Annotated in this window: 53 protein-coding genes (2 of these 53 only partly in view); 27 read left to right on the top strand and 26 right to left on the bottom strand. The window is 67.3% G+C overall.

All coding sequences use genetic code 11. The features are described 5' to 3' along the window. On the bottom strand, positions 1 to 555 hold the 5' portion of the coding sequence (locus ACQCSZ_RS04495) for a cation diffusion facilitator family transporter (RefSeq protein WP_427006883.1). The gene continues 390 nt to the left of window position 1, outside the view; 555 of the gene's 945 nt are visible here — the first part of the coding sequence; the start codon lies at positions 553 to 555; the stop codon falls past the left edge of the window. A gap of 258 nt (positions 556 to 813) precedes the next feature. Between ACQCSZ_RS04495 and ACQCSZ_RS04490 the strand changes: the two genes are divergently transcribed. The 3 genes from ACQCSZ_RS04490 to ACQCSZ_RS04480 all read left to right on the top strand — a co-directional run bounded on the left by ACQCSZ_RS04490 (position 814) and on the right by ACQCSZ_RS04480 (position 3,110). Further along, positions 814 to 1,455 carry an NADPH-dependent F420 reductase gene (locus tag ACQCSZ_RS04490; RefSeq protein ID WP_427006882.1) on the top strand — a complete coding sequence of 214 codons (642 nt, stop codon included), beginning with the start codon at positions 814 to 816 and terminating at the stop codon, positions 1,453 to 1,455. A gap of 168 nt (positions 1,456 to 1,623) precedes the next feature. Next, complete coding sequence (locus tag ACQCSZ_RS04485; RefSeq protein WP_427006881.1) at positions 1,624 to 2,667, top strand: M4 family metallopeptidase; 1,044 nt, start codon at positions 1,624 to 1,626, stop codon at positions 2,665 to 2,667. 95 nt (positions 2,668 to 2,762) lie between these two features. Next, positions 2,763 to 3,110, top strand: a complete 348-nt coding sequence (locus tag ACQCSZ_RS04480; RefSeq protein ID WP_427006880.1) for a protealysin inhibitor emfourin — start codon at positions 2,763 to 2,765, stop codon at positions 3,108 to 3,110. A gap of 12 nt (positions 3,111 to 3,122) precedes the next feature. Here the strand turns inward: ACQCSZ_RS04480 and ACQCSZ_RS04475 are convergent, their stop codons facing one another. Further along, on the bottom strand, positions 3,123 to 4,088 hold the full coding sequence (locus tag ACQCSZ_RS04475) for a GlxA family transcriptional regulator (protein WP_427006879.1): 966 nt from the start codon (positions 4,086 to 4,088) through the stop codon (positions 3,123 to 3,125). An 81-nt stretch (positions 4,089 to 4,169) separates the two neighbouring features. On the opposite strand from ACQCSZ_RS04475, the gene ACQCSZ_RS04470 reads away from it, so the two are divergent. Further along, on the top strand, positions 4,170 to 4,337 hold the full coding sequence (locus ACQCSZ_RS04470; protein WP_427006878.1) for a hypothetical protein: 168 nt from the start codon (positions 4,170 to 4,172) through the stop codon (positions 4,335 to 4,337). 83 nt (positions 4,338 to 4,420) lie between these two features. Here the strand turns inward: ACQCSZ_RS04470 and catA are convergent, their stop codons facing one another. Further along, on the bottom strand, positions 4,421 to 5,284 hold the full coding sequence (gene catA / locus ACQCSZ_RS04465; protein ID WP_427006877.1) for a catechol 1,2-dioxygenase: 864 nt from the start codon (positions 5,282 to 5,284) through the stop codon (positions 4,421 to 4,423). Between the two features lie 455 nt (positions 5,285 to 5,739). Between catA and benA the strand changes: the two genes are divergently transcribed. The 7 genes from benA (at position 5,740) to hrpA (ending at position 17,987) form a co-directional block, all read left to right on the top strand. Further along, a complete protein-coding gene (gene benA, locus ACQCSZ_RS04460) occupies positions 5,740 to 7,110 on the top strand; it encodes a benzoate 1,2-dioxygenase large subunit (protein WP_427006876.1) in 1,371 nt (456 codons plus the stop codon). A 27-nt stretch (positions 7,111 to 7,137) separates the two neighbouring features. After that, positions 7,138 to 7,674 (top strand): benzoate 1,2-dioxygenase small subunit, encoded by a 537-nt coding sequence (gene benB / locus ACQCSZ_RS04455; RefSeq protein ID WP_427006875.1) that lies wholly within the window; start codon positions 7,138 to 7,140, stop codon positions 7,672 to 7,674. 14 nt (positions 7,675 to 7,688) lie between these two features. Further along, positions 7,689 to 8,780 carry a benzoate 1,2-dioxygenase electron transfer component BenC gene (benC, locus tag ACQCSZ_RS04450; RefSeq protein WP_427006874.1) on the top strand — a complete coding sequence of 364 codons (1,092 nt, stop codon included), beginning with the start codon at positions 7,689 to 7,691 and terminating at the stop codon, positions 8,778 to 8,780. Beyond that, a complete protein-coding gene (locus ACQCSZ_RS04445) occupies positions 8,777 to 9,571 on the top strand; it encodes a 1,6-dihydroxycyclohexa-2,4-diene-1-carboxylate dehydrogenase (RefSeq protein WP_427006873.1) in 795 nt (264 codons plus the stop codon). Before benC ends, ACQCSZ_RS04445 begins: the two co-directional genes overlap by 4 nt. Before the next feature lie 124 nt (positions 9,572 to 9,695). Continuing rightward, positions 9,696 to 11,105 carry an MFS transporter gene (locus tag ACQCSZ_RS04440; protein WP_427006872.1) on the top strand — a complete coding sequence of 470 codons (1,410 nt, stop codon included), beginning with the start codon at positions 9,696 to 9,698 and terminating at the stop codon, positions 11,103 to 11,105. 44 nt (positions 11,106 to 11,149) lie between these two features. Then, the gene (locus ACQCSZ_RS04435; protein ID WP_427006871.1) at positions 11,150 to 14,002 is read left to right on the top strand and encodes an AAA family ATPase; all 2,853 of its coding nucleotides are present in this window, start codon (positions 11,150 to 11,152) and stop codon (positions 14,000 to 14,002) included. Between the two features lie 13 nt (positions 14,003 to 14,015). Continuing rightward, positions 14,016 to 17,987, top strand: coding sequence for an ATP-dependent RNA helicase HrpA (gene hrpA / locus ACQCSZ_RS04430; protein WP_427006870.1), 3,972 nt, complete (start codon positions 14,016 to 14,018; stop codon positions 17,985 to 17,987). A 58-nt stretch (positions 17,988 to 18,045) separates the two neighbouring features. Here the strand turns inward: hrpA and ACQCSZ_RS04425 are convergent, their stop codons facing one another. Both ACQCSZ_RS04425 and ACQCSZ_RS04420 read right to left on the bottom strand, forming a co-directional pair. After that, positions 18,046 to 18,474 carry an HIT family protein gene (locus tag ACQCSZ_RS04425; protein WP_427006869.1) on the bottom strand — a complete coding sequence of 143 codons (429 nt, stop codon included), beginning with the start codon at positions 18,472 to 18,474 and terminating at the stop codon, positions 18,046 to 18,048. After that, positions 18,471 to 19,643, bottom strand: coding sequence for an NAD(P)-dependent alcohol dehydrogenase (locus ACQCSZ_RS04420; RefSeq protein ID WP_427006868.1), 1,173 nt, complete (start codon positions 19,641 to 19,643; stop codon positions 18,471 to 18,473). The genes ACQCSZ_RS04425 and ACQCSZ_RS04420 overlap by 4 nt, the downstream gene beginning before the upstream one ends. Positions 19,644 to 19,869: 226 nt before the next feature. On the opposite strand from ACQCSZ_RS04420, the gene ACQCSZ_RS04415 reads away from it, so the two are divergent. From ACQCSZ_RS04415 to ACQCSZ_RS04405, 3 genes are read left to right on the top strand one after another with little or no spacing between them, the layout of a single operon-like run. Beyond that, positions 19,870 to 21,018, top strand: coding sequence for a hypothetical protein (locus ACQCSZ_RS04415; RefSeq protein WP_427006867.1), 1,149 nt, complete (start codon positions 19,870 to 19,872; stop codon positions 21,016 to 21,018). Further along, positions 21,015 to 21,728, top strand: a complete 714-nt coding sequence (locus ACQCSZ_RS04410) for an ABC transporter ATP-binding protein (protein WP_427008252.1) — start codon at positions 21,015 to 21,017, stop codon at positions 21,726 to 21,728. The genes ACQCSZ_RS04415 and ACQCSZ_RS04410 overlap by 4 nt, the downstream gene beginning before the upstream one ends. Then, positions 21,725 to 22,918 (top strand): ABC transporter permease, encoded by a 1,194-nt coding sequence (locus ACQCSZ_RS04405; RefSeq protein WP_427006866.1) that lies wholly within the window; start codon positions 21,725 to 21,727, stop codon positions 22,916 to 22,918. The genes ACQCSZ_RS04410 and ACQCSZ_RS04405 overlap by 4 nt, the downstream gene beginning before the upstream one ends. 343 nt (positions 22,919 to 23,261) lie before the next feature. Here the strand turns inward: ACQCSZ_RS04405 and ACQCSZ_RS04400 are convergent, their stop codons facing one another. From ACQCSZ_RS04400 to ACQCSZ_RS04380, 5 genes are all read right to left on the bottom strand, one after another. Continuing rightward, a complete protein-coding gene (locus ACQCSZ_RS04400; protein WP_427006865.1) occupies positions 23,262 to 23,912 on the bottom strand; it encodes a ScbR family autoregulator-binding transcription factor in 651 nt (216 codons plus the stop codon). 775 nt (positions 23,913 to 24,687) lie between these two features. Continuing rightward, entirely contained in the window at positions 24,688 to 25,530 is an 843-nt protein-coding gene (locus tag ACQCSZ_RS04395; protein WP_427006864.1) for an amino acid ABC transporter permease, read from the bottom strand. Continuing rightward, the gene (locus tag ACQCSZ_RS04390; RefSeq protein ID WP_427006863.1) at positions 25,527 to 26,174 is read right to left on the bottom strand and encodes an amino acid ABC transporter permease; all 648 of its coding nucleotides are present in this window, start codon (positions 26,172 to 26,174) and stop codon (positions 25,527 to 25,529) included. The genes ACQCSZ_RS04395 and ACQCSZ_RS04390 overlap by 4 nt, the downstream gene beginning before the upstream one ends. Positions 26,175 to 26,184: 10 nt before the next feature. Next, a complete protein-coding gene (locus ACQCSZ_RS04385) occupies positions 26,185 to 27,165 on the bottom strand; it encodes a glutamate ABC transporter substrate-binding protein (protein WP_427006862.1) in 981 nt (326 codons plus the stop codon). Positions 27,166 to 27,336: 171 nt separating this feature from the next. Beyond that, entirely contained in the window at positions 27,337 to 28,074 is a 738-nt protein-coding gene (locus tag ACQCSZ_RS04380) for a polysaccharide deacetylase family protein (RefSeq protein WP_427006861.1), read from the bottom strand. A 279-nt stretch (positions 28,075 to 28,353) separates the two neighbouring features. Here ACQCSZ_RS04380 and ACQCSZ_RS04375 point away from each other — a divergent pair, with 279 nt between their 5' ends. From ACQCSZ_RS04375 to ACQCSZ_RS04365, 3 genes are all read left to right on the top strand, one after another. Then, positions 28,354 to 28,680: a GYD domain-containing protein gene (locus tag ACQCSZ_RS04375; RefSeq protein ID WP_427006860.1), complete on the top strand. Its 327-nt coding sequence runs from the start codon at positions 28,354 to 28,356 to the stop codon at positions 28,678 to 28,680. A 207-nt stretch (positions 28,681 to 28,887) separates the two neighbouring features. After that, positions 28,888 to 29,193, top strand: a complete 306-nt coding sequence (locus tag ACQCSZ_RS04370) for a putative quinol monooxygenase (RefSeq protein ID WP_427006859.1) — start codon at positions 28,888 to 28,890, stop codon at positions 29,191 to 29,193. A gap of 304 nt (positions 29,194 to 29,497) precedes the next feature. Next, positions 29,498 to 29,911 (top strand): nuclear transport factor 2 family protein, encoded by a 414-nt coding sequence (locus tag ACQCSZ_RS04365; RefSeq protein ID WP_427006858.1) that lies wholly within the window; start codon positions 29,498 to 29,500, stop codon positions 29,909 to 29,911. 6 nt (positions 29,912 to 29,917) lie between these two features. Here ACQCSZ_RS04365 and ACQCSZ_RS04360 read toward each other — a convergent pair whose 3' ends face one another. Both ACQCSZ_RS04360 and ACQCSZ_RS04355 read right to left on the bottom strand, forming a co-directional pair. Then, entirely contained in the window at positions 29,918 to 30,139 is a 222-nt protein-coding gene (locus tag ACQCSZ_RS04360) for a hypothetical protein (RefSeq protein ID WP_427006857.1), read from the bottom strand. Positions 30,140 to 30,646: 507 nt separating this feature from the next. After that, positions 30,647 to 31,921 (bottom strand): MFS transporter, encoded by a 1,275-nt coding sequence (locus tag ACQCSZ_RS04355; protein ID WP_427006856.1) that lies wholly within the window; start codon positions 31,919 to 31,921, stop codon positions 30,647 to 30,649. A 167-nt stretch (positions 31,922 to 32,088) separates the two neighbouring features. On the opposite strand from ACQCSZ_RS04355, the gene ACQCSZ_RS04350 reads away from it, so the two are divergent. Further along, positions 32,089 to 32,373, top strand: coding sequence for a hypothetical protein (locus ACQCSZ_RS04350; protein ID WP_427006855.1), 285 nt, complete (start codon positions 32,089 to 32,091; stop codon positions 32,371 to 32,373). Here ACQCSZ_RS04350 and ACQCSZ_RS04345 read toward each other — a convergent pair. From ACQCSZ_RS04345 to ACQCSZ_RS04325, 5 genes are all read right to left on the bottom strand, one after another. Beyond that, entirely contained in the window at positions 32,362 to 33,402 is a 1,041-nt protein-coding gene (locus ACQCSZ_RS04345) for an NAD(P)-dependent alcohol dehydrogenase (protein ID WP_427006854.1), read from the bottom strand. The genes ACQCSZ_RS04350 and ACQCSZ_RS04345 overlap by 12 nt on opposite strands. An 81-nt stretch (positions 33,403 to 33,483) precedes the next feature. Next, positions 33,484 to 34,758, bottom strand: a complete 1,275-nt coding sequence (locus ACQCSZ_RS04340) for an MFS transporter (protein ID WP_427006853.1) — start codon at positions 34,756 to 34,758, stop codon at positions 33,484 to 33,486. 228 nt (positions 34,759 to 34,986) lie between these two features. After that, complete coding sequence (locus ACQCSZ_RS04335; RefSeq protein ID WP_427006852.1) at positions 34,987 to 35,928, bottom strand: helix-turn-helix transcriptional regulator; 942 nt, start codon at positions 35,926 to 35,928, stop codon at positions 34,987 to 34,989. A gap of 199 nt (positions 35,929 to 36,127) precedes the next feature. Continuing rightward, positions 36,128 to 36,508: a VOC family protein gene (locus tag ACQCSZ_RS04330; RefSeq protein ID WP_427006851.1), complete on the bottom strand. Its 381-nt coding sequence runs from the start codon at positions 36,506 to 36,508 to the stop codon at positions 36,128 to 36,130. 254 nt (positions 36,509 to 36,762) lie between these two features. Further along, the gene (locus tag ACQCSZ_RS04325; RefSeq protein WP_427006850.1) at positions 36,763 to 37,650 is read right to left on the bottom strand and encodes a sulfurtransferase; all 888 of its coding nucleotides are present in this window, start codon (positions 37,648 to 37,650) and stop codon (positions 36,763 to 36,765) included. A gap of 49 nt (positions 37,651 to 37,699) precedes the next feature. Here ACQCSZ_RS04325 and ACQCSZ_RS04320 point away from each other — a divergent pair, with 49 nt between their 5' ends. Continuing rightward, positions 37,700 to 38,806 carry a PLP-dependent cysteine synthase family protein gene (locus ACQCSZ_RS04320; RefSeq protein ID WP_427006849.1) on the top strand — a complete coding sequence of 369 codons (1,107 nt, stop codon included), beginning with the start codon at positions 37,700 to 37,702 and terminating at the stop codon, positions 38,804 to 38,806. Positions 38,807 to 38,820: 14 nt separating this feature from the next. Here ACQCSZ_RS04320 and ACQCSZ_RS04315 read toward each other — a convergent pair whose 3' ends face one another. Next, entirely contained in the window at positions 38,821 to 39,477 is a 657-nt protein-coding gene (locus ACQCSZ_RS04315) for an MBL fold metallo-hydrolase (RefSeq protein WP_427006848.1), read from the bottom strand. A gap of 91 nt (positions 39,478 to 39,568) precedes the next feature. On the opposite strand from ACQCSZ_RS04315, the gene ACQCSZ_RS04310 reads away from it, so the two are divergent. Continuing rightward, positions 39,569 to 40,033: a Fur family transcriptional regulator gene (locus ACQCSZ_RS04310; RefSeq protein ID WP_427006847.1), complete on the top strand. Its 465-nt coding sequence runs from the start codon at positions 39,569 to 39,571 to the stop codon at positions 40,031 to 40,033. A gap of 330 nt (positions 40,034 to 40,363) precedes the next feature. Here the strand turns inward: ACQCSZ_RS04310 and ACQCSZ_RS04305 are convergent, their stop codons facing one another. From ACQCSZ_RS04305 to ACQCSZ_RS04280, 6 genes are all read right to left on the bottom strand, one after another. Then, positions 40,364 to 41,254, bottom strand: a complete 891-nt coding sequence (locus tag ACQCSZ_RS04305) for a metal ABC transporter permease (RefSeq protein ID WP_427006846.1) — start codon at positions 41,252 to 41,254, stop codon at positions 40,364 to 40,366. Continuing rightward, positions 41,255 to 42,070, bottom strand: a complete 816-nt coding sequence (locus ACQCSZ_RS04300) for a metal ABC transporter ATP-binding protein (RefSeq protein ID WP_427006845.1) — start codon at positions 42,068 to 42,070, stop codon at positions 41,255 to 41,257. It lies immediately after the preceding gene. 135 nt (positions 42,071 to 42,205) lie between these two features. Continuing rightward, positions 42,206 to 43,168, bottom strand: a complete 963-nt coding sequence (locus ACQCSZ_RS04295; protein WP_427006844.1) for a metal ABC transporter solute-binding protein, Zn/Mn family — start codon at positions 43,166 to 43,168, stop codon at positions 42,206 to 42,208. 96 nt (positions 43,169 to 43,264) lie between these two features. Beyond that, entirely contained in the window at positions 43,265 to 44,326 is a 1,062-nt protein-coding gene (locus ACQCSZ_RS04290; protein WP_427006843.1) for a hemolysin family protein, read from the bottom strand. Further along, positions 44,323 to 45,672 carry a hemolysin family protein gene (locus ACQCSZ_RS04285; protein ID WP_427006842.1) on the bottom strand — a complete coding sequence of 450 codons (1,350 nt, stop codon included), beginning with the start codon at positions 45,670 to 45,672 and terminating at the stop codon, positions 44,323 to 44,325. Before ACQCSZ_RS04285 ends, ACQCSZ_RS04290 begins: the two co-directional genes overlap by 4 nt. 305 nt (positions 45,673 to 45,977) lie before the next feature. Beyond that, the gene (locus ACQCSZ_RS04280) at positions 45,978 to 47,489 is read right to left on the bottom strand and encodes a GuaB1 family IMP dehydrogenase-related protein (protein ID WP_427006841.1); all 1,512 of its coding nucleotides are present in this window, start codon (positions 47,487 to 47,489) and stop codon (positions 45,978 to 45,980) included. Positions 47,490 to 47,803: 314 nt separating this feature from the next. Here ACQCSZ_RS04280 and ACQCSZ_RS04275 point away from each other — a divergent pair, with 314 nt between their 5' ends. The 5 genes from ACQCSZ_RS04275 (at position 47,804) to ACQCSZ_RS04255 (ending at position 54,183) form a co-directional block, all read left to right on the top strand. Continuing rightward, positions 47,804 to 51,610: a multifunctional oxoglutarate decarboxylase/oxoglutarate dehydrogenase thiamine pyrophosphate-binding subunit/dihydrolipoyllysine-residue succinyltransferase subunit gene (locus ACQCSZ_RS04275; protein ID WP_427006840.1), complete on the top strand. Its 3,807-nt coding sequence runs from the start codon at positions 47,804 to 47,806 to the stop codon at positions 51,608 to 51,610. Between the two features lie 153 nt (positions 51,611 to 51,763). Next, positions 51,764 to 52,363, top strand: coding sequence for a GDSL-type esterase/lipase family protein (locus ACQCSZ_RS04270; protein ID WP_211878488.1), 600 nt, complete (start codon positions 51,764 to 51,766; stop codon positions 52,361 to 52,363). A gap of 169 nt (positions 52,364 to 52,532) precedes the next feature. After that, a complete protein-coding gene (locus ACQCSZ_RS04265; RefSeq protein WP_427006839.1) occupies positions 52,533 to 53,360 on the top strand; it encodes a DUF4097 family beta strand repeat-containing protein in 828 nt (275 codons plus the stop codon). After that, positions 53,360 to 54,019, top strand: a complete 660-nt coding sequence (locus ACQCSZ_RS04260; RefSeq protein ID WP_427006838.1) for a PadR family transcriptional regulator — start codon at positions 53,360 to 53,362, stop codon at positions 54,017 to 54,019. Before ACQCSZ_RS04265 ends, ACQCSZ_RS04260 begins: the two co-directional genes overlap by 1 nt. Positions 54,020 to 54,108: 89 nt before the next feature. Beyond that, a complete protein-coding gene (locus tag ACQCSZ_RS04255) occupies positions 54,109 to 54,183 on the top strand; it encodes a 50S ribosomal protein bL37 (protein ID WP_104061284.1) in 75 nt (24 codons plus the stop codon). A gap of 112 nt (positions 54,184 to 54,295) precedes the next feature. Here the strand turns inward: ACQCSZ_RS04255 and rsrA are convergent, their stop codons facing one another. Together rsrA and ACQCSZ_RS04245 are read right to left on the bottom strand one after the other, a co-directional pair. Beyond that, positions 54,296 to 54,556 carry a mycothiol system anti-sigma-R factor gene (gene rsrA / locus ACQCSZ_RS04250; protein WP_211878491.1) on the bottom strand — a complete coding sequence of 87 codons (261 nt, stop codon included), beginning with the start codon at positions 54,554 to 54,556 and terminating at the stop codon, positions 54,296 to 54,298. Further along, positions 54,553 to 55,401: a sigma-70 family RNA polymerase sigma factor gene (locus ACQCSZ_RS04245; protein WP_427008251.1), complete on the bottom strand. Its 849-nt coding sequence runs from the start codon at positions 55,399 to 55,401 to the stop codon at positions 54,553 to 54,555. Before ACQCSZ_RS04245 ends, rsrA begins: the two co-directional genes overlap by 4 nt. 383 nt (positions 55,402 to 55,784) lie before the next feature. Between ACQCSZ_RS04245 and ACQCSZ_RS04240 the strand changes: the two genes are divergently transcribed. Both ACQCSZ_RS04240 and aroA read left to right on the top strand, forming a co-directional pair. Beyond that, positions 55,785 to 56,321 carry a DoxX family protein gene (locus ACQCSZ_RS04240; RefSeq protein WP_427006837.1) on the top strand — a complete coding sequence of 179 codons (537 nt, stop codon included), beginning with the start codon at positions 55,785 to 55,787 and terminating at the stop codon, positions 56,319 to 56,321. A 7-nt stretch (positions 56,322 to 56,328) separates the two neighbouring features. After that, positions 56,329 to 56,511 carry the 5' end (the start) of a 3-phosphoshikimate 1-carboxyvinyltransferase gene (gene aroA, locus ACQCSZ_RS04235; protein ID WP_427006836.1) on the top strand. 1,242 nt of this gene lie beyond the right edge of the window, so 183 of the gene's 1,425 nt are visible here — the first part of the coding sequence; its start codon is at positions 56,329 to 56,331; its stop codon lies beyond the right edge, outside the window.

The raw sequence follows: 56,511 nt of genomic DNA, 5'->3' as shown, positions 1-56,511 counted from the left end.
CACCGGCGATCCCGTGAGCTGATGCAGCCCGACGCCGGCAAAGGCAATCACCAGGCCGATCAGGGCTGCCGCATCCTCGGCAAAAACGGCGCGCAGCGTCGGATCGGAGCCGATGAGGACCTGCTCCAGAGTATGGCGCTCGAGGCTGCGCGCGGCCTTCCTGGTCTGCCGGAACGCCTGTGCGAACGAGATCCCCTCCAGGACGAAGGCACCAGCCAGGACGATATACGCGACCGCGAAGTCGCCGGCCGGCTCCGGAGACACCAGCTCCTGGATCCCGTGCATGACCGACACGACGGCGCCGGCGGTGAACAGCCCGAAGGCGGCGAACATGGACCAGACGTAGGCTTCGCGGCCGTAGCCCATGGGATGGGCCGCGTCCCGTTTCCTGCGGGACTTCCGTTCGGCGATGAACAGGAAGACCTGGTTGCCCGTGTCCGCCCAGGAATGCGCGGCCTCCGCCGTCATGGAAGCGGAGCCTGTGATGAGGGCGGCAACGGTTTTTGCACCGGCGACCGCGGCGTTCGCAACAAAAGCGATGATCACTGTGAGCAACGTGGGTCCTTCCCTGAGCTCCGCTGTGGCTCCCCCGCCCCGTTCCCCCGTGAGTCCCACGGTACCCAAGATTCGCCGCGCCGGAGCAGGACCGGAGATTCAATCCGGCAGGTTCCGCCGGGAAACCAGGATTACTTGACACTTCAACTACTGGGGCCTTATATTAGTTGTAGTTTCAAGTAAAGGTTTTTACCCCTTCCCGGAAGAACAGATCTGATGAATAGCTTCCTCGCCCGCCTCTTTGGAAAGAAGTCCCCCATGACTAACATCACCATCATCGGCAACGGCAACATGGCCCGTGGCATTGCGACCCGCGCCCTCGCCGGCGGCCGGACGGTCCAGATCCTGGGCCAGGACGCAGCCAAGGCGAAGGCCCTGGCCAGCGAACTGGGCAGCGGCGTCCTTGCAGGCACCACCGCCGAAGCCCCCCAGGGATCGATCGTCGCCCTGGCCGTCCCGTTCGAGGCCGCCAAGTCCATCGTGACCGCGTACGGGGACGCACTGTCGGGCAAGACCATCGTGGACATCACCAACCCGGTAAATTTCGAGACCTTTGATTCCCTCGTAGTTGAACCGGGCAACTCGGCAGCCGAGGACATCGCCCGGCTCGCGCCCGCCGATGCGCCCGTGGTCAAGGCCTTCAACACCACCTTCGCCGGGACCCTCGTGGCGGGCGAATCCAACGGACTGCCGCTGGATGTCTTCATCGCCGGTGACGATGCTGCAGCCAACGCTTCCGTGAGCAGCTTCGTGGCCGCCGGCGGCATGCGTCCCCTGGTAGTGGGACCACTCAAGCGCGCCCGTGAACTCGAGGGCTTCCAGTTCGTCCTCATGACCATGCAGGCAAACCCGGAATTCGCCGACTTCAACTGGGACACCGGGCTCAAGGTCACCAGCTAGCCGGAGGGAAGAAGCCGCGCCCCGCCGGAACCATCTCCTGCAAATCGTCGCCCGCCCCTCGTAGGCTGTCCCCATCGGCAGCGGAGTTACGGGCGGCCGGCGGCCGGCTGGACTCCGGATCGGCCGCCGCACCGCCCCGTGCCCCGCCGGAGTACCAAGGGGTCTCATATGTACTGTTCCATCGTCCCTCCATACATGTTGCGCCGGCTGGCAGCGCAGGACAGGCCGCATCTCCTCGAGGCTGCCGAGGCTGCCAGGAAGGCCCTGCGGCACGTCGAGAGCTTCCAGGCGTCCCGCGCCGTGCCATCACCGGCTGTTTCCCCGGGCATGCGCGAACTGAAGCCGGGGCCACCCGAGCGAACCATCTACGATGCCAAGTCCCTGGAGAACCTACCGGGCAGTTTGGTCCGCAGGGAAGGGAAACCGCCCACCGGCGACGTCGCCGCCGATGAGGCCTACGACGGGCTGGGAGACACCCACAGGCTTTACGCGGAGGCCTTCGGCCGCAACTCCATCGACGGCAACGGACTCCCGCTCGATGCCACAGTCCACTACGGCGAACGCTATGACAACGCCTTCTGGGACGGCCAGCAGATGGTCTTCGGCGACGGCGACGGCCAGATATTTCAACGGTTCACGAAGTCCCTGAGTGTGATCGGCCACGAGCTCGCCCACGGCGTCACCCAGTATTCGGGAGGCCTGGTCTACCGGAACCAGGCCGGCGCCCTCAATGAGTCGCTGTCCGACGTCTTCGGGGCACTCGTGGAGCAGTACGCGAAGCAGCAGTCCACCACCGAGGCGAGCTGGATGATCGGTGAGGGACTGTTCACGGACCAGGTCCAGGGCGCCGCGCTGCGTTCCATGAAGGCGCCGGGGACCGCCTACGACGACGACGTCCTCGGCAAGGACCCGCAGCCGGACACGATGGATTCCTATGTGCGCACGAGCTCCGACAACGGGGGCGTGCACATCAATTCGGGCATCCCGAACCGTGCGTTCTGCCTGGTTGCCCTGGCTCTTGGCGGCAACGCCTGGGACGCGCCGGCCAGGATCTGGTACGAGACGCTGACCGGCGGAACGTTGAAGCCGAACGCCACGTTCGGCGCCTTTGCCCGGGCCACGGCGGCCTCGGCCAGGGAACTCTTCGGGGCAGGATCCGCGGAGCATGACGCCGTGCGGTCGGCGTGGGAAACTGTGAAGGTAAGGCTCTGACCGGGTTGCCGCCGGCCCGCCGCGCCGGCGGCCGAGGGCGGCCAGGCACGGCATCCATTCCATGGGAATCACCGCCGGATGGAGATCACAGGCTCATGAAAATAACTGTCGAGCGCAGCGGCGGGTTTGCCGGGATGACGCGAACCTGGGCGGTCCAGACGGCGCCGCCGGACGACAACGACTGCTGGCAGCCCCTCATTGAGGCGTGCCCCTGGGACACCCTTCCGCCGCCGGGCCGGGCCGTGTCCCCCGGCCAGGCCGACCGCTTCACCTACAGCATCCGCGCCGGGCAGCGCCGGGCGACCCTCCCGGAACAGGCCCTGACGGGGCCGTGGCGGGACCTGGTCGAGCATGCCAAGGCGGCCGCCGAATCGGCGCGGGCCCCCGGCGGGTGGCCCGACAACCCGCCGTCGGACACTACTGAAGCGGGGCCGGCGCAATAGCCGGGGCAAGGCTCAGACGGGGGCCAGATGCCCCCGGAAGGTGCGCCGGTAGGACTGCGGGCTGGTGTCCAGCGCCTTGGTGAAGTGGTGCCGCAGGAGAACCGTGTGGCCGAATCCGGATTCCCGGGCGACTTCGTCGATATTGAGCTCCGTGGTCTCCAGGAGTTCCTGCGCCCGCAGCACGCGCTGGGAATTGAGCCAGGCCGCCGGTGTTGCGCCCGTTTCCGACCGGAAGCGCCGCGCGAAGGTCCGCGGCGACATATGGACGCGGGCCGCGAGCCCATTGACCGGGTGGTCCTGCTCCAGATGGCCGAGCATCCATTGCAGCAGTTTCTCCATGGGCTCCGAGCCGCACGGCGGGACGGGACGGTCGATGTACTGTGCCTGGCCGCCGTCCCGGTGCGGGGGGACCACCATGTCCCGGGCGATGCCTGCCGCTACGTTGGCCCCGAATTCCACCCGGATCAGATGCAGGCAGGCGTCGATGCCGGCGGCCGTGCCCGCGCTCGTGATGATGCGGCCGTCCTGGACGTAGAGGACATTTTCATCCACCAGCGCCGCGGGGTACTTGGCCGCCAGCTCCTGTGAGTAGTGCCAGTGAGTCGTGCAACGCCGGCCGTCGAGCAGGCCTGCCCGCGCCAGGGCGAAAGCCCCGGAACAGATGGACATGACCCAGGCCCCGCGCTCATGCGCCGCCCGGAGCACCTCCAGGACCGCCTCCGAGACGTCCTCATCCCGCCCGAACGGAGCCATGATGACAAGGTCCGCGTCCGCGGCGGCTTCCAGCCCAAGTCCCACCTGCATGGACAGGCCCGACTTCATCGGCACATCGCCCGGCTCCGGGGTGCAGACCCGGAAATCGAAGGCGGGGACGCCGTTTCCCCGAGCCGAGCGGTCGATGCCGAACACCTCAAATGCGGTCCCGAACTCGAAGACCGAGAAGTTGGGGACCACGATCATGGCTACTGATTTGATCATGAATCCATTGTGGCAGAAATTAGATCTTTTTGGGCATTTCTGCCACTTTTTTTGGGGTCCGGGGCGGAGAACCATGGAGGCATGGAATTCATCGGATTTGCCCTCATCATCCTCATCAGCGCCGCCGTAGCAGCCACCATCTCAGGCCTGCGCAACGACGGACGGGGCCACACCCCGCCCGTCCGCTCGGAGAACGAATGGTCAGCCCTTGACCTGCCCAGCGTCAACTACACGATGCGGATCTTCTGAGCCCAACCGGAACGTACACGGGGCCGGCCCGCCTGGGAAACCAGGCGGGCCGGCCCCGTGAGGTGCGGGTGCGTGGCGGGATCTCAGCCGCGGGCGGCGTCCAGCACGAAATCGTACGTGACTTCATTTCCGGCTGCATCCCCACGGGCCTGCGGGTGCAGGACAAGCTCAGGCTTGACCGCCGAGGCGATGTCATCGGACAGGTGCTGGTCGCCTTCGAAGTAAAGCTGCGCGGTGAGCAGCTGGTGGCCGGAAGCGGAGACCTTCAGGTGCAGGTGGGCCGGGCGCCAGGCGTGCCAGCCGGCGGCCGCGATCAGCTTGCCGCAGGCACCGTCGGTGGGGATCTGGTACGGGGCCGGCTGCACGGTGTTCAGCGCGAAATTACCCTGTGCATCGGCCACGACGGTGCCGCGGAGGTTCCACTCCGGCAGGCCCGGGGCGTACTGGGAATAGAAACCGTTGTCGTCGGCGTGCCAGATTTCCACGTGCGCACCGGCGAGCGGCGTCCCGTCAACCGCGCGGACCTGGCCCTGGAACAGCAGGGGTGTGCCGCCTTCGTCCGCACGCATCGGCAGGATGGCCGGGGTCTCGAGGCTCGGCGAACCGGGCACGTAGTAGGGTCCCTCGATGGTGCCCTTGTTGCCTTCGCGGTCTTCCGTGGAGACCTCTTCGATTACGTGCTCGACCCAGACGTCAAGGAACAGCGGCCATTCGCCGTCCTCGCCCACGCCGATCAGCCACGCCTTCAAGGCGTTGAACTCGTCATAGCTCACCTTGTGCTTGCGGACCGTCTCGAAGACCGCGGCCAGGACTTCGTTGGCCAGCAGCGACACGCGCTCCTTGGGGACCTCGAGCGCCTCGGTCTTGCCGCTCTCGCGGAAGCGTTCGGTGGCGAGGTTGCCGGACTCTGCGGCTTTCGCGTCGAATTCGCTTAGCTCGGTTGTCATCTTTGACTCACTTTCTTTGGTGCGGTGCCGGCTGCGGCGCCGGCACCTGGTCGGGGTTTGGTTCAATTGGGCCGTCAGTTGCCCGGAGCCCTTCGGAATAGCCCGCGTCGATGAAGATCCTGTTGTCTTCGAGCATCACGAGGAATGAATCGACGAGCGGATGAAATCCTCGCTCCGCAGTTCACCGACGGCCAGCGTGGCGTCTCGGTTCGTTGTTGGTTCAACAGCGTAGAGCCCGTATTTAGTATTCAACAAATAGGGAATTTGTCATCTTTCATACTTCTAAAGTCTGAATCGATGCCTAGGCGAGGCTAGGCAAATGCCTAGTGTGACGCGCGCCACCCTCTGGCAGAGTTAAGGGCACTCACCATTGACCGACCGATCGTTCGGCGGTCCGCACGGGCAACGCAGCCCGTCACCCCGGGCAGCGAGGCCCGAAACCGATAGGAGCCAACATGACCGAGACCCTGGCGGGCATCCGCGCCCAGCTTGACCAAGCCCTTGTGGAGGATCACGAAAACGGCATCTTCCGCGCGAACAGGAGCATCTTCACCGACGAAGACCTGTTTGACCTCGAAATGAAGCACATTTTCGAGGGCAACTGGGTGTACCTGGCGCACGACAGCCAGATCCCCAACGTCGGTGACTACTTCACCACCTACATCGGCCGCCAGCCGGTCATCATCTCCCGCGACAAACAGGGCGGACTCAACGCCCTGATCAACGCCTGCAGCCACCGCGGCGCGATGCTGTGCCGCCGCAAGACGGACAACCGCACCACCTTCACATGCCCGTTCCACGGCTGGACCTTCAACAACACCGGCAAGCTGCTCAAGGTCAAGGACCCCCGCGACGCCGGCTACCCGGAGCAGTTCAACAAGGACGGCTCGCACGACCTCACCAAGGTGGCCCGGTTTGAGAACTACCGCGGTTTCCTCTTCGGCAGCATCAACCCTGATGTGCTGCCGCTGGAGGAACACCTGGGCGAATCCACCAAGATCATCGACATGATCGTGGACCAGTCACCCGACGGCCTGGAGGTGCTGCGCGGCGCGTCCACCTACACCTATGACGGCAACTGGAAGCTGCAGGCTGAGAACGGCGCCGACGGCTACCACGTCTCCGCGACGCACTGGAACTACGCGGCCACCACCTCACGCCGGACGACGGGCGAGTCCGCCAATGAAACCAAGAACATGGACGCGGGCGGCTGGGCCAAGCAGAAGGGCGGCTACTACTCCTTCGAGCACGGCCACCTGCTGCTCTGGACCGAGTGGCTGGACCCCAGCAACCGTCCGTTGTTCGACCGCCGCGACGAACTCGTGGAGAAGTACGGGGAGGCCAAGGCGGACTGGATGATCAACATCTCCCGCAACCTCCTCCTGTACCCCAATGTGTACCTGATGGACCAGTTCGGCTCGCAGATCCGCCACTTCCGCCCCATCTCCGTGGACAAGACCGAGGTCACCATCTACTGCATAGCCCCCAAGGGCGAGTCCGACGAGAACCGCGCCAACCGCATCCGCCAGTACGAGGACTTCTTCAACGCCTCCGGCATGGCCACCCCGGATGACCTCGAGGAGTTCCGGTCCTGCCAGAAAACCTACCTCGCCACCGCCGCCAAGTGGAACGACCTCAGCCGCGGAGTGATGCACCAGATCCAGGGCCCCAACGAGAACGCCGACAAGATCGGGCTGAGGCCGATCTCCAGCGGCGCCCGGACCGAGGACGAAGGCCTGTACGGCGTCCACCACGGCTACTGGGTGGAAGCCATGCGCAAGGCGGCAGACGCCGAAGAAGAAGCCCAAGCCGCCGCACAGAACTAGGCCCCGACCGAGCCTGAGGAGAACACCATGACAGAGACCATCAACATCGGAGCCCAGGGCGCTGCCGCTGCAGCGCCGGCCACCCTGGAAGATATCCGCCAGTTCCTGTACCGCGAATCGCGGTACCTGGATGACCGGGACTTTGACCGCTGGCTGGACTGCTACCACCCGGACGCCGAGTTCTGGATGCCGGCCTGGGCCGACGACGACCAGCTCACCAGCGACCCCCAGCGCGAAATCTCGCTGATCTACTACGCCAACCGCGGCGGCCTCGAGGACCGGGTGTTCCGCATCAAGACCGACCGCTCCAGCGCCACCAGCCTGCCCGAACCGCGCACCGGGCACAACATCACCAACGTCGAGATCGTCGAGGCCCGCGGCGCCGTCGTGGATGTCCGGTTCAACTGGTTCACCCTGTACTACCGCTACCAGAACATCGACCCCTACTTCGGGACCTCGTTCTACACCATCGACTTCTCCGGCACGCAGCCGGTCATCACGAAGAAGAAAGTCGTCCTCAAGAACGACTACATCCACCACATCGTGGACATCTACCACATCTGAAAAGAGCAATTCACATGACGTATCAGGTTGCCCTGAGCTTCGAAGACGGCGTGACGAGTTTCGTCACGGTCAATGGCTATGAAACCGTGGCCGACGCCGCCTACAAGTCCCGCATCAACATCCCCTTCGACTGCCGCGACGGCGCCTGCGGGACGTGCAAGGCGTTCTGCGAGTCCGGCACGTACGACGGCGGCGATTACATCGATGAGGCCCTCACCGAGGACGAGGCCGAGAAGGGCTTCTGCCTGCCCTGCCAGATGACGCCCCAGAGCGATCTGGTGCTGCAGATCTCGGGCACGTCCGAGATGGCCAAGGTGACTGCCAAGACCTACAAGGCGGCGGTCCAGGATCTCCGCTGGCTCTCCGACAACACCGCGGCGCTGTCACTGCGGATCGAGGACCGCGGAACGCTGCAGTACCTCCCCGGCCAGTACATGAACCTCGCGGTCCCCGGGACGGACGCCGTCCGTTCCTACTCCTTCAGCAGCGGCCCGGCGCTGGAGGAGCTGGCATTCCTGATCCGCACGGCCCCCGACGGCGCCATGACCGGCTACCTGAAGGACGGCGCCGCCGTCGGGGACGAGCTGGAACTGACCGGCCCGATGGGGAGCTTCTTCCTGCGGGACGTCAAGCGTCCCGTGCTGATGCTGGCAGGCGGCACGGGCATCGCACCCCTGCTGTCCATGCTGGAAACAATCGCCACCACCCCACAAGGCCATCCCCTGCATCCGATCCACCTGGTCTACGGCGTGACCTTCGACAAGGACCTTGTCGAACTGGACAAGCTGGAGCACTATGCCGGCGTGATCGACCAGTTCACGTTCGACTACTGCGTGGCCGACAAGGACAGCACCGCGGAGAAAAAGGGCTACGTCACCCAGCACATCACCGGGACGATGCTCAACGACGGGGACGTGGACGTCTACCTCTGCGGCCCTCCGGCCATGGTGGACGCCGTCCGCGGCTATTGGGCAGAGCAGGGCATCACCCCCGAGAATTTCTACTACGAACGCTTCGCTGTCGGCTCCACCAGCTCGGTCAAGGAAACGGTGGAGGAACACGAGGGCCAGCGCACCTACGCCGAGGTCTCCGGGGACAACCATTGAGCCGGTTCATCTCACCGAAGAGATTTGAGGGCAAGGTCGTCGTCGTCACGGGAGCGGCACAGGGCATCGGCCGCGCCGTTGCCGAGCGGGTCGCGGCAGAAGGAGCAGACACGGTCCTGGTGGACCGCGCCGAACTGGTCCATGAAACCGCCGCCGAACTTGCGGGTGACGGCGCATCCGCGTTCGCCGTCACCGCGGACCTTGAGCACTATGACGGGGCCAGCGCCGCCATCGACGCGGCACTGGCCCGGCACGGCCGGATCGACGTCCTGATCAACAACGTGGGCGGCACCATCTGGGCCAAGCCCTTTGAACACTACGAACCCGAAGAAATCAGCAAGGAAATCCAGCGCTCCCTGTTTCCGACGCTCTGGACCTGTCGCGCGGTCCTGCCGCACATGATCAGCCGGCGGGGCGGCGTGATCGTCAATGTCGCCTCGGTCGCCACGCGCGGCGTCAACCGGGTTCCCTATGCGGCGGCCAAAGGCGGCGTGAAAGCCATCACCGCCGCCCTCGCCCTCGAGGCCGCGCCGTACGGGATCCGAGTGGTGGCCACGGCACCTGGCGGGACGGAAGCTCCGCCCCGCCAGGTGGTCCGCGGCCCCCAGCCCGAAGGGGCCGCGGAAAAGGCCTGGTACCAGCAGATCGTGGACCAGACCCTCGATTCCTCGCTCATGAAGCGGTACGGCACCCTCGAAGAACAGGCCGGTCCCATCGCGTTCCTCGCCTCCGACGAGGCCTCCTACATCACCGGCAGCGTCCTCGCCGTCGCCGGCGGCGACCTGGGCTGAGCAACCGCCGCCGCGGACGTCCAACTACCGGCGATACCCGTCCCCCGCTCGACCCCAACCCCACCCCGCTCAACCCCCAACCCCACCCTGCCGCAATGACGCGGCCAATGCACCGGAGCCACCTATGAACGCTCTACCCGCATCCATGGATGCAACACGCAAAAAAACTGTCCGCTGGGTGATGGCCATCGCGGCCGCCGCGCTGCTCTTTGACGGCTTCGACCTCGTCGTCTACGGAACCGTTGTCCCGTCCCTGCTGCGCGACCCCAGCCAGTTGGGTTCCCTGGACGCCGCCCAGGCCGGCGTCCTGGGAAGCTACGCCCTGATGGGCGTCATGGTCGGCGCGCTCACCGCCGGCGCCGTGGGTGACTTTCTCGGCCGCCGGAAGCTCATGCTCATCAACATCGTCTGGTTTTCGGTGGGCATGGCGTTGACGTCCATGGCTACCAGCATCCCGGCGTTCGGCTTCCTGCGCTTCCTGACCGGAATCGGCGTCGGTGCCCTCGTCGCGACGGCCGGCGCCGTCGTCGCGGAATTCGCCCCCGCCGGCAAGCGCAACTTCTACAATGCCCTTGTCTACTCGGGTGTGCCCGCCGGAGGACTGCTCGCGTCCCTGCTGGCCATTGTGCTGAACGGCGTGACAGATTGGCGTGGCCTCTTCATCATCGGCGCGCTTCCCCTCGTCATCCTCTTTCCCTTGGCCTTGCTGAAGCTGCCGGAGTCTCCCCGGTGGCTGCTTGCCCGCGGCCGCACCGAGCAGGCCCTCCAGCTCTCGATCAAGACCGGTATTCCGCTGGAGGACGGCACGCCCGACGCCGGCACGACGTCCGCGCGTTCCCGTACCTCAGAGCAGCCTCCGCCGGCGGCAAGAAAGGACGGCCGTCCGCTCGCCGGTTTCGCGGCGCTCGCCTCCGGCAACTACCGCACGCCCACGATCCTGCTGGGCCTGATGAGCTTCTGCGGGCTGCTGCTCACCTACGGCCTGAACACCTGGCTCCCTGAAATCATGGGACAGCACGGTTACGGGAAGACCTATTCGCTGACATTCCTTCTGGCCCTGAACGGCGGCGCCGTGATCGGCGGCCTCGTCGCTTCGCGGAGCGCAGACAGGTTCGGACCCCGGGCCATTATTTCCACGACGTTTGTTATCGCAGCTGCCGCCCTGGTCCTGCTGACAGTCGACTTCCCGTTCGCGGTGCTGCTGACCGCCGTCGCTTTCGCCGGAGTGGGCAGCCTGGGAACCCAGGTGCTCGTGTACGGGTTCGTGTCCAACTACTACCCGACGCCGGCACGGGCGGCAGGCGTCGCCTGGTGCGCAGGTTTCGGCCGCCTCGGCGGCATCGTCGGGCCGCTGGCCGGCGGGTTCCTGATCAGCGCCAAGGCACCCAGCAATGTGGCGTTTGTGGTATTCGCCGCCGTGGCGCTGGCGGGTGGGCTCGTCACCTTCTTCGTCCGCAGGCACCGGGCGTCCACTGCCCCGGATGCTGCACCGCTTGGAGAAGCGGACGAGGCGCTGGCAACCGCCCGCCCGTAAGGCAGCCACTCGGGTGATGGGTCCGTCCGCTACTGTTGGGAACCATGCCTGACAACGACGCCAGAGGACTTCATTACGCACGGACCGCGCAGGCCCAGCAGCTGCTGGGCCTGCTGCGGTCCGCCCGAACGGCCCGGCCCGCGCTGGCGGTCATCAGCGGCGGCGCAGGCATGGGCAAGACGGCCCTGGTGGAGGGCTTCCTCGAATCCGACGCAGGCCGTGAAGACACCCTCATCCTGCGGGCCGCCGGCGCTGCGTGGGAGCAACAGCTGGAATTCGGCGTTCTGGAGCAGCTGCTCGCAAAGTGCCCGGACGGAGCGGGGAACGCCGGGTGGCCCGGGCCGGGAGGCAGCCCGGCCGACGCCCTCCGGGCCAGCGGCGAAACCGTGCTGGCGGTCCTGGACACCCTGGCCGGCAAGGACACCACCCTGATTCTCTGGCTGGACAACGTCCAGCTGGCGGACGTCCACTCCCTGCAGGCGCTCCTGTACGCGCTCCGCCGGGTGGGCCCGCTGGCCCTGTTGACCATCCTGTGCGTCGATCCCGGGCGCGGCGGACCGGCCGCCGGACTCGCCGACCTTCTCAGCATCCCCGGCGCCGCGGCGATCAGGCTTGGACCGCTGACTCCGGATGACGTGCTGGCAATGTGGCGCGGTGCCCCCGGCCCCGGCCTCACGGCGTCGGGCGCCCGCGCTTTGGTGGACCACACCGGCGGCAACCCGGCACTGATCGGGCCCCTCCTGGAGCAGTTCCCGGTGTCGGTCTGGTCGGAGGGACCTGACACCTTGCCCGCACCCGCGGACTATGTCGCTTCGATCACCGCGCGCCTGAACGGACTTCCGCCGGACGGGGCTTCCCTTGCCGAGGCGGCTGCCGTACTGGGCGTCCGCTCGCCGCTTGCCCTGGCCGCGGAGCTTGCCGGCATCACCGACGTCGTGGCTGCCGTGGACGCCGCGCACGCTGCCGGCCTGCTGCGCGTCAGCACGGCCGGACCGGAAACGAGGCTGGAGTTTCCGTTGCCTGTCCTCCGGTCCGCGGTTTACCAGCACCTCGGGCCGGCCCGCCGGGCGGCCCTGCATACCGCGGCCGCCGCCATCCTGCCCGCCCCGGCCCAGCGGCTGAACCATCGTGCTGCCGCTGCCCTGCTCCCTGATGCTGCCCTCGCCGGTGAACTTGAGGAGACCGCCGAGGGATTCGCCTCGGCCGGCGCCTGGCACCGGGCGGCGGATGCCTATGCCACGGCGGCACGCCTGAACCCCTGGGCGCCGGCGCGTGAAGTGCTCCTCGCCAAGGCCGTCGACGCCATGGTGGGCGCCGGCGAGCTCCCCCGTGCCGTGGCGGCGCTTGATGCCCTGGAATCTTTCGCGCCCAGTCCGCGGACCGACGCCGTCCGCGGCTACCTTGCCGTTCTCCGGGGGCGCCCTGCGCAGGCGGACGCACTGCTCCAGAAGGCGTGGACCAACGTCGACCCTGCCACCGACGCCGGGACGGCTGCCCGGATCTGCCAGCGGCAGGTCCTGCACGCCCTGGCCCGCTTCCACGGTCGGGACCTCGTTTCCTGGGCGGAGCGGGCCAGGCGCCTGGCTGCACCCGGCAGCCCGCCGGCGGTGGAGGCGCAGGCCATCGAAGGGCTGGGACTGGGCGCCATGGGCCGTTACACCGAGGCCGTGAAGAGTTACGAGGCCGCGGACCGCCTGCCGGAACAGAGCGCACAACACCAGCGCATCGACATGGGCAAGGGCTGGCTCCATCTCGCCATGGACCGGGTGGAGGAAGCCCGCGCCGAGCTGGCCGGAGCCGTCCCCACGGAGTTCGCCCACGGTTCGCAGCGCATCTCGCTGTGGGCGCACGGGTGGCTGGCCCGGACGGACTTCGCGCTGGGAGCCTGGGACGACGCCCTGACGACGGTGGAGCACGCGGTTGCCATGCAGGAGGAGTCCGGAGTCGAACTCACCCGGCCGCTGCTGCACTGGAGCGGAGCCCAGATCCACGCCCTCCGCGGGAACTGGGACGCAGCCGCCCACCATCTGGAACGCGGCGCTGCCGCGAGCGACAGCTACGCCACCATGCTGTTGCCCTTTTGCCTGGCGCAGGCCCAGGTGGCCGAGACGAGGGCCGACTACGACGGCGTCATCCGCGCGTTGATACCGGTACTGCGGATGCAGCGCGACAACGGGATCGACGAACCGGGGTTCTGGCCGTGGCAGGACCACTACGCCAACGCCCTGGTGATGGTGGGCCGCGTGGCGGAAGCCGATGCCTTCCTTGTCCCGCACGAGCACCTGGCGGCACGCCGCCGGCACCGGTCCACGCTTGCACGCCTTGCCTACGTCCGCGGCCGGATCCAGGCAGCCGCCGGAGATCTGGACGCGGCCCGCACCAGCTTCCAGGGCGGCCTCGCCCAGCTCGACAGCCTTCCCCTGCCGTTCGCACGCGCCCGGGTCAAGTTTGCCTACGGCCAGTCCTTCCGCCGCGCCGGGAAACGCCGGGAAGCCGCCGCCATCCTGGCCGAAGCCCGAGAGCTGTTTGCGGTACTGGGTGCCCGGGCCTATGTGGAGCGGTGCTCACGTGAAATACGGGCGAGCGGCGTCAGCACGGCAGTCACCGCCGGCCACACCGGAACCGTCGACGCCGGAACCGGCCGGGCGGACCCGGGGGCGCCTGCCGGCCCCGACGACCTTACCGAGCAGGAAAAGGCGGTAGCCGCGCTCGTCGCCTCCGGGCTGAGCAACAAGGAGGCCGCGGCGGAACTCTACGTCTCCGTGAAGACCGTCCAGTACCACCTCACCCGGATCTACGCCAAGCTCCGGGTCACCTCCCGCTCGGGACTGGCCGCCATCTACGTGGGGAAACGATCCGGCGCCGCGGAACGGACAGCCCAGGCCCGCCCCCAGTAGACTGGGTCCAGCCATGACACTGCATATTTCCTACCCCGCCGAGCTGCCGGTCTCCGAGCGCCGCGAAGACCTGATGGCAGCCATCGCGGCCAACCAGGTGACCATCATCGCCGGCGAGACCGGCTCGGGCAAGACCACCCAGATCCCCAAGATGTGCCTGGAACTGGGCCTGGGCGAGGGCGGCCTGATCGGGCACACCCAGCCGCGCCGGCTCGCCGCCCGCACCGTCGCCGAACGCATCGCCGAGGAACTCGGCGTCGAGATCGGCCAGGAAGTCGGCTTCCAGGTCCGCTTCACCGGCGAGGTCAGCCGCAGCACCAGGATCAAGCTCATGACCGACGGCATCCTGCTGGCGGAAATCCGGCGCGACAAGCTCCTGCGCAAATACAACGCCATCATCATCGACGAGGCCCACGAGCGCAGCCTCAACATCGACTTCATCCTCGGCTACCTCAAGCGGATCCTGCCGCAGCGGCCGGACCTGAAGATCATCATCACCTCGGCCACCATTGATCCGCAGCGCTTCGCCCGGCACTTCGGCACCGAGGAAGAACCGTCGCCCATCATCGAGGTCTCCGGCCGCACCTATCCGGTCGAGATCCGCTACCGCCCGCTCTCCCAGCCGGCCGGCGGCGCCCCCACCGGTGACGACGCCGGCGACGACGGCGTAGCAGCCTCCGACGACGAACTCGAGGAGGACCGCGACCCCCTCGACGCCGTGTGCGACGCCGTCGACGAACTCGCCCTCGAAGCCCCGGGCGACATCCTGGTCTTCTTCTCCGGCGAGCGCGAGATCCGGGACGCTGCCGAGGCGCTGGCCGCCCGGATCCAGACGAACAGGCGGCTGGCCGGCACGGAGATCCTGCCCCTGTTCGCCCGGCTGAGCCTGCAGGAACAGCACAAGGTCTTCCACCCCGGCAGCAAGCGCCGGATCGTACTGGCCACCAACGTCGCCGAAACCTCCCTCACCGTGCCCGGCATCAAGTACGTCATCGACACCGGCACCGCGCGCATCTCGCGCTACTCACACCGCACCAAGGTCCAGCGCCTGCCGATCGAGCGGGTCTCGCAGGCCTCCGCCAACCAGCGCTCCGGCCGCTGCGGCCGCGTGTCCGACGGCATCGCGATCCGGCTTTACGCGGAAGAGGACTTCGAGTCCCGTCCGCCGTTCACCGACCCCGAGATCCTGCGCACCAACCTGGCGGCCGTCATCCTGCAGATGACAGCCATGGGCGTGGCCCGCGGACCCAAGGACGTGGAAAACTTCCCGTTCGTGGAGCCCCCGGACTCCCGCGCCATCAACGACGGCGTCAGCCTCCTACGCGAACTCGGCGCCCTCAGCACGCCTCGGGCCGACGAACCCGCGGGAAGGAACGCCGGCGGGCTGACCGCCGTCGGGCAGCAGCTTGCCCAGCTGCCCGTGGACCCGAGGCTCGGCCGGATGATCGTGGAATCCGGCAGGCGCGGCTGTGTCCGCGAGGTCATGATCCTGGCCGCCGCGCTCACCATCCAGGACCCGAGGGAACGCCCGACAGACAAGCAGCAGCTTGCCGCCGAAAAGCATGCCCGCTTCCGGGACGAGAACTCGGACTTCACCGGGTTCCTGAACCTCTGGAACTACCTCCAGGAGAAGCAGCAGGAGCTCTCCTCCACCGCGTTCCGCCGGCTCTGCCGCAACGAGTTCATCAACTACCTGCGCGTCCGCGAATGGCAGGACCTGTTCGGCCAGCTCCGCCAGCTGGCCCGGCCGCTGGGCATTGCCCTGGACAACAACCGGCTGACTGACCCGGTGGGCCACCACGAGGGCATCCACATCAGCCTGCTCGCGGGCCTGCTGAGCCACATCGGCATCCTCGACGAGCGCAAGCGCGAGTACGCCGGCGCCCGCGGCAGCCGCTTCGCGGTCTTCCCCGGCTCGGCCCTGTTCAAGAAGTCCCCCACCTTCGTCATGGCGGCCGAACTGGTCGAGACCAGCCGGCTCTGGGCCCGCGTGGCCGCGAAATTCGATCCGCTCTGGGTGGAGCAGGTGGCGCCGGACCTGGTCAAGCGCAGCTACAGCGAACCGCACTGGTCCAAGAAGATGGGCTCGGTGATGGCCCATGAGAAGGTCACCCTGTACGGGGTGCCCATCATCCCCAGCCGGCGCATCAACTACGGCAAGGTGGATCCGGAGCTGTGCCGCGAACTGTTCATCCGGCATGCCCTGGTGGAAGGCGACTGGCAGACCCACCACAAGTTCTTCCACCGCAACCGTGCCCTGCTCCACGAGGTCGAGGAGCTCGAGGCCCGGATGCGCCGCCGGGACATCCTGGTGGACGACGAGACGCTCTTCGAGTTCTACGACGCCCGGATCGGCCCGGACGTCGTCTCCGAACGGCACTTCGACAAGTGGTGGAAGGACGCCCGGCAGCAGGATCCCACGCTGCTCGACTTCGACCAGTCGCTGCTGATCAGCGAGGACGCGGACGCCCTGGACGATTCGGCGTACCCCAGGACCCTGCTGCACAAGGGCTTCGAGCTGCCGCTGAGCTACGAGTTCCACCCCGTGGCGCCCGGCTCCCCGCCCAACCCCTCCGACGGCGTCACCGCCGAGGTCCCGGTGCTGTTCCTCAACCAGCTCGACGACGCCGCGTTCCGCTGGCTGATCCCCGGCCAGCGGGTGGAACTCGTGACCGCCCTGATCAAGTCGCTGCCCAAGCAGGTCCGCAAGAACTTCGTGCCGGCACCGGATGTGGCCCGGCAGGCCGTGGCGGCCCTCGAGGCCGGCTTCGATCCCGCCGCCGATGCCCTCGAGGCCTCCCTGGAGCTCGTGCTGCGCCGGATCCGCGGGCAGGTCATCCCGCCCGGTTCCTGGAACTGGGACGCCGTTCCCCCGCACCTGCGGGTCAGCTTCCGGGTGGTGGACTCCCAGGGCAGGGTCCTGGACGAGGGCAAGGACCTGTCCGGGCTGCAGGAACGCCTGGCACCGGCCACCCGCCGCGCGATCGCCGAATCCCTCGGCGCCACCCCCGGGACGACGGAGCCGAAGTCACCGGGCCGGACAGGGAAGGCTTCCGGCAACGGCACCACGCCGGAGGCAAAGACGGGGGTCGCCGCGGGCTCCCCTGCGGGCTTTACCGAGAAGTCCGGACTCACCGGGTGGTCCTTCGGAACGGTGCAGCGCCAGGTCCAGGGCACCGTGAAGGGCCACACCGTCACCGGCTATCCGGCCCTGGTCGATGAGGGCAGCTCCGTGGCCCTGCGGCTTTTCCAGACCTCCTCCGAACAGGAACAGGCCATGCGCGGCGGCGTCATCCGCCTGCTCGCCCTGAAGGTTCCGCCGCCGGACCGCTACGTCCTGGAACACCTGAACAACACCGAAAAGCTGACATTCAGCCAGAACCCGCACGGCTCCGTCTCGGCCCTGATCGCGGACTGCGCCCTGGCCGCCATCGACAAACTCACCCCGGCCGGGCTGCCCTGGGACGAGGCGTCCTTCAAGGCCCTCTACGAGCAGGTCCGGGCCGAGCTGATCGACACGGTCTTCACCGTCACGGCCGTCGTCGAACGCATCCTCGCCAGCACCCGCCGGATCGAAAAGCAGCTCAAGGGCAGCACCAGCCTGGCGCTGATCAGTGCGCTCAATGACATCAGGAGCCAGCTGGAGCAGCTCGTCTACCCCGGTTTCGTGGCACGCACGGGCTACGCCCAGCTCAGCCAGCTGCCGCGCTACCTCGCCGCGATCGAGAAGCGCCTCGAGAAGCTCCCCGGCAACGTCGCGCGCGACGCCCTGAACCTGGCCGCCGTGCAGGCCCTGGAGGATGAGTACGACGACGCCGTGTCGGCCCTGCTGCCGGGCCGCCGGTCCGGGACCGAGCTCGGCCAGGTCCGCTGGATGATCGAGGAACTGCGGGTGAGCCTGTTCGCCGTCGAACTGGGAACCGCCTATTCCGTCTCGGAAAAGCGGATCCGCGCGGTGCTGAACAAGGCGCTGGCGCCGGCCTGACGCCCGGCGGGGGCGGCCAGGCCGGCGCCGGTCACTTCACGTTGTACGCCGTCCGGGCTCAGGCGCCGGGGACATGCTTCGCGTAACCGGCGTCGCAGAGGCCCCCGCGGAGCTTCTCCGCGTTCGCGTCAAGCTTCGCCGGATCGGGGTGCTGGTCCGCGGAACCGAAGTCGAAGTCCGCCATCGAGTTCGAGGGCCACACATGCACGTGCAGGTGGTTGATCTCGTAGCCGGCCACGATCAGTCCGGCCCGCGCGGCGTCGAACACGTCCACCTGGACGGCGCCGATCTTCCGGGCCACCTCCATGACCCGGCCCAGCAGTTCAGGGGAGGCATCGGTCCAGCGGTCCACTTCCTCCGTGGGCACCACCAGGGTGTGGCCGTCGGCGAGCGGGCCGGCCGTCAGGAACGCCACGACGTCGTCCTCGCGCCAGACGAAACGGCCGGGGATCTCGCCGTTGATGATCCTGGTGAATAGCGTGCTCATGCGTCGGCCCTTTCCATAGGTGACCCCAGGGTGCTGGTGTCCAAAACAAAACGGTACTTCACATCGCCGGCGACCATGCGGTCATAGGCCTCGTTGAGCTGGTCCGCCCGGACCACCTCGACGTCGGAGACGACGCCGTGTTCGGCGCAGAAATCCAGCAGCTCCTGGGTCTCGGCGATCCCGCCGATCAGGGAGCCCGCGTAGGCGATCCGGCGCCGGATGAGCGCGCCCGGATTGACCGGCGGCATGTCCTCGGAGGGCAGGCCCAGCTGGAACAGGGCACCGTCCACGCGCAGGGTGCGGAAGTACGGGTTGAGGTCGTGCGGTGCGGCGACGGTGTCGATGATGACGTCGATGCTGCGGTTCGCGGCCGCCATGGCGGCGGCGTCGCGGGAGAGGATGACGTCATCCGCGCCGAGTGCCCGGGCCGCGTCGACCTTGGACTCGGAGGTGGTGAAGACCTTCACTTCCGCTCCCATCGCCTTGGCGAGTTTCACGGCCATGTGGCCCAGGCCGCCCAGGCCGATGACGCCGACGACGTCGCCCTCCTCGACGTCGAAGTGCCGCAGCGGGGAAAAGGTGGTGACGCCGGCGCAGAGCAGCGGCGCGGCCGCGGCGGGATCCAGGCTCTCCGGGATCCGCAGCACGTACCGGCGGTCCACCACGATGGCGGTGGAGTAGCCGCCCTGCGTGACCGAACCGCCGTTGCGGGCGTCCTTGGCGCCATAGGTTCCGGTCATGCCCTTCTCGCAGTACTGCTCCAGGCCGTCCAGGCAGCTCTCGCACTCGCGGCAGGAATCCACCAGGCAGCCGACGCCGACCCTGTCGCCGGGGGCGAAGCCGTCGACGGCGGATCCCACCCGGCTGACGCGGCCGACGATTTCGTGGCCGGGCACCAGCGGGTAGTTCTGGGTTCCCCATTCGCCGCGGGTCGCGTGGACGTCCGAGTGGCACAGCCCGCAGAATTCGATGGCGATCTCGACGTCGTCCGCCTTCGGCGCCCGCCGGGCGACGGTCAGCGGGACGAGTCCGCTGTCGGCGGCCGTTGCGCCGTAGGCGGCGGCAAGGGTGGCGCCCGTGGCAAGCCGGGCGCCGGTGGCGGGTCCGGCGTCGTTGATGTCGGGCAGCGGCTTGGCAAGGGGCGGAGGTACGGGGCGTCCAGGAGTCATCCCTCGACGCTACCCCCGGTCCCGGCAACTGTTCCAATCAGGAGCGCCCGCCGCGGCAGGCGCATCCATGACCGGGCCGGATCAGCAGGCATGGCCCCTCGCCGAACTGATATGTCGCTGACCGTTTCCGGCACGATGCCCCTATAGGCTGTGAATGCATCTCTCGCAGAGGTTCTGTGGGGAGTTACCGATTGGGGCAGAGCTGAGGATTTTCAGGCGTGTCGTCATGCCGGTGGCGTGGCTGGCGGTGTTTGCCGTCATAGCAGTGGCCTTGGTCAAGATTGCGTTCGTCGACGGACTGAAGCCGGAGCAGGCCCTGGCCGGTCCGGAGGCGGACGTCGTCGTTCCCGTCATCCAGGCAACGAGGGCCACCGTGACCAATAAGGTCCAGGTCAAGGCCACCGTGCAGAGTGAGGCCCCGGTCGGCGTCCGGAACACGGCTGCCGGTGTGGTGACACACATTTTCCTGGCCCTGGGGACCAAGGTGAACTCCGGGGAACGGCTGTATCAGGTCCGTGCCGAAGTTCAGCCTGAGCCCGTGGCGCGGGTCGCTTCCGACACGACGGCGGCCACGGGACAGCCGGGCGGCGCAGCCGCCGCGCAGGTCCGGCCGGTTGCTTCCCCCACCTATACGTATACAGATGTGCTGGCTCCGGCTTCGGGTGTCCTGGAGACCCTGGCCGTGCTGATCGACCAGCAGGTCAGCGTGGGCGAGGCTGCCGGAACGGTCAACCCCGGGACCTTCACGGTCAGCGGTTCCGTCGACGCCGCGCAACAGTACCGGCTGTTGGCCAAACCCGGTTCCGCACAGATCTCCGTCGTGGGCGGCCCGGCTCCCTTTACGTGTGCCTCCGTGGTGTTGACGAGCGCCGCCGGCGTTCAGGGCAATGCCACCGGGGGTCTTTCCGGCGGCGTGAGCCGTTCGGTCCCCTACGCCGCGAGCCCCGTGCCGGGTGGCGGGATCCCCCAGCAGGGTGGAACGCCCACGGGAACGCTGAGTTGCGCCGTCCCGCCTGAGGTTGAGGTTTTTGCGGGACTGGGCGCCACAATGACCGTCACTGCCGGCGAGGCCGCCGATGTCATCACCGTACCGCTCACGGCCGTGGAGGGCAGCGTCAAGGAAGGCCTGGTCTGGTTGGCCGGGACGGGCCCGGCTCCCGATGCCGGCGGCAACGGCGGCGGTCCTTCCGGCGGGCCGGCTGGCGGTCCGCAGCAGCGGAAGGTCCAGCTGGGCCTCAACGACGGCTCCGTGGTCGAGGTGGTCTCCGGCCTGGCCGAAGGGGAAGCCGTCCTTGAGTTCATTCCCGGCGCCCCGGCACAGGTGCCCACGGGACCGCAGTTCGCCGGGCCCGGCTCGTACCGGACCGGAGGCTGACCGTGGAGGAACTGGTGTCGCTCAAAGGCGTGACGCGGACCGTCCTGCTGCCGGACGACCAGGAACTGCGCATTCTTCGCGGCGTCGACCTCGCTGTCCACAGTGGTGACCACACCGCGGTGATCGGCCGGTCCGGGTGCGGAAAGTCAACCCTGCTCAACCTGCTCGGGCTGCTGGACCTGCCCACCAGTGGTGAACTCACGTTCCAGGGAACGCCCGTGGGGCAGCTCCGCAGCAACGCCCGGGCAAAACTGAGGGGCGACGCGGTGGGTTTCGTTTTCCAGCAATTCAACCTGCTGCCTGGCCGCACCGCCCTGGACAACGTGGTCACGCCCCTGCTCTACGCCCGCGGCCCTGCATTCCGGCGGCGCCGGGAAATAGCCATGGACATCCTGGACCGTGTCGGCCTTGCCCGGCGTGCACAGACCTTGCCCAACATGCTCTCCGGCGGGGAACAGCAGAGAGTTGCGATAGCACGGGCGCTGGTCCGCCGGCCGCGCCTGATCCTGGCGGACGAGCCGACCGGTGCCCTCGACGTGGACACCGGGCAGGCCGTCATGGCCCTGCTCGACACTGTGGCGACGGAATCGGGTGCCGCCCTCATCACCATCACCCATGACGTGAATGTCGCCGCGCTGGCGCGGGCCTGCTACCGGCTGGAATCAGGTGTCCTCACCCCGGCCGCAATCCCGGCGGGGGTGACGGCATGACCGGAATGATTTCGGCCCTCGTGGAAGCCTGGCAGGAACTGCGGATCAACAAGACCCGGATCCTCCTGGCACTGGTGGGAGTGGCGCTGTCGGTCGCGGCCCTGACCTCGGTGGTGGGCCTGGGAAATCTGGCGCGTGAAGGCTTCAAAGCGGCCTCCGAGCGCAACGGCGGACGCTCCGCAACCCTGGGCATCGGCGTCTACGGTCCAACCCAGCCGGATCCGCAGAAACTCGAGGACGCCTACCGGGGCATCATCGACCGCTACGGAATAGCGCACTACACACATGTGAACCAGGCCCAGCAGGGATTCCAGTTCCCCCGCGGCGTGCAGCAGGTGCAGCTCCAGGTCGTGGATCCGGGCTACGGCGTTATCCACCGGCTGGAGGTCAGCCAGGGAAGCTGGTTTGCGGCCGACGACGAGAAACGGCTCGCCCCGGCATTTGTCGTGTCAGAGGCGTTCTACAACGCCGCCGGGCGGCCAAACCTGGTCACAAACCCTAAGGTGAAGCTGACGGGCGGCCGGGCAACAACCGCGGTGATGATCGGGGTGGTTCCCGACCTGTACCCGGACATGCCGCCGTCGGCGTATATGCTGACGGGCGCCGCGGAACGGGCGGGGGCTGCGGGAATCGGCGGGGCAGGACCCGGGCAGTTCAAATTCTGGGTCCAGGACGGCCAGGCCGAAACGCTCAAGGCCGCCGTCACGTCAGACCTCCAACGGCAGTTCCCCGGCATGCAGGCCCAGGTCGACCGGCTGGACTACGCCAGCCAGGGCGATCCCTTCGCCACGGTCCAGCTCGCCGTAGGCGGCATCGCCGGGCTGGTCCTGCTCCTGGGCGCGGTCGGAATGCTGAACATTTCCATGGTCACCGTGCGGTACCGCGTGCGTGAAATCGGCATCCGGCGCAGCTTCGGGGCCACGTCCCGGCGTATTTTCCTTGGCGTCATGATGGAATCCGTGGTGGCGACGGCAGTGGCCGGGATCGTCGGCGTGATGCTCTCCGTCGCCGTCGTCAAAAACCCCTGGATCCAGTCCAGGATCGCGCCGGGCCTGACTGAATATCCTGCATTTCCGGTTGAAGCCGCCATGCTGGGCCTGGGATCGGCGGTCCTGGTAGGTGCACTGGCCGGAGCAATCCCTGCCCTCGTGGCAGTCCGGATCAAGGTGATCGACGCCATCCGCTTCTAGCAACTTCCGTAAGCCCCGGGCGGCCGCTCCCCCGCCGCCGTCAGCCGAACTCAGTCATGTCGAAAGGCTAACCCCGATACCCGCAGCGCCGCCTACGCCATGTACTTGGCAACCCCGTCCACCGGACCGCACGCGGACAAGCAGCACGCCGCCATCGTAGAGAACCTGGTCCCCGACCGAGTCGGCTTCGAAGGCGCCTGGCCGGCTGTGCCGACGTCCCCCCAATGACCACGCCGGCACAGCTGCCGTCTTGCCAAGCCCGGCGACCGCTGCCGGTAAAAGGCCGTCAGCGATTAGACAAGACTAAAGGGTCCTCGCCGGAGAAACAATGCGGTTGTCCGGTTTATGTGGCGGTTTCCGGGGAAGTGCCAACCAGCCCGGACAGGGCCTGCGGGTCCTCGTGGAAATCTTCATGCATAATCCCGGGCAGCAGGATGGCCCACATCTCTTCGATCCGCTGCATGACGTCGGCGCGACCGGCCATGACGCCGGAAACCATTTGAACCCCGGTGAACGACGCCACAAGATATCTGGCAAGAGCCGCGGAGTCGATTGAGGAGCGTACCTGCTGTTCTTCCTTGGCCCGCTCGGCCAGCTTCTCCATGGCAGCGATCCAGTCCTCGTAAGGCTTTTGGACGCGCTGGCCGAATGCAGTGGCTTCCACCGTGAGTCGGACGCCTGCCCGGACAACCGGTTCGTGCACCAGTTTGAGCCCGAACGCGCGGCACATCATTATCATGGTCGGCAGAGCAGGCCGGTGCTCAGCGAGGATGTCTTCGCTCTCTGCCAGGACGATGCGGTGCTGCTCCTCGATGACGGCTTTGGCCAGATCTTCCTTGGACTGGAAGTGGAAGTAGAGCGCTCCCTTGGTGACCTTGGCCGCATCGGATATCTGGGCCAGACTGGCGCTGCCGTAGCCGTGCTCCTCAAAGACCGCTGCCGCCCCGGCGATGATCGCCCCCCGTGTTGCCCTTGCACGATCCTGAAGGACCATAATGAACCTCACCTCCGGTATTCGGCATGTTTTCCGGACCCGCGCTCAACCACTGCCTGCAGCAAGCCGGCGTTCCGGCCGGCTCGGGCACGCTGGCCGGAGCCACCCCTTTTTATCGGATGCTGGATCCTTAAGGCGATCCAGGCGGGTGACGACATCCTTGTGTCGATCCTAGCAAGACGGTCTACCGGTCTGGTTCCGGCGTCTGGGAGCTCAGAACGGGTGTGAACCTGATGGCGTCCGCAGTGATGTCAAGGCGTCGAAGTGTCCTGCGAAGGTGACAGCAGACGGGAGCGACACCGGAACATTTTTCGTGTGTATTTTTCAAGGAGCCTGGCCCGGGCTATTCGCCCACCACCTTCGACATAACGGATGCGACGTTCCCGGAAGCGAAGACGTGGGCGGATGTTGAGGCTGGCGATCGCATGTATGCAGTGGTGCTGGTTTCATAAAACGAGCAGGGAGAACGCGGCCTTGTTTGGCTGCTTGGTGACGATGCCAATGACTTGTTGGACCCGGCTCCGACAGATGATCACCAGCGCGTTCAACGACGGCTGCGGCAAGGAATGGAAGAGCGCCGCTTGGGGCGAAATTAGGCCGCGATCCTTTGGGCCGTGTGTCGGTCATCGCGCCGCAGGGGTCGGCGGTGGAGCGGACTGTAGCCGTCAGATCAGGCCCGCCCTTCAGCCTCCTGGACGGCCGCCCGGCGGCCGTCCACATCCAACCTGGCGGAAATGTGCCCGGTGTGCCGTGCCCTGGGCATGGAGGCCGCCGCCTAGCCGATGCCCGTTTCCAGGGCTTCCTGCCCGATCCGGGCGGCCCGCCCTGACATGCGGCGTTCCAGGTACCGCGCCAGGTGGGAGATGAGGACGTTGGTGACCACGTAGACCGCGGCGATGATCAGGTACGTCTGGATCAGGTGGTTGGTGTAGGCCGTGAGATTGTTGGCGGTCTTCATCAGCTCCGGGTAGCTGACGGCGTAGCCCAGGGTGGTGTCTTTGAGCAGGACCACCAGTTGGGCCACCATGGAGGGCACCACGATCCTGACCGCCTGCGGAAGCACGACGCTGCGCATGACCTGGCCCCGGGACAGGCCCAGGCTCAGCCCGGCCTCGCCCTGGCCGGCGGGAAGGGCTTTGATGCCGGCCCGGAAGATCTCGGCCATCACTGCCGAACTGCACAGGGTGATGGGGATGGCCAGCTTCCAGAAGATGTCGGGGTTGATCCCGTATTGCGGGAGTCCGCTGACGAAGATGTAGACCACCAGCAGCAGCGGAACGGAGCGGAAGAACTCGATCCAGCCCGTGGCGAGCCGCCGAAGGGGTGCGCGCACCGACAGCCGGCCGAGGGCCAGGACCAGTCCCAGCGGCAGCGCAAAAACCGCGGACGCCGCCGCGGCGGTGACAGTGTTGCCCAGGCCGGCCAGCAGGAAGAGCAGGTACGGCCCCTGGGTGAATTCGGCCCAGCGGTCGGCCGCGAGCTGGCCCGCCTGCCCGAAGCGCAGGAGAACCACGGCCGTGAGGCCGGCGATGCAGAGCAGGCTGAGCACGGTCAGGATCCGGATCCGGCGGCGGGCCCTCGGGCCGGCGGCGTCGAAAAGGCTGTCCTGGGTACTCATCGTTGGACCCTCAGCCGTTCTTCCAGCCGCGCCCCCAGTCCGCCGGCCAGCAGTGAAATGACCACATAGGCGACGGCGGCCAGCAGATACGTGGTCAGCCCCAGGGCTGCTTCGTTATTGATCTCCGAAACCTGCAGGGTAAGGTCCTTCACTCCGATGACCCCGGCCAGCGAGGAGCTGAGCAGTATGCCGATGAACACGTTGACGACCGGCTGGATCACGCTGCGGAAGGCCTGGGGAAACAGCACAAAGCGCAGCACTCCGAAAAAGTCCAGGCCGATGGAGCGGGCGGCCTCAACCTGGCCTACCGGCACCGCATTGACGCCGGTCCTGATGGCCTCACAGGTGAACGCACCCCCCAGCAGGATCATGGAGAGGGCGGCGCAGCTGAACAGGTCGAACGTGATGCCGATGTCCGGAAGGCCGAAGGTCACCACCACCAGCAGGCTGATCAGCGGGATGTTGACGAAGAGGTCCACGTACAGCCGCCCCACGGCGCGCAACGGCACGATGGGGCTGACCCGGCAGGCGGCGATCGCGGTACCGACCACCAGCGATCCGAAGAAGGCGACGGCGGTCAGCCGCACCGTCATCCAGAGGCCCGCCAGCAGCTCGTCGAGGTAGGTGGTGAGCAGTTGCTCCACAGGCCGCGCCTCAGGCGCCGATGGCAGGCGGCTTCGGCGGGTCGGTCTTGAGCACCTGGCCCACGGTGGCTTTCCACAGGGCGTCCCAGGAGCCGTCGTCCTCCGCGATCTTCAGCCATGCGTTGACGAAGGCCAGCGCATCCGAGCCCTGATGCAACCCGATTCCGTATTTGTCGCTGTTGCCGAACGTATCGCCGACGATCTTCACGTCCTTGTTCCTGGCCGCATTGGACAACAGGATGGACTGGTCGATCACGTAGGCCTCGACGCGGCCCTGTTGAACGGCGGCAAGGCATTTGGGGTTGTCATCGAAGGTCTGCACGTTGGCTTCCGGGGCCACTTCCTTGAGCAGCGTGACTCCGGTTGACGCGCTCTGCGTGGCAACCGTCCTGCCGGCGAGGTCCGCCACGGACTTGATCGAGGTGTTGTCCGCCTTCACCAGGATGGCCGATTTCGACTCGTAGTAGGGGCCGGCGAAATCCACCTTCTCGGCCCGTTTCGGCGTGATGGAGTAGGTGGCGAAAATAACGTCCACCGAGTTGTTCTGCAGCACTGTCTCCCGCGTATCCACGGTGACCTGCGAAAGGTTCTCCCTGGGTTCGCCGATGATGTACTTCGCGAGGAGCTGTGACAGGCCGGCGTCGAATCCTGCCACCTTTCCGGTGCCGGGATCCCGCAGCGAAAAGAGCGTGGAGGTGTCCGTGCCGCCACGCACCAGCTGCCCCTTGGCCTTGATTGCCCTGGCCCAGGCGTTGGCCTGCACCAGTGAATCCTGGGCCACGGCCCCCTTGGCCAGCACGGCGTCGAAGGCGGCCAGGTCGATGACCGAACCGCCTGCAGTACCGCCGGCGCTGGCCGATCCGGATGGGACCGGCGGCGTCGGCGAGCCGCCACAGCCCGCGAGGGCACCGGCCCCCAAGGCTCCAAGCCCCAGCACAAGCGCTCCCCGCCGGTTCAACAGCCGGGAAGAAAACCTTTCAAGTTCTGACATGATCTGGTCCTCTGGTGGCCGGCGACACCCAACCGATCGCCGTCGTCGGTTCCAACCTACGGCTGAATCCCCACCGGAATGGCGGACGCCACAAAAAACAGTCCCGGATCGTAACAATAAACCGGCTGGGAATCGTCCGGGATTGGCCAGCAGCCACGGAAAAGATACGTGTCAATTAATGTGGAAGGTGGCGTAGCGGCGGTCAATCAGTGCCTGCCGGATGCCGGGCAGCGCTTCGAGGGTATGAGGGCCGGTGCCGTGCATCAGGATGACCCCGCCCGGGTAGGCACGCGGGGTTGTGGCATCGCCATATGCGACCCTCCCGATGATGGTCGCCGCCGACGAGCCGTCCCAATCCCGGGTGTCCACCGTCCAGAAGGCCGGGCGGCAGCCGGCGTGCGCGAGGGCGTTATGGACCCCGAGGCTGAAGGCACCGGCGCCGTACGGTGGCCTGCACAACCCGGGCGTGGTCGTGGGAACCACGCTGCCGTAGCGACGGACCTCATCATTGATCTGGCCGGCGGTCATGCGCGAATAGTCGCCGTGGTCGTAGCTGTGGTTAGCGAGAAGCTGACCCGCCTGGATCAGCTGTGAGGCGTACGTGGGATGCGTAAGCATGCACTGCCCGGTAAAGAAGAACATCGCCTGGATTTTGTAGGCCGTCAACCAGGCCACCATCGCCGTCAGCCTCGTCTGCGTCGCGCAGTCATCAAACGTGAGACGGACCTTGGGCCCGCTGTAATACAGATGCGAGATGTTGTACTGCTCGGCGGCAGTGATAATCGAGACCCCAGGGAGGGACGGCATCGCGTTGTCCGCGGCTTGCGACGGTGTCGGGGCAATCGTTAAACCAATGGCGGCCAGAGCGACGGCGACGATGGACCGGCAGAACGTCAGGTCTGGCATCATTTCCCTCCGCAAGGGAACCGGGCGAACAGGGCCCATTTACAGGGCATGCCTTGCACCATAGGTATAGGAGATTCATTGCCTAAATGCAACGGCCGGAATAAACCCCTTTGATCACCCGCAGCCAGGGTCCCAATTCCTTGGACCGGGGGCGTCCGTAGTGCGGCGCTCCGCCGCCGACATTTCAGCTACCCAACTTAGGTGTGACTCATTGCCGACCTGGCAGCAGACTGCCATTCTTGGTGAACCCGCACTTCCGACAGCGAACGAAAGGACGAGACGATGCCGCTCTATCTGTCGAAGTTCAGCTACACACCGGAGACCTGGGCGAGGCTGATCAGCAACCCCGAGGACCGCGGAAAGGCCGCCCAGGCATACATCGAATCGGCCGGAGGGAAACTCCATGGATTCTGGTACGCCTTCGGCACCCACGACGGCTATAACTTATGGGAGGCTCCCGACAATGTGTCCATGGCCGCGGTTGCGCTGGCGATCAGCGGAGGCGGCGCACTGAGCTCGTTCGAAACGACGGTGCTCTTGACCGTCGACGAAACGATGCAAGCGCTGCGGAAAGCCGAGCAGATTAAGTACCGGCCTCCCGGAACCTGACATTTCCCCGGGCCGCCAGACGGCCCGCTCACCGCGCAATTGCGGTCCCGGCCGCTGAACCGAGCGGGGATTACTCATCGGATCGGCGTCAAAGGTCAATGGTTTGTGCCCACGGACGGTCGGCAGAAATCCCTGCCCGGGTGGCCATAAATACTGTCCGCCCACTCGCCGATGGGCGTACCATTTCCTACGGAGTGAGGAGGCCCGATGATCGTCATTCGTTTCATGGTGCGGTCCCGGCCAGGCAGGGCGGAAGAGGTCATGGCCGCGCTGAAAGATGTCGTTCCGCCGAGCCGGGCGCTGGATGGTGTTATCAGCTTCGACATCGGGCGGGACGTGACTGATCCCGACTTGTTCATAGCGACTGAGGTGTTCGAGGACCGCGCTGCGCTCGACCGACAGGAATCGCTTCCCGAAGTCGCGAGGGCGCTCGGAGTCTTTGAGCAGTGCCTCGCGGCGGAACCCGAAGCAACGATCTTCCACGTCTCCTCCTCGGAGCCCTGGGGGGACTGAGGGACGTGAGAACCCGTTGGGCGCCGAACCGGAGGTCTTCGACGACGCGATCGTGCTGATCCACCAAACCCGTGGCACCCCACAGGCGGCCAATGACCTCGCTATCCGATCGCCCGTAGCCGCTGGAGCAACCGGCAGGCCGCCGCCGCCTCGGCTGTCGGGTTCAGAAAGGGAAGTGGGCAGTTTTTCATGGCCTCAAACCCACGTCGGCGTGGGCATGTTGCCCAGCCTGATTGATCCGATTGTGTGGCTCTTCTTTGGGAGTCATAATCATCTTGGGCCCTGCTGATGGAAGGGATTGGTCATGGAACGTTCTCCGGAATTGGAAGCTCTGGTGGCGAGCTGGTTCGAGGCGGCCACTCGTGGCGACGCGGCGGTGGTGGACACATTGGTCTCGGTCAACCCTGGTACGTGCCTGATTGGCAGTGACCCCGGCGAATGGCTTCGTGGTGGTGAGGCCGTGGCGAAGTTCCTGCGTGGTGAGCTTGCCAACGCAGGGGGCCGGGCGCGGTTCTCCCCGGAAGGCACCGAAGCTTATGAGGAGGGCACTGTGGGGTGGGCGACCACTCGGCTCACCATCACCCTGCCCGACGGCGGGCATGTTTCGCCCCGATGGAGTTCTGTTTTCCACCGCGAAGGTGACGCTTGGCGCTTCGTTCAAACACACGCCTCGATCGGCGTCGGCAACGATGACGTTGGGTGGATCTACTCCGGCTGAGGGCGATCATGAACGAAAACAGCGGATCCAAGGTCCCAGCGTGCGCGCAGCGAGGACGCTGGACTCACCGCGGCCCAGACACGCCAACCCGGCACCGGCCAGGCTCAGGCTCAGGCTCAGGCTCAGGCTCAGGCTCAGGCTCAGGCTCTTAACGTTGTATCCGGCCTTTGTCTTTTCGCCCAGCAAGCGGCTCAAGGTGGCGCTGTCCCCTCCGGCCTTCTTCAGCACGTTGACAGCGTCGGCGTGGTTTCCCGACTTGGAGTGCTGGCCGAGCGTCGCCGCCCTCTACGCCTCAACGACCAGACCGGCAAGCATATGCTGGGCGTTCAGTGAGTACTCGACGCGGTTGCCAAGGTGGACGGCATCTACGACGCCGTTCTCCTCCAGCCGTCCAGGCATCGGTGCACGCCGGAGATCGAAGCGTGGACACCTCGTTCGCGTACGAGGGCACACGGCGGACTGGGAGCCCTGTCGGCCAGCGCTATGAGCACGTCGGCCTCAAGCGCGGGGCAGATGGCCCGCAATGGATTTTGCAATTGCATACCGGACCTCCTGATCGCTCGCAATGGTATGCGTTTCGCTGGTCGCCGGAAGGGCGTTGGCGGTGGTCACATCATCCTGTCCAGTCTCTGCAGGACACGGCGCCTTAACCGCGGGTTGGTGAAGTCTTCCTTCGTTGTCATGGTCTTGCTGGCCTTGGTTGGCATGGCCGCCACGTCATTCTCCGGGATACGGCTACGGCGGCGGTGGTTCTGCGTCCGACGTGTCGGTTGGGGCGTTGGCCTGATCGGCCTGGGCGTGCTGCTGGCGGCTCGCCAGCAGGAACGGCACCGCGATCAACTCGATCGCGCCGCTGATCGCCAGCGAGGCAGGGTAGCCGTACACATCCGCTGCCCGGCCGAGCAGCGGCTGCACCACGACGCCACCGCTTGATCCCATGAGTGAGTCGAAGCTGAGTACCGTTGCCCGCTGCTTCGAGGCGATCATGTCGTTCAGGTAGGCCTGCCGCACCGGAGTACCCGCAGAGGCGACCAATGCCCAGAGCGCCAGCAGCAGCAGGGCCGCCCAGAACACCCGGGTGAACCCGAGGACAACCAGAATCACTGCGCCCACGCTGCTGCTCAGAATGAGCACCGTCGTGCGTTTGCGGACGAGGCGCCGGATACGGGGCGCCACCCAGCCGCCGAGCACCTGTGCGGCGGCCACGATTGCCGCCGCCAGACCCGCCACGGAATATGCGCGCGGGTCGCCGAAGAGCTCAAGCAGGAACGGCTGCAGGGCGTAGAACACATAGATCCCGACGCCGGCGCTGAACGGCGCGGCCAGCATCACGTAACGCACCGGCGGATTCTTCAATCCGTTCTCGATCGAGGCGGAGAATACGGCACGGGTCGCCTGAAGGGGATGGGTCGAGCGTTCGGGCGTGAAACCGACGTCGTGCATGAGCCAGAAGGCCACGACGAACATGGCCACCAGCACGCCCACGCGCAGCAGAAACGGCACGCCCAGGTTGGTCGCCTGCGCGATCACACCGCCGGCCACCGAGCCGATGAGCATCGCCACGCCCGACACCATCTGCCCCTGCCCGAGCACGCCCTCCAGCCCGCCGTCGTATCCCGCGAAGCGCAACGCGTCGACGAGCCAGGCCTCGACCGCGCCCGAAAAGAAGGTGAAGCCCAGACCGAGCAAAACCGACACCACAGCCCACGACCAGAACGGGGCGGAAAGCTGCCAGAGCACGTAGTAAAGGTAGGTCGATACGGCCAGGGTCACAGTGCCGAGCAGGAACGAAACACGGCGCCCCCAACCGTCGGCAATGACTCCGGTGGGGACCTCGAACAGCACCATCCCGGCCGTGAAAAAGGCGTTCGCGGCAAAGGCCTCCAGGTTGCTGAGTCCGGCGTCCAGCAGGAAGAGTGTGTTGATTCCCCAGATGAACGAGGCAGCAAGCGTATTGCCCAGCGTCAACGTGAGATAGATGCGCTGGGTCTTTCGGGCGCCGGCGTTCATCGAGCCGCCGTCCCCGCCAGGGCGAGGGGGGATCACGAGCCCATTCTCGTCCCGTTCGCCGGCGACCGCCAGAGCAGATGCCAGGCTGAAGGAATGACGCAGACGGCCCCCCGCGAGGAAGGGCGTGCACGGCTATCGACGAATGGTCCGCCCGACGGCTTTCGGGCGTGCCAGTGTCCAGGACGTCTCTGAGTTTGGCGGGGCGGGCCCTGTACTTCGGCCAATTCAACACCCCAACACCCCCGGCGAACCACGCGCGCTTCACCTTCCTCGATCCCCGCGGGCGGCAGTTTGCCCCCAACTGGGAGCAGGCAGCCAATGACATCGTGGCCATGCTCCGCGCCGAAGCCACAGATGACGCCCCCGTCAGGGAAACGACCTGGCATACGCCTCAGATTTTCCAGGACTTGGCTGGCCGCCTGCCGTCTGCCTGTCGTTGCTTAGAGCGTTGAGGTGTCGATCACGAAGCGGTAGCGGACGTCGGAGGCCAGGACGCGTTCGTAGGCGTCGTTGATCTTGCCGGCCGGGATGACCTCGATCTCGGCCCCCAGGTTGTGCTCGGCGCAGAAGTCGAGCATCTCCTGGGTCTCGCGGATCCCGCCGATGGCCGATCCGGCGAAGGAGCGACGGCCCATGATCAGGGAGAACACGTTCACCGGCAGCGGTTCAGCCGGGGCGCCGACGTTGACCAGGGCGCCGTCGAGGGCCAGCAGTTGCAGGTAGGAGCTGATGTCGATCTTGGCGCTGACGGTGTTGATGATCAGGTCGAAGGTGCCGGCGAGGTGTTCGAACGTGGCAGGGTCGCTGGTGGCGTAGTAGGAGTCCGCGCCCAGGCGCAGGCCGTCTTCCATCTTCTTCAGCGACTGCGACAGCACGGTCACCTCGGCGCCCATGGCGTGGGCGAGTTTGACGGCCATGTGTCCGAGTCCGCCGAGGCCGACGACGGCGACCTTCCTGCCGGGCCCGGCGCCCCAGTGGCGCAGCGGGGAGTAGGTGGTGATCCCGGCGCAGAGCAGCGGCGCGGCGGCGTCGAGCCCGATGCCCTCCGGGATGGTGACCACAAAGTCTTCGGCCACCACGACGTGGGTGGAGTAGCCGCCCTGGGTGATGGTGCCGTCACGGTCCACGGCGCCGTAGGTGCCGGTGTTCCCGGCCAGGCAGTACTGCTCCCCGCCGGCCTGGCAGTTGACGCAGTCGCCGCAGGAGTTCACCATGCAGCCGACGCCGACCCGGTCACCGACAGCATGCCTGGTGACGGCGGAGCCGGTCCCGGTGACGATCCCGGCGATCTCGTGGCCGGGAACGAGCGGGTAGGACTGGGGTCCCCAGTCGCCGCGGACGGTGTGGATGTCCGAATGGCAGATCCCGGCGAACTTGATCTCGATCAGGACGTCGTGCGGGCCCACGTTGCGGCGGTTGATGGTGGTCGGGACGAGGTCCCCGGTCGCGGAGGTGGCGGCGTAGGCGTTGACGGTCAGCATAGTGATTCTCCTGTTTAACAGTCGGTCGGGTGGGCTGGGGTGGTGAGCTAAGTGGGGTCCGGTGATGGGAATTTTGTTCGTTTACTGCCCGGTGGGGAACGCTGTGCGGCGGCCAGCGAACGCGATGACGAGGGCGAGGAGGGCGAGCCCGATCATGACGGCGGGGAGAACCAGGCCGTCGTAGCTGCTGATCAGGACGGCACCGGTGACACCGGCAGCGAAGATGGCGAGGTTGAAGGCGACGCCGAGCATGGAGTTCGCGACGTCGGCGTTCTCGCCGCTTGCTGTGCTGATCGCGGTCTGCAGCTGGGCTGCCGCACCTCCGAAGGCAATGCCCCAGAGGACGATTGCGATGAGGACTGCGATGAGCGACTGGTGACCGACAATGAAGATCACGCCGGCGGTGATGAACAGGGCGATGCTGACGAAAACCAGGGCCCGGAGGGCACTGTCGATCACGGCACCGGTGACGCCGATGCCGATCAGGGCGGCGACGCCGAAGGTCACGAGTGCGAGGTCGACTGAGAGTTGAAGGCCGGCGGAGCGGAGGTAGGACGCGATGTAGGTGTAGACGATGTTGTGCGCAAGCATCCAGGCGACGATGACAGCGAGGATCACTGCGACGCCGGGAATGGCGAAGACGCGGATCAGCGGGACGCGCGACGCCGCCCTCTGGCCGGCGGCATCGGGCACCACGGTAGCGGCGAGAATGGCCGTGATGATCGTCAGCAGCGAGAGCACGCCGAAGGACCAGCGCCAGTCGAATGTCGTCCCGAGCCAGGAGCCGAAGGGCGTTCCGACTGCCAGGCCGATCGGGGTGCCGATCGACGCGACCGCCAGGGCCCGTCCGGCGTGTTCGGGAGCAGTGATCCGGCGTGCATATCCGGCCAGCATCCCCCAGATCAGGCCGGAGAAGGCGCCGCCGAGGAAGCGCGCCCCGAGAGAGAGCACAATGTCACTGGACAACGCGGTGATGATGTTGGCAGCAAGGAATCCCAGGATGCCGACGACGAAAACGGGCTTTCGGCGCATGCCACGGGTCAGGGCGACCGCGGGCATCGTCGCGACCACTGTTCCCAGGGCATAGGCGCTGACGAACTGGCCCGCGGTGCCCTCGGTGATGTTCAGGCCCGCTGCGATTTGCGGCAGCAGGCCGGCGGGCATCGTTTCCGTGGCGATGAGGATGAACCCCATCAGGGCCATGACCAGCAGTGCGGCCCACGGCAGGCGGCCGGTGGCTGCAGGAACAGGCGTTGGTGCAGAGGCTGCCGTCTCCTCAAAGGCGCCGAGGTCATTGTGGGGCAAGGTCTCCGGGCGCACGTCGACGGCGTCATTCAGAAGGTTTGCTCGAGTCAAAAGGGTTCCAGTTCCTGATCATGCGAAGGGGTGGCCTGCGAGGGCATTGCTGCCTGTCTTCCATCTACTCAACACCAGCCGGACGGCCGGAGGCAGACCCTGCTGTAAGGGGGTACTGCCAGGGACCCCCAAATTTTCGGTCCGTTGTCACCGCCGGCGGCAGGACAAACACCCCGTAGGCACAAAGGGCATACGGAGCCCGGAAGATAGACGCCCTACTGCGACGACTTACGCGTGCAGGTCGCGGCCGGGTTGACGTAGGCGTCCCCCGTGAACGCCGTCGTCGGTCCTGTCGCGGTGCGCAGGGTCCTGTCGATCTTCATGGGCTTCTTTGATGGTTGCTGCCCAGCTGGCCAGCAACCGTAAACCATCCTCGGAGGGCGAGCCTGGCTCGGCAGTGTAGGTAATCATGGTCAGGCCGGGTGTGGCCGGCAGCTCCAGGGCGTCGAAGTGTACTTCCAGGTCGCCCACTACCGGGTGCCGGAACGTCTTGGTCCCGTGCAGGTGCAGGCGGACATTGTGCTGTGCCCACCGCTTGCGGAATTCCTCACTGCGGGTCGACAGTTCCCCGATGAGGTCCGTCAGGCCCTTGTCGAACGGGTTGCGGCCGGCCTCGGTGTGCAGCATCGCTACAGACGTGTCGGCGGCCAGGTTCCAGTCCGGATACAGCTCCTCCGAACGAGGGTTGAGGAACGCGAACCGGGCGAAGTTCACGGGCCGTGCCGGGTCCTCGAATGCTGCCGAATACAAGGCACGGCCAAGGTCGTTGATGGCGAGGATGTCCAGACGGCCGCTCTGGACGAATGCGGGAATACCGGGCATGCCGTCGAGGATGCGCTGCACGCTCGCGTGGATCGCCTGCGCGGGCTGTCGTCGCCTTCGGGCGGGTCCGGCGGCCCGGGCGAGGTTGAACAGGTGCTCGCGTTCCGCCTCGTTCATCTTCAGCGCCCGCGCGATAGCCTCCAGGACCGAGTCCGACACGCCTGCGAGGCTGCCGCGCTCCACCCGGGTGTAGTACTCGACGCTCATGCCGGCCAGCAGCGATACCTCTTCGCGGCGCAGCCCTGGTACGCGCCGCACGCCGCCGAAGTTCGGCAGCCCCGCCTGCTCGGGCGTGAGCTTGGCTCGCCGGGAGGCGAGGAACTCTCGAATCTCATTCCGGTTGTCCATGCACACCACGGTACGTCCCGCGGGCGGCACCGAGGCAGTCCCTGTCAGGGCCTGCCTGAACAAGGCCCTTTCCCGGCGGTTCGTCCGTTAAGCCGCACGGTCGTTGCAACTCCCGAAGTCCGGGTGCTGCAACGACCATTACAATCCAGGCCTGGCCTGGCGATCAGGAACCCTGTGGGATAGACGCGGAGTGGTGCGGCTACCGGCTCTGGAAGATGTTGAGGATATTGCCCTCGCTGTCCAGGAACCAGGCAGCCTTCCCTACCTCCGTTGTGGCGATGCCGTTCTCAGTCTTCAGGCCGGGAAGGTCGTACTCCTCGAAGACGACGCCGCGGCCGCGCAGTTCCTCGGCCTCGGCCTCGACGTTGTCGGTCCCCCAGCCCATCTGGGTGTTCTTCGCGCTACCCGCATTGTCGGTCTTGTAAAGCAGGAAAGCCGTTCCGTGCCCGCAACGGTAGAGCAGGTTCTCCTCATCCAACACGTCCGCGGGCTCGAGTCCCAGCACGTCCCGATAGAAATCTTTCGCCCTGGCGATGTCCTTCGCGGGAAGGACAGCGATGATGTCCAGATCCTTAAGCATGCCCGTTTCTCCTTCTTGCAATGATGCCGGCGCTCTCCCCCGAATCCGGTCCGCGGGACGTTTTCCCCGCACTGGGCCGGCGCCCGGTCGCCGCTTTCCGCGACGCGCCGGGACAGCGACCGGGGAGCTCTTCGATGCCGTGTCAGCGAGGGCCGGCGCGAGAGTCTCCCCAGCGCTCATATCGCCATTATGGCCACAGACAGGCACTCGCGGATATAGGGGAACGGAACCGGGCTGGCTGCGTCCGCCGATTTCTAGTCCCCGCCGGCGCTGCCCTCGGCGTACGGCGCCGCGCCGGTCACGACGTCGTTGGCGGGGTCGTTGGACCATTCGGAGAACGAGCCCGGATACAGCGCGGCCGGGAATCCGGCGATGTCCAGCGCCGCGATTTCGTGGGCCGCGGTCACCCCGGAACCGCAGTACACGGCGGTGGGGACTCCGGGCCGCACGCCCAGCCGGGAGAAGCGTTCCCGCAGTTCCTCCGGCGGCAGGAAGCGGCCGTCCGCGGCCAGGTTGGCCGTGGTGGGCGCGCTGACGGCGCCCGGGATGTGGCCGGCGCGCGGATCCACCGGTTCGATCTCGCCGCGGTACCGCGCCCCCGCGCGGGCATCGAGCAGCAGGCCCTGCCGTCCCCAGGCGGCTGCCTGCCCGGCGTCGATCCTGGGCATCGCCCCCTCGGACAGGGCAGTGTCGGAGAGGCCGGCGTCGCCCGGCGGGACAGCGGGTCCGCCGTCGTCGCCGCTCTCCAGCCCGAAGCCGGCGGCGCGCCAGGCGGCCAGGCCGCCGTCGAGCAGGTGCACCGTGCGGAAGCCCGCGTTCCGCAGCATCCACCAGAGCCGGGCGGCGGACATGTTGCCGCTGTCATCGTAGGCCACCACGACGTCGCCGCCGCGGACGCCCCAGCGGCGCACCGAGGCCTGGAACTGTTCCAGCGGCGGCAGCGGATGGCGGCCCCGGCGGGGTTCTGCGGGGCCCGCCAGCTCGGTGGCCAGATCCACGAAGACGGCGCCCGGGATGTGCCCCTTGCGGTAGTGGTCCCGGCCGTGCGGGTCGCCGAGCGCCCAGCGCACGTCCAGCAGGACCGTGCGCCGGCCCGAGTCGATCCGGTCCCTGAGGGTCGCCACGTCCATGAGTGTGTCCATTGGCCCACTCTAGCCTCGGCGCCGGTCCGGCCCCCGGTAGGCTGGAGCGGTGATCAGAACACGCGCACAGGACCGGGACTGGGCTGATGAGGCCATCCGCAGGATCAATGCCGAGAACAACAGGTCCGCCGATACGCACCTGCATGCCGTCCCGCTCCCGGAGCACTGGGGCGTCCAGCTCTACCTCAAGGACGAGTCCACGCACCGGACCGGAAGCCTCAAGCACCGGCTGGCCCGCTCGCTCTTCCTGTTTGGCCTCGTGAACGGCTGGATCAGCGAAGGCACCACGATCGTGGAGGCCTCGAGCGGGAGCACGGCCGTCTCGGAGGCGTACTTCGCACAGCGGCTGGGGCTGCCCTTCATCGCCGTGATGGCGCGGACCACGAGCCGGGAAAAGATCGCCCTGATTGAGCAGTTCGGCGGTTCCTGCCTGCTCGTGGAGCATGCCGCGGAAGTGTACGGGGCCGCCGAGGAGCTGGCGCGGAGCACCGGCGGCCACTACATGGACCAGTTCACCTATGCCGAACGCGCCACAGACTGGCGCGGGAACAACAACATCGCCGAGTCGATCTTCGGCCAGCTGGCCCTGGAGGAACACCCGGTCCCCCGCTGGATCGTGGTGGGCGCCGGCACCGGCGGCACGAGCGCCACGATCGGCCGGTACCTCCGCTACCACCGCCACCGCACGGAGCTTGCCGTGGTGGATCCGGAGAACTCCGCGTTCTATCCCGGCTGGCTGGAGTCCCGCGACGGCGGCGCCGCCTCCGGGACAGCCGCCCCTGCGCAAGGCCTGCCCTCCCGGATCGAGGGCATCGGCCGGCCTCGCCTGGAGCCGAGCTTCGTCCCGACGGTGATCGACCACATGATCCAGGTCCCGGACGCGGCATCGGTGGCCGCCATGCGGCACCTGCGGGAGTTCGCCGGGCTCCATGCCGGGCCGTCCACCGGAACGAACCTGTGGGGCGTCTGGCAGCTCATCGCCGGGATGATCGCCGAGGGCCGCCGCGGCAGCGTCGTGTCGTTGCTGTGCGACGGCGGCGAACGCTACGCCGGCAACTACTACAACCCGGACTGGCTGCGCAGCCAGGGCCTGGACCCGGAACCGCACGAGGCCACCATCCGCGGGTTCTTCGCGAGCGGCGCCTGGACGCCCTGAACCGCCGGGCTGCCCTAGACCTCCACTGAATCGCCGCTGCTGAGGTGCCGGTATTCGGTCCCGAATTTCGCGCCGATCCGGGTCACGTGGCCCTCGATGAGCCCTTGCCCGTTCGGATTGAGCAGGGCGTCGTGGATCGGGAAGGCCTTCGCTGCCCGGACGCTGATCACGAAGTCCACCACCTCGCCCACCTTGTTCCAGGGTGCGTGGATGGGAACCAGCAGGGTCTTCACGTCCACGCCGTCGGGCACCACGAACGAATCCCCGGGGTGATAGACGTTGGAGTCGATGAGGTAGCCGATGTTGGCGACCACCGGGATCGTCGGATGGATCAGGGCGTGCTGGCCGCCGAAACTCCGGACGGCGAAGCCGGCAGCCTCGAAGTCCTCGCCGGTGACCACGGCATGGATCCGTCCGGCCGCCTCGGGTGCCTTGCCGCGAAGCTGGGCCGCCACCCCGTCGGGGGCGAACAGGGCCAGCGCACCGTTGCCCAGCAGCGCTGCCGTCACGGCGTCGACGTCGACGTGGTCCGCGTGTTCGTGGGTGACCAGCACGGCGTCCGCGCCGGCCAGGGCCGTCTCCGTCTCGGAAAGGGTTCCCGGATCCAGGACCAGCACCCTGCCGTCCTTCTCGAGGCGGACACAGGCGTGGGTGAATTTCGTCAGCTTCATCCGGCCAGCCTATGGATCGGGGATCCCGGTGTCCACGGACCCGGCTGGTAATCTTGGACATTGCAACCCCCTTAGTGAAACGAGTTCCGCAATGTCCCAGGGCGCCCCAGCCGACGGCAGCCGGACGCAGGCCCCGGCCCTCGCCGCGGGCAAGGAGCAGCGTGTCACCAAGCAGCGCCTGGCGGTCAGCGCCGCCCTGGATGATCTGGCGGATTTCGTCAGCACCCAGGAGCTGCACCGCATCCTGCAGGAGCGGGGCACGACGGTTTCGCTCGCCACCTCGTACCGGATCCTGCAGTCCCTCGCCGACGACGGCCTGGTTGATGTGCTCAGGAACGCCGACGGCGAGGCCGTGTACCGGCGCTGCGCCGTCACCGGGCACCACCACCATCTGCTCTGCAGGAACTGCGGCAAGGCGGTGGAGGTGGAGGCCCCCGCCGTTGAAGCCTGGGCCGCGCGGACGGCGAAAGAGCACGGCTTCACCGCCGTGGAGCACACCGTGGAGATTTTCGGGCTCTGCCCCGACTGCACGGCCAAGGGGCTTCTTACGGGGTGAATCTCCCCACCTTTGACGGGCCGGTCCGGCGCGTTCGACGGAATCACCGGGGATTTCCCGGCCCGCGAAGCCAAAGCCGGGGAATTTCAGCGCACGCCGGTCCGTCCGCAGGTCTGGTCCGCGCGGTCCGGGGGGACTTTGGCGCCGACACGCCGCCGCAGGGCCGGGATTCCGTGGCTGGGGGCTTCAAAGTAGCCCCGGACCGCGGCCACCGGCACTTTCGGACAGCACGATCCAGGCGGACAGCCCGTTCCAACACCGCAAGAGCTGAGCTGACCGGACAGGCATGGGTGGGGAGACCCCGACCAGGCAACGGCCCGGTACGGGGACTCAGGCAGCCGGCACCGGGGGGCTCCGCAGGACGCGCCCGTTGATCCCCCGCCTGGCGCGGAAGCCGCCGATCGTCCGGCATGCCACGTAGATCAGGAAGGACAGCGTGGTCACATAGGGGCTGATCGGGAGCCGTCCGCCGAGGGCCAGCAGGATCCCGCCCACCGTGGCCGTCATGGCGAAGGCCACGCTCAGGATCACCACCAGGCGGGGCGAGGAGGTCACGCGCAGCGCGGCAGCCGCCGGCGTGATCAGCAGGGCCAGCACCAGCAGGGCGCCCACGATCTGGATGGACAGCGCCACGCTGATGCCCAGCAGCACCATGAAGGCAAGGGAGAGCGCCCGGACGGGCACGCCGCGGGCGGTGGCGACGTGGGGGTCCACGCTGGCAAAGGTCAGCGGACGCCAGATGGCGACCAGTGCCAGCATCACGAGGACGGCGACGACGGCCAGCACCTGCAGCTGGACGGTCCCGACGGACACGATCTGCCCCGTGAGCAGTCCGAATTTGTTGGCCGCCCGTCCCTCGTACAGCGAGAGGAAAAGGATGCCCAGGCCCAGGCCGAAGGGCATGATGACGCCGATGATCGAGTTCTTCTCCCGGGCACGGACTCCCATCAGCCCCAGGACCAGGGCGGCAATCACGGATCCCGCAAGGGAGCCGAGGACGATGTCCGCGCCGATCAGCAGCGCGAAGGCCGCCCCGGCGAAGGAGAGTTCGGAGATGCCGTGGACGGCGAAGGCGAGGTCCCGCTTCATCACGAAGGTCCCCATCAGCCCGCCCAGCAGGCCGAGGACCGCGCCGGCCCAGATGGAGTTCTGCACCAGGACCAGCAGTTCGCCGTAGTTCTCGAAGTTGAAGATGGAATGAAGCACGGTGTCCAGATCCACTCAGCCCACCTCCTCCGCCACCGCATGCGCGTCCTCGTGGTGGTGTGTCGCCGCGTCCGGCAGGCCCACGACGATCATCCGGCCGTTCGCCTGGATGACCTCGACATGGCTGCCGTAGAGATCGGACAGCACCTCGGTGGTCATGACCTCCTCCGGTGCGCCCACCCGGAACCGTCCGCCGGCCAGGTACAGCACCCGGTCCACATAGTCCATGATGGGGTTGATCTCGTGGGTCACGAACACCACGGCACTGTCCCGCTCATGGCATTGCTTGTTGATCAGGGCGCTGACGGCCTGCTGGTGCTGCAGGTCCAGGGACAGCAGCGGTTCGTCGCACAAGAGCACCTTCGGGTCCGTCGCGAGGGCCTGGGCCACCCGCAGCCGCTGCTGCTCACCGCCGGAGAGCTGGCCCACCGGCACCTTGGCATAGTCGGCGGCGCCCACGAGGCCGAGGAGTTCATCGATCCTGCGGTTCACTTTTGCGGCCCCGATGCGCAGCCCCCAGCGGTGGCCGTCGACGCCGAGTCCCACCAGGTCCCGCGCCCGCAGCGGCGTGTCCGGGTCGAACGATTTCTGCTGCGGGACGTAGCCGATCCCGCGGCTGCCCCGGGCCACCGGCCTGCCGTCGAGCACGGCCGTGCCGGCGCTCAGCTCCTGCAGCCCGAGCAGGACCTTCAGGAACGTGGTCTTGCCGCTCCCGTTCGGGCCGAGAACGGCAAAGAATTCACCCGGGTTGATGTCCAGGTCCAGGCCCTCCCACAGCGTCCGCTGGCCGAACGCCAGGGAGGCGCCGCGGAGGCTTACTACGGGTGTCAACTGGGTTTCCTCGATTTTCTGCGGGGCCTGGCCCGCACGCTCATGACGGTTTGAATGCTTTGCGGTATCTGCCGGCCCGGCTGGCCGGCCGGCGGCCCGGTGCCGGCGCCCCGGGCACCGGCCGCTGTGAATATCTTAGGCCAGGGCCTTGGCGATGCCGTCGACGTTCTCTGTCATCCACTGGAGGTAGGATTTTCCGTCCGGCAACGTCTCGCTGAAGTTCACCACGGGCACGCCGGCCGCCCCGGCTGCCTTCTTCAGGGCCAGGGTCTGCGGCCCCTCGGTCTGCGTGTTGTAGGCCAGCAGCCTGATTTCACCGGATCCCACCAGCCGGATCGCCTCGCTGAGGACCGCAGGCGGGACGTCGGCGTCCTCTTCGATCGCGGCGGTGTACGCGCCGGGGGTCTTGTTCTCCAGGCCCGCGGCCTCCAGCAGGTACAGCGGCACCGGCTCGGTGACGGCTACCGGCACCGGGCCGCCGGCGGCCTTGATGGCGGCGAGCCTGGCGTCCAGGCCGGTGAGTCCCTGGCTGAAGGCGGCCGCGTTTTTCTTGAAGGTTTCGGCGGACGACGGTTCCAGGTCGCCGAGCCTGGCGGCGAGGGCGTCGGCCAGGCGGCTCATGGCGGGAAGGCTGTACCAGACATGCTCGTTGAAGCCGCTTGGCACCTGCCCGTCCTGGACGAGTCCGGAGACCTCCACGACGTTGAGGACATTTTTGTGGTCCACTCCGGTGTCATCGGCGAGCTTCTGGATGAAGCCGTCATAGCCGCCGCCGTTTTCCACCACCAGGCCGGCCTTGGAGACGGCCAGCTTGTCCTGGGTGGTCACCTCGTAGGAGTGCGGGTCCTGGCTGGTGCGCGTGATGAGGGAGGTGACGCTGACCTTGTCCCCGCCGATGCTGCGGACGATGTCCCCGTAGACGCTCGTGGAGGCGACCACCTCGACGACGCCGTCCCCCGCGGACGCCTGCGGGGTGCCCCCCGCCGTCGTGCTGCAGGCCGAGAGCAGCAGGCCGAGACCGGCGAAGGAGGCCACGAGGGCGAGGGAAGCAGGACGGCGCACGGAAAACCTCGATCTGTTATTGAGAATCAGGAGCATTAGTGAGTGTAGTCCTAAATGGGAATCATTCCTATTTAGGGCTACACCCGGCCGCCTCACACCCAGGTGCCACCCGCCCGCGCCGCCGCCGGCAGCCTAGCTCCGCCCCAGCCTGCGGTAGCCGGTCGCCTGCGTGGCATCCCTGATCTCGCCGACGAGCTGCTCGATCACGTCCTCCAGGAACAACACGCCCTGCGTGTTTCCGTCCGGGCCGATCACGCGGGCCAGGTGCGAGCCTGTCCGCTGCATGACGGACATCGCCTTCTCGATTTCATCGTCCATGGCGAGGTTGGCCAGGGACCGGATGCGGCTGTCCGCGATCGGCTCGTGGTACCCGCCGTTCGGGATGGACAGCACATCCTTGATGTGCAGGTAGCCCGAGAGCATGCCCTCGTCGTCGAGCATCGGAAAGCGGGAAAACCCGGTCCGGCTCACGGCCTTTTCGAATTCCACCGGGGTGGTGGCAGGCTTGAGCATCACGAGCTTGTCCAGCGGAACCATCACCTGGGAGGCGGTGCGTTCCGAGAACTCCAGCGCCCCGGTGATCAGCCCGGCGTCGTCGTCCACGAGCCCGTGGCGGGTGGACTCCTGCACGATCGACTGGACTTCCTCCAGGGTGAAGGACGACGTGACCTCATCCTTGGGCTCGATCCGCATCAGCTTCAGGATGTGGTTGGCGGACCAGTTCAGGGCCACGATCACCGGCTTGACCATCCGCGCGACGAAGATCAGCGGCGGCGCCAGCAGCAGGGCCGCCTTGTCCGCCACCGAGACGGAGATGTTCTTCGGGACCATCTCGCCGAACGTGACATGCAGGAACGTGACAATCAGCAGCGCGACGGCGAACGCCACGACGTCGGCGATTTCCGTCGGCATGCCCACCGCGTGCAGCGGCACTCCGATGAGGTGGTGGATCGCCGGCTCCGCGACCTGCAGGATCAGCAGCGAGCAGACGGTGATGCCGAGCTGGGCACACGCCAGCATCAGCGAGACGTTTTCCATCGCCCGGAGGGTGGTCTGCGCCCGCTTGGACCCGGCCTCGGCCAGCGGCTCGATCTGGCTGCGGCGGGCGGACATCACCGCGAATTCGGCGGCCACGAAGAAGGCGTTGCCGAGCAAGAGGACGGCGAGCCAGAGGATACCTGCCCAGTCGCTCACGCGGCACCGGCCTTGCCGCCGGCGTGATCCGCGCCGTGATCCCCGCCGTGGACCCGGCCGGGACTGAAGCAGATCCTGTCGATCCTGCGCCCGTCCATCCGGGTCACGCTCAGGGTTCCGCCGCCCACCTCCACGCTGTCCCCCACTGCCGCGATCCGGCCCAGCTCGCTCATGACGTAGCCTCCCACCGTTTCGTAGGCAGCTTCGTCGGGCACGGTCAGGCCCGGGATCTGTTCGGAGAGTTCATCGGGGCGGAGCAGCCCCGGGAAGTACCAGTCCCCGGAGGCGCTTTGCAGCAGCCCGGGCCGGACCCTGTCGTGTTCATCGGCCACTTCACCGACGATTTCCTCCACGAGGTCCTCCAGCGTGGCGATGCCGGCGGTTCCGCCGTACTCGTCCAGGACCACGGCCAGCTGCAGGTTGCCTTCACGGAGTTCGGCCAGCAGGGCATCGAGGTGGATGGTTTCGGGCACGCGGAGCACATCCGTCATGATGGCGCCGGCTTCCAGCTTGGCGCGCCGTTCCCACGGAACGGCGATGGCCTTCTTGATGTGGACCAGGCCGCGGATGTCGTCGGAGGACTCCCCGATGACCGGGAAGCGCGAGTAGCCGGTGCGTTTGGCGGCCTCCACGATGTCGGAGACGGGCTGGTCGGCATCGATGGTCTCGACGCGGATCCGTGGCGTCATGACGTCCGCCGCTGTCCGTCCGGAAAACTTGAGCGTCCGGTCGATGAAGTTGGCGGTGCCGGCGTCGAGCGTTCCCATCGCCGCCGAGCGGCGCACCAGCGATGCCAGTTCGGCCGGCGTGCGGGCGCCGGAAATCTCCTCCTTGGCCTCGAGCCCGAAGACGTTGAGGACCTGGTTGGAAAAACCGTTCAGGAGCACGATGGCGGGCTTGAAGACGGCGGTGAAGACCAACTGGGGGCGGGCGAGCGCCTTGCCGATGGGAAAGGACAGCGCAATGGCCATGTTCTTCGGCACGAGTTCGCCGAGCAGCATGGACAGCAGGGTGGCGAAGGCCATCGCGATCACCAGCGACACGGACGCTGCCGCGGCTTCCGGGAGCCCGACGGCGGCCAGCGGCCTCTCGAGCAGCTTGCCGACGGAGGGTTGCATGACGTAGCCGGTCAGCAGGGTGGTCATGGTGATGCCCAGCTGGCAGCTGGACAGCTGGGTGGACAGGGATTTGACGCATCGCAACAGGGGCTCGGCGGCGGTGTCACCGTTGGCCACGGCCCGCTGGACCGTGGCCTGGTCAACGGCCACCAGGGAGAATTCAACGGCCACGAAGAAGCCGGTGCCAAGGATGAGCAGCAGGCCCGCCCCGAGAAGGATCCACTCCACTCAGCGGCCCGCTTCCGCGGCGCAGTGCCGGGGGAAACTGCCAGGCGGAGGATGGTCAGCGGACGCCGACCCCGATTCCTGAAAGGCTCCGGGCTGAGCTGCCGCCGGAGAGTGATGGGCGCGTGAACGGGGTTTGCCGGCTCTGCGGGTGGACTGCGCGGTAACGGTTTCCGTTCTCCGCTGACAGCCCCCAGGCCGGCACCTAGATTTACTGTCCATAAGGATGCCAGTCTACAGGAGCAGCCGCCGCCGGCCGGCGCCGTGCACAGCCGCCGTGCTGCGGCAGTGTCCGCCGGCGCCGCCGGCTACCAGCTTTGCGGAACCGGCCGGCCCTCCTCATAGCCTGCCGCCGACTGGATGCCCGCGACGGCCCGTTCCCGGAAGGCGGCAAGGTCCGCGGCCCCGGCGTAGCTCATCGAGCTGCGCAGCCCGGCGGTGATCATGTCCAGCAGGTCCTCGACGCCCGGCCGGACCGGGTCCAGGAACATCCGGGACGTGGAAATGCCCTCCTCGAACAGGGCCTTGCGGTCCTTCTCGAAGGCACCCTCGCGCTGGTTGCGGTTCTGCACCGCCCGGGCCGAAGCCATGCCGAAGCTTTCCTTGTACTGCCGGCCGGCAGCGTCCAGCTGCAGGTCCCCGGGGCTCTCGTGCGTGCCGGCGAACCAGGAACCGATCATGACCTGGCTGGCCCCGGCCGCCAGGGCCAGGGCCACATCGCGCGGATAGCGGACGCCGCCGTCCGCCCACACCCTGCCGCCGGCCTCGCGCGCGGCGGCGGAACACTCCAGGACGGCGGAGAACTGCGGGCGGCCGACGGCGGTCATCATGCGGGTGGTGCACATGGCGCCGGGGCCGACGCCGACCTTGACGATGTCCGCCCCGGCCCGGATGAGTTCCCGGGTTGCCTCGGCGGTGACCACATTGCCGGCCACGACGGGCACGCCGGGACTCAGGCTCTTCACGGCGGCCAGCGCGTCGAACATCTTCTGCTGGTGGCCGTGCGCGGTGTCCAGGACCAGCACGTCCACGCCGGCGGCCAGGAGCTCGGCCGCCCGGCCCGCGACGTCGCCGTTGATCCCGACGGCGGCGGCAACCTTGAGCCTGCCGTCCGCGTCCAGGGACGGGCGGTACAGGGTGGAACGCAGGGCGCCCTTCCGCGTCAGGACACCCACCAGGGCGCCGCCCTGCTGCACCGGCGCGTAGTCGGTGCCGGCCGCGTCCATCGTGTCGAAGGCGCGGCGAAGGCCCCGAAGGGATTGGCCGTGGGACTGGCCGTGGGATTGGCCGTGGGATCCGGAGCCCGTTCCGGCGTCGGGCCCGGCGTCGAGCGTTTCAGCCTCCAGCACGAGCGGCTGGTGGCGGATGACGGAGGCCAGCGAGGCGAAACGGTCCTGGCCTTCGAAGTCGGCCGCGCGGACCACGCCGGTCACGGCGCCGGACCCGTCCACCACCACGACGGCGCCGTGGGGCCGCTTGCCCATCAGGTGGAGTGCGTCGATCACGGTGTCCGACGGCGACAGGCTGACCGGGGTTTCCAGGACCGGGTGGCGGGTCTTGAGCCAGGCCGTGACGTCCCGGAGCACGTCCAGCGGGACATCCTGGGGCAGGACAGCCAGCCCGCCGCGGCGGGCCATCGTCTCTGCCATCCGCTTGCCGGTCACCGCCGTCATGTTTGCCGCGACCAGGGGAATGCTCGAGCCTGTCCCGTCATCCGCGGCCAGATCCACGTCCAGCCGCGAGATGACATCCGAGCGGGACGGGACCAGGAAGATGTCCGAATAGGTCAGGTCTGTGGTCGGCTGATTCAGCAAGCGCACGGCTGCTCCTCCATAGGAATTCTCTGTGCAAAAAGGGGTCTCCAAGGTGATTCTAGGCGAGGTCCGGCGCCGCCGCGGCGGCCTTTCCGGACGTGCCGGCGCCGCTCCGGAGCCCGCCGGCGGCGGATCAGGCGACGATCGCCCGAAGCGGACGGACGACTTGATGATTTGAGTCACCGTTATTGGCAGTTTGACGAGAATCGTCACTAGACTGGCATGGGTCCGGTTCACGGGACGCAGAAACTGGTTCGATCGCTGTGCAGAGGCACTGTGAAACCAGAGGGATTCAAACTCATGGAAGAGGCGTATTTCAAGTGCCAGAGCAGCCCAGCCACCGTCTACCAGAGGAATTTGGCGGAAACGAGTGGCTCGTTGACGAACTGTACGAGCGTTACCAGCAGGACAAGAACACGGTTGACGCCAAGTGGTGGCCCCTGTTCGAATCCTTCGAGGCCGGTGGCAACTCGTCCACTAACGGGGCCTCGGGCGTGGCGTCCGTTGCGCGCCCTGCCACCCGCGAACTTCCCGTAGCAGCTCCGGCCCCTGCAGCGCCGGCAGTACCTGCCCCGGCGGCGGCCGCTCCGGCTGCACCCGCTCCCGCTCCCGCTCCCGCCGCGAGGAAGGCCCCGGCCAGCGTTGCCCGCGACGGCGCCAAGCCCATTAAGACCACTGAAGCCGGACCCGGCACGGCGCCGATCCCGGCCCAGCTGCCCAAAAACATCAAGGCCCCGACGGCGCCCGAGGAGGACGTCGTCTCCGTCCTCCGCGGCCCGGCCAAGGCCATCGCCACCAACATGATCACCAGCCTGGAGGTCCCGACCGCCACCAGCGTCCGCGCCATCCCGGCCAAGCTGCTGATCGACAACCGCGTGGTCATCAACTCCAACCTGGCCCGCGCCCGGGGCGGGAAGGTCTCCTTCACGCACCTGATCGGCTACGCCGTCATCCGTGCCCTGTCCCAGTTCCCGTCCATGAACGTGTACTACGACGAGGTGGACGGCAAGCCCGTCGCCGTCCAGCCCGCGCATGTGAACTTCGGCATTGCCATCGACATGCCCAAGCCGGACGGCACCCGCCTGCTCATGGTGCCGAACATCAAGAAGGCGGAGACCCTCAACTTCTCCGAGTTCTGGCACACCTACGAGGACCTGATCAAGCGTGCCCGCGCCGGCAAGCTGACGGCGGACGACCACTCCGGCACCACCGTCTCACTGACCAACCCCGGCGGCATCGGCACGGTGCACTCGGTGCCGCGCCTCTCCAAGGGACAGGCTGCCATCATCGGCGTCGGCGCACTGGACTACCCCGCCGAATTCCAGGGTGCCAGCGCAAAGATCATCGCGCAGAATGCGATCAGCAAGGTCCTGACCCTGACCTCCACGTACGACCACCGCGTCATCCAGGGTGCCGGCAGCGGCGAGTTCCTGAAACTGGTCCACCAGCTCCTGCTCGGCGCCCAGAACTTCTACGACGAGATCTTCGAGTCGCTGCGCATCCCGTACGAGCCCGTGCGCTGGAGCCCGGACCTGCAGGTGGACCCGGCCGATGAGATCAACAAGGTTGCCCGGATCCAGCAGCTGATCCACGCCTACCGCGTCCGCGGCCACCTGATGGCGGACACCGACCCGCTCGAGTATGTCCAGCGCAAGCACCCGGACCTCGACGTCCTGACCTACGGCCTGACCCTCTGGGACCTGGACCGCGAATGGCCCACGGGCGGCTTCGGCGGCAAGCCGATGCTGGCGTTCCGCGACATCCTCGGCGTCCTCCGCGACGCCTACTGCCGCACCACCGGCATCGAGTACATGCACATCCAGGACCCGGCCGAGCGCAAGTGGTTCCAGGACCAGATCGAGCACCCGTACTCCAAGCCGAGCCGTGACGAGCAGCTGCGCATCGTCTCCAAGCTCAACGCTGCCGAGGCCTTCGAGACCTTCCTGCAGACGAAGTTCGTCGGCCAGAAGCGCTTCTCGCTCGAAGGCGGCGAGTCCCTGATTCCGCTGCTGGACGCCATCATCTCCGATGCGGCCGACGACGAACTCGACGAGGTGGCGATCGGCATGGCCCACCGCGGCCGGCTGAACGTGCTCACCAACATCGCCGGCAAGACCTACGCCCAGGTCTTCCGCGAATTCGAGGGCACCCAGGATCCGCGCTCCGTGCAGGGGTCCGGCGACGTCAAGTACCACCTCGGCACCGAGGGCACCTTCACCTCGGACAACGGCAAGGAGACCAAGGTCTACCTCGCCGCCAACCCGTCCCACCTCGAGGCCGTGGACTCGGTCCTGGAGGGCATCGTCCGCGCCAAGCAGGACCGCCTGGACCAGGGCGAGGCCTTCCCCGTGCTGCCGATCATGGTGCACGGCGACGCCGCCTTCGCCGGCCAGGGCGTCGTGGCGGAGACGCTCAACCTCTCCCAGCTGCGCGGCTACCGCACCGGCGGAACCATCCACATCGTGGTCAACAACCAGGTCGGCTTCACCACCGCCCCGTCCTCGTCCCGGTCCTCCACATACTCCACCGACGTCGCCAAGATGATCCAGGCGCCGGTGTTCCACGTGAACGGCGACGACCCGGAGGCCGTGGTCCGCATCGGCCAGCTTGCCTACGAGTTCCGCCAGCGTTTCCACAAGGACGTTGTGATCGACATGGTCTGCTACCGCCGCCGCGGGCACAACGAGGGCGATGACCCCTCGATGACCCAGCCGCTGATGTACAACCTGATCGAGGCCAAGCGTTCGGTCCGCAAGCTGTACACCGAGTCGCTGATCGGCCGCGGTGACATCACCGAGGAAGAAGCCGAGCAGCTGCTGCGCGACTACCAGGAACGCCTGGAGCGCGTCTTCGCCGAAACCCACGCGGCCCAGACCTCGCCGATTCCGATCATCACGGCCGACACCGCCGCGGTGGCCGACCTCGAGCGCCCGAAGGCCCAGCAGACCGATTCGTCCGTCAGCACCCCGGCGTCCACCGCGATCTCCGCCGGGATGCTCGCCCGCATCGGCCAGGCCCACGTCCAGATCCCCGAGGGCTTCACCGTCCACGCCAAGCTCAAGCAGCTGCTCGAGAAGCGTGAAGTGATGTCCCGGGAGGGCGGCATCGACTGGGGCTTCGGCGAGCTCGCGGCGTTCGGCTCGCTCATCATGGAAGGCGTCCCCGTCCGGCTCGCCGGCCAGGACTCGCGCCGCGGCACCTTCGTGCAGCGCCACGCCGTCTTCCACGACCGCGCCAACGGCGACGAATGGCTGCCCCTGGCCCACCTCTCCGAGGACCAGGCCAAGCTGTGGATCTACGACTCCCTGCTCTCGGAATACGCGGCCATGGGCTTCGAGTACGGCTACTCGGTGGAGCGCCCGGACGCCCTGGTGCTCTGGGAAGCGCAGTTCGGCGACTTCGTCAACGGCGCCCAGACCATCATCGACGAGTTCATCTCCTCCGCCGAGCAGAAGTGGGGCCAGCGCTCCTCGCTCGTGCTGATGCTGCCGCACGGCTACGAGGGCCAGGGCCCGGACCACTCCTCCGCCCGCATCGAACGCTTCCTGCTGATGTGCGCCGAAGAGAACATGATCGTCGCCAACCCGACGACGTCGGCCTCGCACTTCCACCTGCTGCGCCGCCAAGCGTACAGCCGGCCGCGCAAGCCGCTGATCATCTTCACGCCGAAGCAGCTGCTCCGCCTCAAGGCAGCAGCATCGTCCGTGGAGGACTTCACGACGGGCACCTTCCAGCCGGTGATCCCCGACCACGAGCAGCTGCAGGCCGACGCCGTCGAGCGGGTGCTGCTGGTCTCGGGCCGCCTGTACTACGACCTCCTGTCCACCCGGCAGAAGACCGAGGACAAGACGACGGCGATCGTCCGCGTCGAGCAGCTCTACCCGCTGCCCGCCGCCCGGATCGCCGAGGAGCTTGCCAAGTACCCGAACGCCGAGGTTGTCTGGGCGCAGGACGAGCCCGCCAACCAGGGTCCGTGGCCGTTCATGGGCCTGAACCTTCCGGACGCGCTGGACCGCCGGGTGCGCCTCATCTCGCGCCCCGCCTCGGCCTCCACCGCGGCCGGGTCCATGAAACGCCACGCAGCCGAGCAGGACGCCCTGCTCAAGCAGGCGTTCGCGCGTAAATAGGGTCAATGCTGCCCGGCCGGAGATCAAAACGCGACTCCGGCCGGGCAGCCCTGTTTAATGGGCCGGGCTTGAGGGGCGGGGCTTTAGGGACAAGGTTTCATGCAGGTCTGAATGACAGGGTCCAATGGACAGCTTTGAAGTGAAGAGGTAGTCGTGGAAGATCGGAAGCTGCGGATCGCAGCCGTGGGAGACGAGCTGCTGGCCGGGCTCGGCGATCCGCGCGCGCTGGGGTGGCTGGGCCGTGTGCTGGCCCGCACGCCGCAGGACGGCATCGCCCTTGAGAGCTACGCGCTGCCCTGCCCGGAGGAAGGCACCGAGGGGCTGGCCGCCCGCTGGCTCGAGGAGGCCGGCCGCCGCTACAGCGATCTCCACGAGAACCGGCTGGTGATCGGGCTGTCCGGACGCGACATTGTCTTCGGGCTCTCCACCGCGCGCAGCCGGCTGAACCTGGCCAACATCCTGGACTCCGCCACGCAGAACAGGATCGAGGTCTTTGTCGTGGGGCCGCCGCCGAGCCTGGACCCGGCGCAGAACCGCAGGCTGGGCGAGCTCAACACCGCATTTGCCGATGTCACCACCCGGCGGAAGCACCTTTACGTGGACACGTTTTCCCCGCTGCTGAACCATGAGCAGTGGCGCCAGGATCTGGCGGCCAACGGCGGAACCCCGGGCCAGGCCGGGTACGGCCTGATGGCCTGGCTGGTGCTGCACCGGGGCTGGTTCCAGTGGCTGGGCCTGCCCGCCCCGGAGTAGCCGCCCCCGAGTAGCCGGCCCGGCAGCCCGCTGCACGGCTTGCGCCGCAGGGCTTGCGCCGGATGGCTTGACGGCCGCCCAACCGCGATATATCGTGACTTCATCATCGCGATATATCGCAATCTGAATGTCGCAAGCGGAGCACCGCGCAGCACCCTTCGGAGGAACCATGGCAGAGACTTCCTGGACCGTCACCGGCCCTGTGACCATCGACGTCGACGGCGTCAGCTCGCTCAGGCTCGGCATCGTCCGCGGCCGCTTCGACATCGTCACCCACGATGAGGACGTCGCCCGGATCGAAGTCTCCGAAATCCACGGCGACCCCCTGTCCGTCAGCCTGGTCCACGGCCGGCTGGAGGTCCGCCACCAGCTGCACGGGGCGCAGGGCTGGTTCAAGAACCTCATGGGCACCGTGAACAACAACAGCAGCAACTCCGTGGTCATCAGCATCGCCCTGCCCGCCGGCGCCGAGGTTGAGGCGGGCACCGTCAGCGGCGACGGCATGGTGTCCGGGACCAGCGGGCACACCCGGCTGAACACGGTCTCCGGCTCCGTCCTGGCCGACGAAACCTCCGGCGAACTGGCCGTCAACACGGTCAGCGGCGAAGTCATCGCCCGCAACCACCGTGGCGTCCTGACCGCCAGGAGCGTCTCGGGCGAGGTGACGGCCTCGGGCGAGTTCAGCAACATCCGCGCCAATACCGTCAGCGGCGACCTGAGCTTCGACCTCCACGGCTTCACCCAGGATTTCGGCGCCAATTCCGTCTCCGGAGACGTCACCATCCGGCTGCCGCACGACGTCGGCGTCGACATCATCGCCAAGTCAGCCACCGGCGCCGTCGTGATCGACGACCAGCAGTACCCCCAGCCTGGCGGCACGGTGCAGACCATCGCCGGGCCCGACACCCAGCTGATGCTGGTCCGGACCAACTCGGTCTCGGGCAAGACCTCGATTTTCCACGGCGCGCCCCCCGCGGATGCAGGGACGGGGCCCTGATGGCTCCCGTCTTTGCCCACGGCGCGCTGCGGCTGTATCTGCTCGCACTGCTCGAGTCCGGGCCCAAACACGGCTATGAGCTCATGAGGGCCCTCAGCGAACGCTTCGGCGGCACCTACTCCCCCAGCGCCGGCACCATCTACCCGCGCCTTGGCAAACTGGAACAGGAAGGGCTGGTGGCGACACGGGCAGAGGGCCGGCGCACCAACTACAGCATCACCCCGGCGGGCCTGCAGGAGCTGGACAGCCGGCGGAACGAACTCGCCGGCGTGGAGGAAGACATCTCCGCCTCGGTCCGCCGGCTCGCCGACACGCTGCGCCAGGACATCCGTGCCAACATGCGGGGACTGCGGGCGGACCTGGCCGCCACGGCCGAGGCGGCCCGCTCCACCGTCCGCGCAGCGGGAAGAGCAGCCGGAGCAGCCGCGGGAACAGCCGCCGAAGCAACCTCTGGATCCGGCGGAGCGCCGCGCTACTCGCCGGAGGGCGACCGCCGCCTGCGCGAAGCGGAAATGCTGGTCCAGTCCTTCCGCGACGACATCCGCATCGAACTGCGCCGCCATGCCGGCCGGCGCCCCGTCACCCCCGTCACGCTGGAGACGGTGAAGACCGTGCTGGACCAGGCGCGGATCTCCATCCGTAACTCCCTGGCCGACTGATCCGATGACTGACCGGTTCGCGGCCGGTGCCCCGATGTGGGAGACTTGAGGGCAGCTCTTTTGAGTACCAACATTTAAGGAGGCCAGCTATGAGCAAACGTGCACGTAAACGTCGTGACCGTAAGCGTGGCGGCGCGAACCACGGCAAGCGCCCCAACGCCTAAGCCTCGGCTTGGAGTGTCAGCTTTAACCGAATGACCCCGGGAACCTGATGGTTCCCGGGGTCATTCGTTTCCGCACCCGGCGGGCCTGGGCTTCCAGCCGGCCGGGCTGGAATCAGGCTTCGACCGGCCGGATCGAATGGATCCGGTCAAGGATCGAGTTCTTGAGGTTTTCCGGCGCGGCCTCCGTGCACGACCGCTTCACCAGCACACGGATGACGCATTCGAGGTCATACTGCTCGAAACATTCTGGGCAACCGTCCAGGTGGTCCTTGATCTCGGCGATGTCATCGTGCGTGAGCGCCCCGTCCAGATACTCGTAGATCCGTTGCATCCGGACGTCGTCGCAGTCGCCCAGTCCCTGGCAGTCGCTCATTTCCCGTTCTCCTGTTTGTTGCTCTCGGCTTTGTTGCCCTCGGCCGCGGCGGTGGAATCTGCGGCCCTGAATCCACGCTCGGCGGCGTAGTCGGCCAGCATGTCCCGGAGCATCTTCCGGCCGCGGTGCAACCGGGACATGACGGTCCCGATGGGGGTGTTCATGATCTCTGAAATTTCCTTGTAGGCGAAGCCCTCGACGTCGGCGAAGTAGACGGCCAGCCGGAACTCCTCCGGGATCGATTGCAGTGCCCGCTTCACATCCGAATCCGGCAGGTGGTCCAGGGCCTCGGCCTCGGCTGACCGCAGCCCGGACGAGGTGTGGGACCCGGCCCGCGCCAGCTGCCAGTCCTCGATGGTGTCCGAATTCGATTGCAGCGGTTCGCGCTGCCGCTTGCGGTACAAATTGATGTAGGTGTTGGTGAGGATCCGGTACAGCCACGCCTTGAGATTTGTCCCCGGCTTGTACTGGTGGAAGGCGGAAAACGCCTTCGTGTACGCCTCCTGGACCAGGTCCTCGGCATCGGCGGGGTTCCGCGCCATCCGCATCGCGGCGGAATACAGCTGGTCCACGTACTGCATGGCGTCACGCTCAAAGCGGACCCGACGCTCTTCCGCCGTTTCGGCGGCCACGTCCAGCGGCTGCTCGCCCTCAAGCCCGTCCGCGGCCCTCCCGGTACCGGCGGCAGCCGCTGCGGGTCCGGCTGCCGGCACCGGTACCGGGACGGCCGGCGCCGCGGAAGATGCCGGTGCGTCAGCCGTGCCGGCAAGGGGCGTCCTGGCGGGTTCGGCGCCGTTTCCGGCAACCCCGTTCATGGCCGCAACGGCCCGGTCCATAGTGCTCATTGCCTTCAAGTCTACTGTCACCGCCCGGCGGCCCCCCGGAACTTCCGCCGCGGCTTCCGCTTCGAGGCGCGGCAAGGTCAGGGTCCAGGGATCGCGGGGACCGGTGTCCAGCTCTTCGCTGTCCTTCACCAGTATCAAATCGCTGCCTCCCTTAGTCACGAACTGCCCCCGGCCCGCCGGAACGGGCCGGACCAACTCATATTCGCCTACTCATAATCCGGCTGATAATCCGGCTGTTAATCCCGCAACTAATCCCGCAACGGAAAGCTGCTGGAACCTGCCATTGACAACCACCCACAACGGGCAAATATTCCGCAAAAGTGCAAGACTAGAACCGGTTCTCCCGCATCGATTCCGCGGATCGCCCATCCAGGAGGAAATTCATGTCCCTTGTCCGTTTTCTCGCCCGGCCCATGCTCGCGTCCAGTTTCGTCCTCGCAGGCATGGACAAGCTCAAGAATGCGGATGACACGGCTGCACAGTTATCCCCCCTGCTGCGCCGCGCGGCTGAATCCCTGCCGTTCCAGACCAACGAGAAGGTCCTGGCCCGCGTCATCGGCGGAACCCAGGTCGGCGCGGGTGTATGCCTGGCCCTCGGCAAGTCGGCCCGCCTTGCGGCCACGGTCCTCGCCGTCATCTCGGCACTGAACGGCTACGTCGAATGGCGCAGCGCGGACATCTCCTCGAAGGACGGCCGCGACGCCCGCCGCAAGCAGCTGCTGAAAAACGTCTCGCTGACCGGCGGCGTGCTGCTGGCCTCCGTGGACACCGCCGGAAAGCCCAGCCTGGCCTGGCGCGCCGAACACCTGGCCGCGGACGCCCGGAAGGGCGCCGGCCACCTCGCCGCGGACGCCCGGAAGACCACGGGCAAGCAGCTGAAGAAGGCCGACAAAGCCGTCCGCAAAGCCGTCGGAGCATAAGACGGCAATGACAGGCGCCACCTCCACCGCAGCAGCCACCCCCCGCCAGCCCGACGGCGGGCCGCACTGGCCGGCACCGTTCGCCGCACGGCCCGTCGACGCGACGGTCACCGTGCCCGGATCCAAGTCCCTGACCAACCGGTACCTGGTGCTGGCGGCCCTGGCCGACGGTCCGTCCCGGCTGCGGGCC

It is taken from the genome of Pseudarthrobacter sp. H2, assembly GCF_050157045.1.
Classification (GTDB): Bacteria; Actinomycetota; Actinomycetes; order Actinomycetales; family Micrococcaceae; genus Arthrobacter.
Note: the sequence above shows the minus strand (reverse complement) of the source record. Positions and strands in the feature narration are given on the sequence as shown.

Coding starts and splice junctions, on each gene's coding strand:
- ACQCSZ_RS04490 (WP_427006882.1), top strand. CDS start 814: ATGACTAACATCACCATCATCGGCAACGGCAACATGGCCCGTGGCATT.
- ACQCSZ_RS04485 (WP_427006881.1), top strand. CDS start 1,624: ATGTACTGTTCCATCGTCCCTCCATACATGTTGCGCCGGCTGGCAGCG.
- ACQCSZ_RS04480 (WP_427006880.1), top strand. CDS start 2,763: ATGAAAATAACTGTCGAGCGCAGCGGCGGGTTTGCCGGGATGACGCGA.
- ACQCSZ_RS04475 (WP_427006879.1), bottom strand. CDS start 4,088: ATGATCAAATCAGTAGCCATGATCGTGGTCCCCAACTTCTCGGTCTTC.
- ACQCSZ_RS04470 (WP_427006878.1), top strand. CDS start 4,170: ATGGAATTCATCGGATTTGCCCTCATCATCCTCATCAGCGCCGCCGTA.
- catA (WP_427006877.1), bottom strand. CDS start 5,284: ATGACAACCGAGCTAAGCGAATTCGACGCGAAAGCCGCAGAGTCCGGC.
- benA (WP_427006876.1), top strand. CDS start 5,740: ATGACCGAGACCCTGGCGGGCATCCGCGCCCAGCTTGACCAAGCCCTT.
- benB (WP_427006875.1), top strand. CDS start 7,138: ATGACAGAGACCATCAACATCGGAGCCCAGGGCGCTGCCGCTGCAGCG.
- benC (WP_427006874.1), top strand. CDS start 7,689: ATGACGTATCAGGTTGCCCTGAGCTTCGAAGACGGCGTGACGAGTTTC.
- ACQCSZ_RS04440 (WP_427006872.1), top strand. CDS start 9,696: ATGAACGCTCTACCCGCATCCATGGATGCAACACGCAAAAAAACTGTC.
- ACQCSZ_RS04435 (WP_427006871.1), top strand. CDS start 11,150: ATGCCTGACAACGACGCCAGAGGACTTCATTACGCACGGACCGCGCAG.
- hrpA (WP_427006870.1), top strand. CDS start 14,016: ATGACACTGCATATTTCCTACCCCGCCGAGCTGCCGGTCTCCGAGCGC.
- ACQCSZ_RS04425 (WP_427006869.1), bottom strand. CDS start 18,474: ATGAGCACGCTATTCACCAGGATCATCAACGGCGAGATCCCCGGCCGT.
- ACQCSZ_RS04420 (WP_427006868.1), bottom strand. CDS start 19,643: ATGACTCCTGGACGCCCCGTACCTCCGCCCCTTGCCAAGCCGCTGCCC.
- ACQCSZ_RS04415 (WP_427006867.1), top strand. CDS start 19,870: ATGCCGGTGGCGTGGCTGGCGGTGTTTGCCGTCATAGCAGTGGCCTTG.
- ACQCSZ_RS04405 (WP_427006866.1), top strand. CDS start 21,725: ATGACCGGAATGATTTCGGCCCTCGTGGAAGCCTGGCAGGAACTGCGG.
- ACQCSZ_RS04400 (WP_427006865.1), bottom strand. CDS start 23,912: ATGGTCCTTCAGGATCGTGCAAGGGCAACACGGGGGGCGATCATCGCC.
- ACQCSZ_RS04395 (WP_427006864.1), bottom strand. CDS start 25,530: ATGAGTACCCAGGACAGCCTTTTCGACGCCGCCGGCCCGAGGGCCCGC.
- ACQCSZ_RS04385 (WP_427006862.1), bottom strand. CDS start 27,165: ATGTCAGAACTTGAAAGGTTTTCTTCCCGGCTGTTGAACCGGCGGGGA.
- ACQCSZ_RS04380 (WP_427006861.1), bottom strand. CDS start 28,074: ATGATGCCAGACCTGACGTTCTGCCGGTCCATCGTCGCCGTCGCTCTG.
- ACQCSZ_RS04375 (WP_427006860.1), top strand. CDS start 28,354: ATGCCGCTCTATCTGTCGAAGTTCAGCTACACACCGGAGACCTGGGCG.
- ACQCSZ_RS04370 (WP_427006859.1), top strand. CDS start 28,888: ATGATCGTCATTCGTTTCATGGTGCGGTCCCGGCCAGGCAGGGCGGAA.
- ACQCSZ_RS04365 (WP_427006858.1), top strand. CDS start 29,498: ATGGAACGTTCTCCGGAATTGGAAGCTCTGGTGGCGAGCTGGTTCGAG.
- ACQCSZ_RS04355 (WP_427006856.1), bottom strand. CDS start 31,921: ATGAACGCCGGCGCCCGAAAGACCCAGCGCATCTATCTCACGTTGACG.
- ACQCSZ_RS04345 (WP_427006854.1), bottom strand. CDS start 33,402: ATGCTGACCGTCAACGCCTACGCCGCCACCTCCGCGACCGGGGACCTC.
- ACQCSZ_RS04335 (WP_427006852.1), bottom strand. CDS start 35,928: ATGGACAACCGGAATGAGATTCGAGAGTTCCTCGCCTCCCGGCGAGCC.
- ACQCSZ_RS04330 (WP_427006851.1), bottom strand. CDS start 36,508: ATGCTTAAGGATCTGGACATCATCGCTGTCCTTCCCGCGAAGGACATC.
- ACQCSZ_RS04325 (WP_427006850.1), bottom strand. CDS start 37,650: ATGGACACACTCATGGACGTGGCGACCCTCAGGGACCGGATCGACTCG.
- ACQCSZ_RS04315 (WP_427006848.1), bottom strand. CDS start 39,477: ATGAAGCTGACGAAATTCACCCACGCCTGTGTCCGCCTCGAGAAGGAC.
- ACQCSZ_RS04310 (WP_427006847.1), top strand. CDS start 39,569: ATGTCCCAGGGCGCCCCAGCCGACGGCAGCCGGACGCAGGCCCCGGCC.
- ACQCSZ_RS04295 (WP_427006844.1), bottom strand. CDS start 43,168: ATGCTCCTGATTCTCAATAACAGATCGAGGTTTTCCGTGCGCCGTCCT.
- ACQCSZ_RS04265 (WP_427006839.1), top strand. CDS start 52,533: ATGGCAGAGACTTCCTGGACCGTCACCGGCCCTGTGACCATCGACGTC.
- ACQCSZ_RS04260 (WP_427006838.1), top strand. CDS start 53,360: ATGGCTCCCGTCTTTGCCCACGGCGCGCTGCGGCTGTATCTGCTCGCA.
- rsrA (WP_211878491.1), bottom strand. CDS start 54,556: ATGAGCGACTGCCAGGGACTGGGCGACTGCGACGACGTCCGGATGCAA.
- ACQCSZ_RS04245 (WP_427008251.1), bottom strand. CDS start 55,401: ATGAGCACTATGGACCGGGCCGTTGCGGCCATGAACGGGGTTGCCGGA.
- ACQCSZ_RS04240 (WP_427006837.1), top strand. CDS start 55,785: ATGTCCCTTGTCCGTTTTCTCGCCCGGCCCATGCTCGCGTCCAGTTTC.